A 57,671-nucleotide genomic window follows, 5' to 3' on the forward strand; every position below is an offset into this window, starting at 1 on the left:
TGATGCTTTCAGTAGTGTGAATGTAGTGGGAGTTGAGTAGTGACTAAGCGATGTTACGGAAAGTAGGAAGCCAAAGAATGTAACTAAAAGAAAAGTTGTAGCTAAATAGTTAATATGTTTGCCGTATCTTAATAACATATCGCACCTCCTTTGCGATTTTAAAATACAGAAAATTACAATTTTATTTTAGTATAAATCAATATAAAATGAAAGAGGTTGTCCCAACATGTAGGACAACCTCTCTATTATTACGATAATACAGCTTTAATTTTTTGGAATGCCCACTCTAAATCTTCTTCAGAGATTACTAGAGGTGGTGCGATACGAATTACGTTTTCGTGTGTTTCTTTACATAATAGACCCGCTGCTTTTAGTTGTTCACAGTAAGGACGAGCTGGCTCGTTTAATTCGATACCGATAAATAAGCCTTTACCACGAACTTCAGTAATCATTGGGTTATCAATTTCTTTTAATTGTCCAACTAATTTTTCACCTAATTGAAGAGAACGCTCTGTTAATTTTTCTTCTTCTAACACTTCAAGAGCTGCGATAGAAACAGCACATGCAAGTGGATTACCACCGAATGTAGAACCGTGAGAACCTGGCTCAAATACACCTAAAATGTCGCGGTTTGCTGCAACGCAAGAGATTGGGAATACGCCGCCGCCAAGTGCTTTACCAAGTATGTACATGTCAGGAGTTACACCGTCCCAGTCACAAGCAAATACTTTACCAGTACGACCTAAGCCAGTTTGGATTTCATCTGCTACGAATAAAACGTTTTCTTTTTTACATACTTCAAGAGCTTCTTTTAAGAAACCAGCTGGTGGGATGTTAATTCCTGCTTCACCTTGGATTGGCTCTAAAATGAATGCAGCTGTGTTTGGTGTAATAGCAGCTTTTAACGCTTCTAAATCACCGTAAGGAATTACAACGATGCCAGGAAGCATTGGACCGAATCCACGCTTGTACTCTTCGTTTGAAGACATAGAAACAGCACCCATCGTACGTCCGTGGAAGTTATCTTCACAAACGATAATTTCAGCACGGTTTGCTTCTACTTTCTTCACATCATAAGCCCATCGGCGAGCTGTTTTAATTGCAGTTTCAACAGCTTCTGCACCTGTATTCATTGGAAGTACCATTTCTTTATTAGTTAGTTTCGCAACTTTTTCGTACCAAGGACCTAATTGATCGCTATGGAAAGCACGAGAAGTTAACGTAACACGATTAGCTTGGTCAATTAAAGCGTTAATAATTTTTGGGTGACGATGACCTTGGTTTACTGCAGAATATGCACTTAATAAGTCCATATAGCGGTTTCCTTCAGGATCTTCTACCCAAACGCCTTCTGCTTTAGAAATAACGATTGGAAGTGGGTGATAGTTATTTGCCCCGTATGTGTCTGTAAGTTCGATAATATCCTTAGTTTGAATCATGATTGTTCCCCCTTTTGTTATTACAAGAAGTTTGTAAATACTCTAAATATTATAGCATTTAAATGTAAAAAAGCGAAACATTTCCTGAAAATAAATGAACATGTTATCATATAGAATGAAAAAGTGTGAAAAGAGGAGGCAAGGGATACGATGGTACATATGCATATTACAGCATGGGCGTTAGGTTTAATTTTATTCTTCGTTGCGTATTCACTTTATTCAGCAGGAAGAAAAGGTAAAGGTGTACATATGGGGCTTCGCCTAATGTATATCTTCATTATTGTGACGGGATTCATGTTGTACATGAGTATTGTGAAAACAGCAACAGGTAGCATGCACATGTGGTACGGTTTAAAAATGTTAGCTGGTATATTAGTAATCGGTGGAATGGAAATGGTTCTTGTAAAAATGAGCAAAAACAAACCAACAGGGGCGGTTTGGGGCTTATTTATTGTCGCGCTAGTAGCGGTAATTTATCTAGGACTGAAATTACCGATTGGTTGGAAAGTATTCTAATAAAGAAAATAAAACCACCTTATAATCTCAAAGACTTGGGAGATAAGGTGGTTTTTTATTTTATGTCGCATCGATATGCAACTCTTCTCCGTTCACTTTTGTAAAACGAAACATATTTTTATTTGATGTAGCGTGACGAACGAAATGGTGCTGTAGTGTACAAATCATCTCTTCGTTATCAAACAAAAGAATATTTACTCCTTCGCATGCTTCCTCTTTTGGTAAAAAGGATAAATAATTATGACAATACATGCAATCATATAAAGAGTAATGAAGTGATTGCAATGCCTCTGTTAATAAGGCAAAGACAGAGTCAGGTAATTCCTCAAGCCATTCCGTATAGCTAAGGAGTAATTTTTTACGAATGCGTATCATTTCCCCATTTTGCAAATGGTGCTGTTCGTTGGCAATTTGTAATATATCTTGTTCATAGAAACGAGCTGGTAGCCAGTTGTTGTTATATAAAATTTCAAAGCCATCACCGGCAATATCTTCTAATAAAAATGCTTCCTCATTTTCATCATCAAAGAATACCCATTCATTGTTTATATATTCTACATTACCGACCATATGAGCGCGAGGTTGGTTATATAAAATATGGTTACGTTGTATCATACACGATTTCTCCTTTATGAAAAGTAGTTATTTCTGTTATAGACAGTTCATGCGTTCTTTATAACTAGACACATCTACACATAGGTGGGCATACAATAAAACACGTTTTACTGAGTGAAGATGCTATTCCATATGTGGATAGTGGGTTATCGGCAATTTTTTTTATTTTTAAATCCGCACTCTTAGGGTGGGGATTACTGCACGTTCAAGAAAAGAAATAAGATGGAAGGATGATTTATATGTGCGGGATTACAGGATGGGTGGATTATAAACGCTCATTAGAAGGAGAACGGGACGTCGTTACGAAGATGGCTGAGACGTTAGCGAAGCGTGGTCCAGATGATAATAAAGTTTGGATTAAAGGCAATGTTGCATTTGGACATAAACGGTTAATCGTTGTTGATCCTGAAGGGGGGAAACAACCGATGACTTGTTTAAAAGGTGAAACGAATTATGCAATTTGCTATAACGGTGAACTGTATAATACGGAAGATATTCGAAAGGAACTATTAAGAAGGGGATATACGTTCAAAGGTCATTCTGATACGGAAGTACTATTAGCGTCGTATATGGAATGGAAAGAAGAATGTGTCGATCATTTAAACGGTATATATGCGTTTGCCGTATGGGATGAACAGAAAGAACAAGTGTTTATCGCGCGTGATCGATTAGGTGTAAAACCACTATTTTATAAATATGATAGTGGGCGATTACTATTTGGTTCAGAGTTAAAAGCGATATTGGCGCACCCAGATGTGAAGGCGGAAGTGACGTTAGAAGGATTATCCGAAATATTCGGCCTTGGACCATCTAGAACGCCTGGTCACGGTATATATGCTGGTATAAAAGAATTACGTCCAGGTCATGCGATGACATTTTCAAAGAACGGTTTATGTATATGGAGATATTGGAATGTAGAAAGTAAAAAGCATGAAGATTCTTTTGAAGAGACAGTAGAGAAAACGCGCTTTTTATTACAAGATGCGATTACAAGGCAGCTCGTTTCTGATGTACCACTGTGTACTTTTCTATCAGGTGGTGTAGACTCGAGCGCGATTACAGCAATTGCTGCGAAAGAATACGAAAGATCAGGGAAAGGGCAATTACACACATATTCGATTGATTACGAAGATAATGACAAATACTTTAAAGCAAATGCGTTTCAGCCAAATTCAGATGCACCATTTATTCATTTGATGACTGAAACGTTTCAAACAATCCATCATCGCTGCGTCATTTCAAATGAACAATTAGCGCAGTATTTAACAGAAGCAGTGCTCGTTCGCGATTTACCTGGTATGGCAGATATTGATTCGTCATTATTATGGTTTTGTCGTGAGATTAAACAAGATTTTGTCGTCGGTCTATCTGGGGAATGTGCAGATGAAATATTTGGTGGTTATCCGTGGTTTTATAGAGAGGATGATTTACAATCGAGTGCATTTCCGTGGATGCGCTCTACAGAAGCGCGTGAACAACTGCTAAGGAAAGAATGGAGAAATAAATTAAACTTACAACAATATGTACAACAGCGCTATGAAGAGTCCATTCAAGAAGTTCCTATTTTAGAGGGAGAAAGCCCAATTGAAGCAAAGAGACGACAATTATTTTATTTAAATATGGTATGGTTTATGACAACATTATTAGACAGAAAAGACCGTATGAGTATGGGCGCAAGCTTAGAAGTACGCGTTCCATTTGCGGATCACCGACTTGTCGAATATGCGTGGAATATTCCTTGGGAAATGAAAATGTATAAAAATCGCGAAAAAGGTCTATTGCGTAAAGCACTAGAAGGATTACTTCCAAATGACATCTTATATAGAAAGAAGAGCCCGTATCCGAAAACGCATAATCCGCACTATACGAAAGCAGTAACGGTGTGGCTACAAGATTTATTAACGGATAAAGGCTCGATTTTACACGAACTATTTGATAAAGAACAGCTGAGCGGATTAATTGAGTCAGGCGGCAGCGCATTTCAAACACCTTGGTTCGGTCAATTAATGACTGGGCCTCAGCTTTTAGCTCATTTAGCGCAAATTCATGTTTGGTTTAAAGAATACGGGGTAAATATTAAAGAATAGAAGAAAAGCGACTTACTTTATATGTAAGTCGCTTTTTATTAAAGAAATTGTCATATAAAATTCAAAATCATATTATAAAAAATACTTATTTAGAATAATTATTTTGACGTACTTATTATTAGTTGTTATAATTGGAAACAAATGTTCTTGAAAAAGATTCTCATTTATAAAATTGAGGTGTTATATAGATGAAAAAGAAAAAAATAGGTTTACTCGTAATGGCGTATGGAACGCCGGATTCATTAGATGAAGTAGAGGCATATTATACACATATTCGTCATGGGCGTAAGCCATCCGAGGAAGCGCTCCAAGATTTAATCAGGCGCTATAAAGCAATTGGCGGAATTTCACCGCTTGCAAAAATTACGAAAGAGCAAGCGCATAAATTAACAGACTCAATGAATAATATGTTTACAGAGTATGAATTTAATTGTTACTTAGGCTTAAAACATACTGCTCCGTTTATAGAAGATGCAGTAGAAGAGATGAAACGTGATGGAATTGAACAAGCGATTAGTATCGTATTAGCGCCGCATTATTCTACCTTTAGCATTAAGGCATATAACGAGCGTGCAATTCGTCTCTCGGAGGAAATAGGTGGTCCTGTTATTGAGCCGATTGAACAATGGTACGATGAACCGAAGTTTATTTCGTATTGGGCAGATCAAATAAAAGAAACATTTACAAAAATTGAAGATAAAGAGAAAGCAATCGTAATTTTTTCGGCGCATAGTTTACCAGAAAAAATTATTGCAGCGGGTGACCCTTATGTGGAGCAATTACAGCATACAGCGGATTTAATCGCAGCAGCTGCAAACATCCAAAACTATACAATTGGTTGGCAAAGCGCCGGAAATACACCTGATCCATGGATTGGACCGGATGTGCAAGATTTAACGAGAGATTTATTTGAAGAGCATAGATATAAATCTTTCATATATTGCCCAGTTGGCTTTGTGGCAGAGCATTTAGAAGTTTTATATGACAACGATTACGAGTGTAAAGTTGTAACGGATGAAATAAATGCTACGTATTTTAGACCGAATATGCCGAATGCACAATCTATATTTATCGATTGCTTAACTGAAATTGTTTCCAAAAAAATGAAAGAAGTAGTTGACAAAGATCTAATTTTGAATAATAATTAATTTATAATAATTTTAAATAAATAATAATTACTATGAAAGAAAGAGGAGGATCCCCCTAGATGAATCCAAATAATCGCTTAACAACAAACCAAGGTGCTCCGGTTGGAGACAATCAAAATTCTCGTACAGCTGGTCGCCGTGGACCGGTATTATTAGAAGACTATCATTTAGTAGAAAAATTGGCTCACTTTGATCGTGAACGTATTCCAGAGCGTGTTGTACACGCACGTGGTGCAGGTGCTCACGGTGTATTCGTTACGAAAAATAGCATGAAGCAATATACGAAAGCAGCATTTTTACAAAATGAAGGAACTGAAACGCCTGTATTTGTTCGTTTTTCAACGGTTATTCATGGTCAAGGTTCTCCGGAAACAGCTCGTGATCCGCGTGGGTTCGCTGTTAAATTTTATACAGAAGAAGGAAACTATGATATCGTAGGTAATCATTTACCGGTCTTCTTCATTCGTGATGCAATTAAATTCCCTGATATGGTGCATTCTTTAAAACCAGCACCTGATACAAATATTCAAACACCAGATCGTTACTGGGATTTCATGACGTTAAGTCCAGAATCTACACATATGATGACATGGGTATTTTCTGATTACGGTACACCAGCAAGCTATCGTGAAATGGAAGGGTTCGGTGTACATTCATTTAAATGGATTAATGCAGAAGGTAAAATTGTCTACATTAAATATCACTGGAAACCACAGCAAGGTGTACGTAACTTAAGTGCAAAAGAGGTGCAAGAAGTACAAGGAAAAGACTTCAACCATGCAACTCGTGACTTATTCGATGCAATCGAAAAAGGGAATTATCCGAAGTGGGATTTACACGTACAAGTGATGCAATTAGAAGAAACGGATTCTTTAGATTTCGATCCGTTAGATCCAACGAAAGTTTGGCCAGAAGATCGTTTCCCGTTAATGGAAGTAGGGACAATGACGTTAAATCGTAACCCGAAAAACTTCTTTGCGGAAGTAGAACAAGTGGCGTTCTCTCCAAGTGCAACTGTAAATGGTATTGAACCATCTGAAGATAAATTATTACAAGGTCGTTTATTCTCTTATCCAGATACACAGCGTTATCGCCTTGGTGCAAACTACTTACAAATTCCTGTAAACTGCCCATATGCAGCTGTTCATAACCAACAACGTGATGGTGCGATGCAAATCAATCAAAACCCATCTACAATCAACTACGAACCGAGCCGTCATGCTGAAAATCCAGTTGAAGACCCAGCTTACCGCGATTCAACTATGAAAGTAGAAGGCTATGTATCTCGTGAGAAAATTGACAAACCAAATGATTTCAAACAAGCAGGTGAGCGTTACCGTTCATTCTCTAAAGAAGAGCAAGACAATTTAATTGCAAACTTAACAAATGACTTAAAAGACGTAAATGAACGCACGAAATTACTAGCTGTTTGTAACTTCTTCCGTGCAGATCAAGAGTACGGTATGCGCTTAGCACAATCATTAAATGTTGATATTACGCAATATGTAGGAAATGCTCCGAAATAAATTGGAAAAGACGACCGTTTAACGGTCGTCTTTTTGTGTAAAAGATATTTTACATGAGGGGTAAAAGGTGTTATACTCTTGTCAAAAAAGTTTTACATATAAGAGGTGTATTTTGATGGATGTTTTGATTTTTATTATTGCGTTAAGTGTCTTTTTATTTGTAGTGTTTGCTATTATAAAAATGTTTATAGCGATTGGGAAACAAGGTGATGAGCGTGCTGTATTTATAAAAAATAAAGCGATGGCTGAGACGTTTCAAATTGCAATGGGGCTAATGGTACTTGAGATGATCCCTTTTATTTATCATCGTTTTAATGAAACGGTAGGAACACCGTTTAATCCCGTTCGTTTTTAGCTGTAATAGCGATTGCATTTCTTATTATATTAAGTTTGAATAAAAGTAAGTATGGTGATTCGTGAGTGACACGGGGGTATTTTACGTTTAAGTCATGTCGAAGTTTGTTGGTAAATCGATATCCTGTGTCGAAACGTCGATATATTGAAATAATCGCTCATATATTTGAAAAATCGTCGATATATCCGAATAATCGCCGATATATTCTACCCAATACTAGATGGGGTATTTCAAGATGCGAATATAAACACTATGTAACGGTTCCCCTACATTCAATAAAGCTAAGCAGCCTGAGTTCTACAATAGATAGGAACTCAGGCCTTTTTATGCGAAAAATTTATGAAATCTTTTTGGGACAAAACTGAGGACGAGGAAAAGTGCGATTTCACCTAAAATAGCGACAATGATATTAAATAAGAAGGTGCGAAAATTTGTAGTGATATGATTAAGAATTGCGTATTTCCAATAGGATAAGCTCATGAAAATCACTCCCTGAGGCATTTTTTATAGTATATAAAATTTGTTTCGTAAAAGTGCATGTCTTAGTTTGTGATTTGTAAAAAAACAAAACGAATTCTCAATATAATCTCAATAATTGAGCAAGAATAATGTGGAATATATTACCTGTATACTTGCATAAGAATAGAAAAGTTCACAAAACATTTTTCTGAATTAACATAAAATTTACAAAAAACTAATAAGTTGTTGAAATAATGCAAATGAAAATATATACTCGATATATACTTTTTACAAAAAAAGGATGTGACAAAATGGATTACACGTTTACTTAGCTTGGATAGGATTGATTCATTTTACAGACTCAAAAATAATGAAGTGAGGAGAAATGTACATGTTTCGATTTATGAAATCACCAATCGGTATAGCTGTTGGGGTAGCAGCAGTTATATTGGCGTCACCGAAAGCGAGAACGGGGTTAAGAAAATTAGCGGTAAAAACAGTATCTGCTTTTCTCGGTGCAAAAGAACAAATGAAAAGTGCTGGTTCAGAAATGGAAGAAGCTCTGCCGAAAGTGAAAGAAGCGGCACGAAAAGTGGCGGTAAAAACAGTATCACCGATTATCGGAGCAGTAGAAGCAGTGCCGATTACAATTTCTAAATTCCAGGAAAAATGGGCATCTCGTGTAAATGCATATCATTCGAATGAGAGTGTAGATTATGAAAGCCTACCTGTTACTCCTTAAATAGTAAGTGATGTTATTTCATTTACAAGAATAAGGAGGATGATGATGCAGAGTAAATCATTGAAAACGAGATTTATACGATCGTTACCTGGAAGAATTCGAATTGAAATATATAAACTGAAATACAATACAAATATGGCGAACTTGATAGTAGAACGTTTTCGTGACGTGGAAGGTATTTATCAAGTAAGTCCCTCTATTTCTACAGGAAGAGCCCTTATTACTTACGATATCAACAAGACCTCTCTACATACAATTTGTGAAATAATTAAACTCCTAGAAGAACAAATTACAAAGAATAATAACCTTAATAATATGGAAGAAACGAAGAAAGTAGAAGATTCTTCATCTAGTGTAATTTCTTACGAGAAAAAAGGTGAAGGTGTCCCGTTACCGTTAGCGCTTTCTGTCGCTGGATTAGGTGCATTTGGTATAAAACAATTATTTATGGGAAGGTCAGCTTTAGCTAGAAGTCCAGGGCTTTTTTATGTATCGGGTGCTTTATCCGTTGTAACAGGATATCCGTTTCTTAAACGAGGATTCAAAAAAATGGTTGCTAGCAAAAAAGTGAATTCTGATTTAGTGCTTGGCATAGGAACGCTAGCGCTAGCACTTGCGCGAGAAAATATTATCGTATTAGCGGGACTTAGTCTATTAAACTATTTAAATTGGAAGCGTAGTCAGGCGAATATAAATGAAGAAACAGATTCGTACAAAGAAAGGATTTTATCCCCGGAGATTAAAGCATACAGTGAAAGACAATCGAAATGGGGCATGCTTTTTGGCGGAGCAACATGGGCATTTACGAGAAATCCGTTACGCGGAATGGCGGTTTTATTAGCTGCGAATCCAAAACCTGCTGTTTCGTCTGCTGAGTATGCGTGGCGACAAGGGGATCTCGTTGCGCGAGAAAGAGGATACGTTATTCCAAATGAAGGGTCATTATCTCAATTGTCTCGAACGAGAACGGTCGTATTTGACGATGTGTCTCGTATATTCCGTAATGAAGCAGCGGAGATTAGCTGTGTTTCAGAGGATAAAGGGCAAATTTGGTGCACGGCAGCTTCGTTACTAGAGAAAAGTGAGCATGATTGGAAAGATGAGGTTGTGCAACGAGCGAAGCAAACAGGAAGAACGTTAAGGAAAGCTTTTGAAGTTGAAGTTGATGATGAAGGGATAAAAGGTGATATACAAGGAATTCCATCCTTTATCGGTAGTCAAGTATTTGCAAAACGAAATGGTGTAGATATAAGCCTGTATGTGTTAGAAGCGAAGAGGCTGAGCAAAGAAGGATTTAACGTTCAGTTTGTTGCTAAAGGTCAAAAGTGCCTCGGATTGTTAGTTGGATCAAAAATAGCAATTGTTCCTGAGTTTGCACATATCTTTCATAAGTTAAACGAAAATAAATGGGCAATAGCTGTTATGGGAAATAGTTTAAATATAAATGAGGATGTTCTTACGCAATACGGTATAGATACAAGCTGGCGACATAGCGATGTTGTAGAACGTGTAGAGCGTATCCGTTTGAATGGGGAAGAAGTGTTATTTGTATGTGAGGAAAAGATTGAATTTCCGTCAGTAGCTCACTATGAAATGAAAAATATTTTCCAATCAATAGCGTATGCAAAACGAATAGATATGCTAGTGAAGGAACATTTTCGAGTAGCAAAAATGTGGAATATTGCTGGAGAGATGTTGGCTGTTTGGTCTATATTTACTGCACCTGTCATCGCTTTAATGGCGAATGCTCTATCTTTAACATTTTTATCTAGAGCAAAGCGGGTGAGTGAGAAGATTTTTTCTAATAAAGAGATAGGGAATAAGAACGACTCGTCAGTGAGAGAACCTTCTACTAAATGGTATACACTCTCGCAAGAAGATGTAATAAATGATTTACAAGTGGAGAAACAGCGAGGATTAAGTGAGCAAGAAGTGCAAGTGCGACAAGAAAAGTATGGGGTGAATACAATTGAACCGAAGCAGTCTGTTCCTTGGGTTGTTTCATTTATGGGCCAATTTAAAGAGTTTACATCGCTTATTTTACTTGGAGCAGCTGGATTGTCTGTATTATCAGGCGGTGTGTTTGACGGATTAGCAATGGGCATAATCCTCGTTGTCAATGCGGTAATTGGAACCCTTCAAGAGCGGAAGGCCGAAAAAGTAGTGGAAGCTTTAAATCAATTCCGTGCGCCGAATTGTATAGTACTTCGAGAAGGGGAAGAAGTAGAAATAGCAAGTAGTGAGCTTGTTCCCGGTGATATTGTTTGCCTGCAGGCTGGAGACCGTGTACCTGCTGATCTTCGTACTATACATTCTTGGAATTTGGAAGTGAATGAAGCAATGTTAACAGGGGAGTCTCTACCTGTTGAGAAGAAAGTGGATGCTATAGGAGAAGAATGTTCGTTAGCGGAGCGGAATAATATGCTCTTTATGGGTACGTCTGTAACGCGCGGTAAGGCGAGAGCTATAGTAGTAGAAACAGGGATGAATACAGAAATGGGCTATATGATTTCCTTGATGAAAGGAGAAGAAACAGAACCTACACCACTCCAGCAAAAGGTGACGTCTATTAGTAAAACGTTTATTAAAGGGGCTTTTGTAGCTGGTGGTATTGTACTTGTAGCGGGGTTACTACGTGGTTTACCAATTACGCAAATGATTACAACATCGGTTGCTCTTACAGCATCAGCTGTTCCAGAAGGTTTGCCGATTATGATTACAATCGCTTTAAGCGCAGGGATATTCCGTATGCAGAAGCAAAATGCGCTCGTTCGGAAGCTTTCCAGTTTAGAAACGTTGGGTAGAACAACGGTTATTTGCTCTGATAAAACAGGTACTCTTACGAAGAACGAAATGACGGTTAAAGTGATCGCTACACCAAATCGTGTATGGGGTGTATCTGGTGACGGATATGAACCAGTTGGTAAGATTTCGGATGTAACGTCATCTAAAGTCGCTGCTGCTGTAGAGATGGAAGTAGAAGAAGCGACTTATCATGAAAGTGAAAACACACCATTAGAACATCCAGATTTAGTTCGCGTTCTGCAAATTAGTGTCCTTTGTAATAATAGTAAATTAGAACAAGAAGAGGATCAGTGGATTGTGAAAGGTGACCCGACTGAAGGAGCTTTGTTAAGTTTGGCCTCTAAAGCGGGGGTGTCACAAAAAGATATGACATCATTTGAACGACATCATGAAGAACCGTTCGACTCTGAGACGAAAATTATGAGTGTCGTTTGTAAGGAAAATGAATCAATCTATAAGTTTTCGAAAGGATCTGTAGAGGCGATTCTTACTAGATGTAAATGGTATCAACATAATGGCGAAATCTATCCGTTATGTGATCAAGAAAAAGAAGTGATTTTACAACAAAATGAAGGTTTTGCAGAACAGGCGCTGCGAGTATTAGGTTTTGCGTATAGTAATGGTGAAAATGATGACCTTATTTTTGTTGGATTAGTTGGTATGATTGATCCGCCGAAACCTGAAGTAGAAGAGAGTATTCGTGAAGCGATTGAACTTGGTGTAAAACCAGTCATGATTACTGGGGATCATCCGACTACGGCGATCTCTATTGCGAAGCAGACTGGCATTTGGAATCGTGATGATCATGTTTTAACAGGGATAGAAATTGATAATTTAACAGATGAAGAGTTGGAAAATATCGTGAAAAGCACGTCTGTGTTTGCGCGAGTAACGCCAGCCCATAAATTACGCATAGTAACTGCATATCAAGCTGACGGTCAAATTGTAGCGATGACCGGGGATGGTGTAAATGATACACCTGCTATAAAGAAAGCGAACATCGGTATTGCAATGGGGCAAACGGGAACAGAAGTAACGAAAGAGGCTGCCGATCTTATATTGAAAAAAGATCATTTCGGTTCCATTGTGGAAGGGGTAAAAGAAGGTAGAACGATCATTGGTAATATTCGAAAAGCAGTTGGGTGTTTATTAACGGGAAATTTAGCTGAAGTATTAGTGACAAGTGCAGCAGTTATTGCGGGAATGCCCATTCCGTTAGTGCCAATTCAAATTTTATTAATGAATCTCATTACGGATGCTTTACCAGCGATGATTTTAGCTGTAAATCCTGGAAACAAAACGAAGCAAACGAAACGTCAAGATATTGTTGATAAAGAGCTATACAAAAAGGTTGTAACGCGAGGCATACTGCTTGGAGCAGGTTCACTTGCTTTATTCGGTATGAGCTTAGCAGCTGGCGTGCCTCTTGCGGTAGCGCAAACATCAGCATTTGCTGCATTAGTTGCAGGTCAACTTATTCAAACGTTCTCTTGGAGACAAGAAGGATCGGGCGAAACGATGCGTGATTGGTCAAAAGATCGTTTCTTTGTGACAGCGTTAGGAACGTCTTGGCTTGTATTATTATCAGCTATATATGTTCCGCCGTTTGCTCGTATATTCCATACCGTTCCATTGACATTTATACAATGGGTACCTGTTCTTCTTGTAGCGGGCACAGTATCTCAAATTTCAAAACCTATTATTAATGTAGTTTCATATAAGAATGATGATTCAAAAAAATTGGCAGTTAATGAACTAGCATTATTAAAAACAGTGTAAAGGAGTAATGAAAATGATACGAAAAATTGTTATTGGATCTACTTTAGCGTTAGCAAGTGCCGCTTTATTACCTGTTGTAAGAAATACACTTCGTCCACTTGTTGAATCAGGGGCAAAAGGTGTGAAGTCTACTTTTGAAACGATTAAAGAAGAAGTGGAAGATATTATTGTAGAAGCGAAAATGGATAGAATGCAAAAACAATTTGAGAAAGAGCTTTCTTATGTTGAAGATGATCATGCTGAAGAGCAAGAGGTAATAGAAGCAGCTGCAAAGGTTGAGGAAAAGGAGGAAGTAAGAAATGACGCATAAAGCTGTTGAACAAAATGTAGATTACCATTTAGAAAAAGCGTTAGAGCATTTTGAACAGGCGCTAGACTTGAGTGTAAAGGTGGCATCAGAAAATAAAGAAATGCAAAAAGAGATTGCTACTAAAATGGGATCTTTTACGGGAGATATTTTTCAATCCGTTCGTGAAAAAGGAAAAGTGAATCGCATGAATATAATGAAGTGGTTCACTTTGCCTCGTTTTTAAAAAGAATTGTTAATTGGGAGGGATATAGGGAGTGTTGTCTCCCTTATCCATATTCCGTACTATGTATGTCACTTTGGATTCTGGAATGTTTAATGAATCGAAGGGGTGAACGAAATGGCAGCATGGATGATGGTCTTGGCATTAACATTTTCATCAAGTATCGATAACTTAGGGGTAGGAATTTCTTACGGCATTCGAAATATAAAAATTAGTCATCTATCAAACTTTATTATTTCGATAATTTGTTTTTTATTTAGTGTAGTAGGAATATATTTTGGCTTATGGCTGTCAAAAATTTTACCTGGGATTATGCCTGTTGTAATCGGTTCGTTCTTATTAGTGATAATTGGTCTCCGAATTATTTTACTAGCAATTCCTCGTAAAGTTCCGGTGCAAGAGACTGAGGGAGAAGTGGCAAGTACAGAAATAAATGGTTTAACGAAAAATATCGGTAAATCTGGTGAAATTGGTTTTGTAGAGTCTATTTTTCTTGGAATTGGTTTGTCTGCGAATGCACTAACGAATGGTTTAGGAGCAGGGTTGTTCGGTTTGAATCCAATTGCCATTTGTATTGCCGCTGCAGTGGGTAGTTTTATTACGGTATGGGGTGGAGTTGCGTTAGGGAGAAAGATTGCTCACGTTCGTATCGGTAAATTCACTTTAGGTCAGTTTGGAACATTGATTAGTGGAACATTATTATTAGTTATTGCGTTTGCTGCATTTTTTGATTAATTCATAGAAGGTGAGTGAAATTGAGATTACTGTATAAAAGGCTAAAATATTCGGAGTTAGAGTCGGAGTTGCAATTAGTTGAAAGTGTTTTAACTTCAGGATACTTTATTTTATTAGATTTGCTCTTTGTGTCTTTCTTATTGATGATACTAACCTTTTCTCTACATCATTCATTTTTTATGGCCATCGTCATATTCGTGAGTTCTTACATAATTTGCGGTAGTGTATTTGTATTATTACGGAAATGGTTAAAATAATTTTAAAAAGCTATCTTGAATATAAGATAGCTTTTTTGTTTGCAAAATATAAACATATAAAGGGACTTCTATCTTGTAAATGGTCAGAAAAATTTGTTAATATAAAATGTATAGTGATGTAGTTATTTTTCATATAATAACTATGGTTATTCTCGTGAATAAAGGGGAATGAGATATGTCTCAAGATCATGAAAAAAGTAATCTTGGATTGTTGTTGAAAAAATTGCTTAAGGAAAAGTCTTTATCGATGCGAAAGCTTAGTGCGCTCACTAATATTGATACCGCTACAATTTCAATGATTGTAAATGGTAAGCGAAAGGCGAATCCAAAGCATTTGCAAAAGTTTGCAGAGAGCCTTGATGTTCCGGTAGGTGATTTGTTTGTAGCGGCAGGTTATTCTATTGACACGAAACAGGAGGAGCGATCTGATATTCACGTTTCTATTAATAATATTGAACACTTACTTGAATCTGCTCAGCTATATGATCAAAAGTTTAGTATATCGAATGTAGAGCAGCAGTTAGCGAATTATGAACAATATTCGCAAACAGAAGAAGGGAAAGAAACAATTGAAAAGGGGTTTCTTGAAAAGATTCAAAAGGTAAGCAGTATTGGCCCATTTATTAATGATTTGAAAGAATTGTACGAGAGATTTTCGAAGAAGAAAGGAACGACTGCAGAACTTGCTTTAATGGGAAGTGCGCTTATTTACTTTATATTATCGGTCGATGTAATCCCAGATTATATATTTCCAATCGGCTATTTAGATGATGCGGTTGCGGTACAACTCGTTTTAAATGCACTAATGAAAAGATAAGATGTTTATATGAATAGATAGATGAAGATATTTATATACCAATAGTTTGGGATAATTGTATCGTTATGAATATACGAAAAAGGTGTACCCCGTGTTAGAACGGAGTACACCTTTTTCGTTTTAATTAGCCGATTTTTCTACATACTCATAAGCTCTCTCCCCATGCATTGAAATATCAAGTCCCATATGTTCCTCGTGCTCATCTACCCGGACAGGGAGGAAGAAGTTAATTGCTTTAATAATCGCGTACGTCATGATGATTGTGAACGCATATGTTGCGCCGATTGCTACAAGTTGTTTCAACAGTAACGCGGCGTTTCCGTAAAATAATCCGTTAGCACCATCGCCGTTTACGGCAGTAGTTGCAAATAGTCCTGTCGCAATGCCGCCCCAAGTTCCGCCGATGCCGTGACATCCGAATGCATCGAGTGTATCGTCGTATCCAAATTTTGTTTTTAAGAAAAAGACCGCTCCGAAGCATAATACGCCCCCAATTGCTCCGATAAGAAGAGCTGAGAAAGGTGTAACGAACCCGCAAGCTGGCGTAATAGCGACTAGACCGGAAACGACGCCACAAGCAGCTCCCATCGCAGTCGGTTTTGATTGGAAGAACCACTCTGAAAGCATCCAAGTTAATGCAGAGGCAGCGGCAGCTATATTTGTATTAATAAATGCAGTTAAAGCTACATCATTTAAAGATAATGCGCTTCCGACGTTAAAACCGAACCAGCCGAACCACAGTAAACCAGCTCCTAACATCGTAAATGGTAAATGATGAGGAGAAGAACCGTTTATGTTTTTTCGTTTTCCAAGGAAAATAGCTAATACAAGGCCAGCCACGCCAGATGTAATATGAACGACATTACCACCAGCGAAGTCTAACGCACCAATTTCTCTTAGCCATCCGCCAACGCCCCATACCCAATGAGCGACAGGATTGTAAACGATTGTTGTCCATAGAAGGATGAAAATAAGGAAAGCTGAAAATCGCATTCTTTCGGCAAATGCTCCTGAAATTAAAGCGGGAGTTAAAATAGCGAACATGAGTTGAAACATCATAAATAAATTGTGAGGAATGGTAGATGAGTAGTCTGGATTTGGTGCGTAGGTAACTCCGTTTAAACCGAACCAATTGAATGTGCCGATAAGTCCGTGCCAATCGGGTCCGAATGATAAAGAATAACCAATTACAATCCATTGAATCGAAACGATAGCCATTGCGCTATAACTATGCATTGTCGTACTGAGTACGTTTTTACTGCGAACCATACCTCCATAAAAAAGTGCTAATCCTGGTGTCATTAACATGACCATTACTGTCGCTACAAACATAAAAACCGTATCTCCTGTATTCATTCTCTCTCCTCCTATAATGTTAGAAAAAATAACATCAATTTGTTATGTTTCATATCATATTCGAAATAAAGAGAAAAATCAACTAAAAATTCAGAAAACTTTATATGTAATGTTAGAAAATCTAACATGGAGTAATTTAATAAGAATGAAATCAACGTATGCGATTCGTTCGGATAATTGGTATAATATTCTTACAATTAAAATACATGGGGGATGCGTGTGGGGAAAATACATACTAGGAAACTATTCATTTGTTTTTGTTTAGCTGTCGTTTTATTTGTACCAATACATACATTTGCAGACGAAAAAAGAGAGTGGCGAGACGAAGTTATATATTCCATTATGATTGATCGTTTTAATAATGGGGAACCGAAAAATGACAAACAGTTAGAAGTTGGCAATTTAGAAGGATATCAGGGTGGAGATATAAGAGGTATTATAAAAAGGCTGGATTACATAAAAGAAATGGGATTTACTACTGTTATGCTTTCGCCGCTTTTTGAAAGTGTAAAATACGATGGGTTAGACGTGCGCAATTTTCAGAAGGTAAATGAACATTTCGGAACAGAAAATGATGTGAAAGAACTTGTGCAAGAAGCTCATGCAAAAGGAATGAAAGTTGTATTTCAATTTCCACTTGGAGAAAACGAACAACAAGTAATTGACTCGATGAAATGGTGGATCAAAGAAGTTGATTTAGATGCAAGTTATGTAATACATAGTGAAAAAAAGTCGCCTGCTTTTTGGGATGATGTGCAAAAAGATATGCAAGTGATAAAGAAAGATTTTCGAGTTATGACAAAAGAAGATAGTGAATACAACGAAAAAATAGTAGATGCGTTTTCCAAAGCGGACGTATCGGTGAAACCTTTATATGATGTGAGTAAAAAAGACGGAGCAGCCGCTACATTTTTAGATAATCAAGATACAAAAAGATTTGCTCGTATTGCAAAAGAGAATATGAATTATCCACCATCTCGTTTGAAACTAGCTCTTACATATTTATTAACAACACCAGGTATTCCGAATTTTTATTACGGAACTGAAATTGCATTGGATGGAGGAGGTACGCCAGATAATAGACGATTAATGGACTTCAAATCAGATGAAAAGTTTATGCAACACATAACGAAACTTGGTGAGCTTAGACAAGCGAGACCATCTTTACGCCGCGGTACGTTTGAGCTTCTATACGATAAAGATGGAATGAGTGTACTAAAGAGAAAGTATAAAGATGAAGTCACATTAGTAGCGATTAATAATACGAAAGAGACGCAAAAAGTTGCTTTACCTGCAAGTACGATTGGTGAAAAACAAGAGTTAAGAGGATTGTTAGAAGATGAAATTATAAGAGAAGAAAATGGAAAGTTTTATCTCGTTTTAAAGCGTGAAGAATCAAATGTGTATAAAGTTAATAGAGAAACAGGTGTGAATTGGTTATTTATCTCCTTAATAGTTGGTGTGAACGTATTGTTTATTGCTTTTTTAATTGCGGTTAAAAAGAGACGGAAATGAGTAACGATTTTCTTTAGTATCTCGTCTTCAGTTTAAGGTAAGGCGTTGCTCTTAATAAGTATAGGGGATCAGGTTAAAGAGAAGACTTTCTCCTTAACCTGTTTTTCTGCGAAGTAAGACTCGCGCCTCGAAATGCATCTGAGCAAAGAAGTGAAAAGAACAATAGAAGAAACAATAATTGCAACTATACTAATTTTACATTACATTAAAAGATGAAAAATAATTTTATACTCATTAAGGGTTATATTTGAGGAGCGAAAATGGAATTTTACGATTTGGGTATTACCATTAAAGAACTTAGAATTAAAAAAAATATATCACAATCCGAATTGTGTCATGGAATATGTTCACAAAGTCAAATTAGCAAGATTGAAAAAGGTGTGATTTATCCATCTAGCATATTGTTATATCAATTATCAGAAAGGCTTGGTATTGATCCGAATAATATATTTGCACTAACTCAAAACAAAAAATTAAAATATATAGAAAATGTAAAATGTGTAATGAAAGACTGCATAAGACAACATCAATATAAAGAGCTTTATGAAATAGTAACAAAAGAAAAAAACTTAAATAATTTTCGAATGAAAGAAGATAAACAATTTCTAATATGGCATGAAGCAATTGCTATATATCGTGTGAATAACTCAATAAAAACAGCTTTAACTCTTTTGAATAATGCATTAAAAATAACTGTAACGAATATTGATTTTTTAACAGAGAGAGAAATAGATATTATGCAGACAATGGCTATATTTCATGCAGAAAATAAAGAATATAAAGAGAGTATTAATATATTAAAAAGATGTTTAAATAATTTTGATAAGTTAGATTTTCCTAGAGATAAAGAAATTAAATTAAAAATTATTTATAATTTAGCAAAATGTTTAAATTACACATATCAATACGAAGAAGCAAAAAAATACATTGATAAGGGTATCAAATTAGCTATTAATCTAAATACTTTATACTTATTGGGTGAACTATACTATGAAAAAGGTTCGAATTTATTAAAGCTTGAACAATCTAATAAAGAAGAAGTTGCTGATAACATGAAAACAGCGTTATTTATATTTGAATTAACAAAAAACGAAAAAAAATTACAAATAATTAAAGAAGGATATTTCGAAAAACATAATTGCTAAATAACTACTTATAGTACAATAAAACCTACAGGAAAAGTTCCTGTAGGTTTTACACTTATAAACCTCTTAATATTTTTTATAAACTTGATTCTAAAATAGTATTACTTAATATGAATTTTTTAATGAAAGTTTACTTAACGTACTTTCTATTTTGAAATCTGCATCCTTATTAACACTTTATACTTCTTTTCCTTCCATATTAAAATTAAGATGGTTCAAGTAAGAGGAAGGCAACTTAAAGTGTTTTTTTATGAGCTTTATCATCAACTATTTAGTGTTTCTTTAAATTATTACATAACGTAGTTTTTTTGTACCAAGCTTTGTGAATGCAATTAGATTTATCATTTAGTGTAGTTACATTATTAGAACATCCTGTCATATGTAGAGAGAGTATAGCCAATAAAAAACATAATATTAACTTCTTCAAATAACCACTTCTAACTCTTTTATAATTAACTTTTTTTACGGAATAAGATTCCTTGTTAATTTTACATTACATTGAAGGGTGGAAAATATTCTTATACTCATAAATTGTTACGCTTGAGTAGGAGAGGGATTTTGGTTTGGGATTCAATTGATAAAGAAAGTGCTTCAAGTTGAAGGGAAATGTTCTAAGGTGTCTTTTCCTTATTTTTAAAAGATCATCCTCAATCCCATGTATAAAAAAATTCTACAATGAGACCTAGTCTAACGACGCGGTCACCTGTAAGATATTCGCATGAATAAACACTGTTCGCTCAGCAATTTTCACCGCAAATACCTTCTTGTCCTCGTCATATTGTTTCTACCCGCTAAAAAGAAAAACATCCTCTAGGCAGAGGATGTTTTTCTTTTTAGCGGTAGTTAATAAATTGTACGTCAATTGGTAAATCAGCGCTACGAACTGCTGCGATAACTGCTTGTAAGTCATCACGGCTTTTCGCTGTAACACGTACTTGATCATCTTGTACTTGTGTTTTTACTTTTAATTTCATTTCTTTAATGATATTGTTAATTCTTTTTGCGTTATCTTTATCGATACCTTGTTGAAGTGTTGCGCGTTGGCGAACAGTGTTACCAGCCGCCGCTTCAACTTTTCCGTAATCTAAGTTCTTAATTGGAACGTTACGTTTTACGAGTTTAGAAATAAGAACGTCTTTTACTTGCTCTAATTTGAACTCATCGTCAGAAGTTAAAACAAGTACTTCTTTCTCAAGTTTAATATCACTTTTACTTCCTTTAAAGTCATATCGGTTTTGGATTTCTTTTAATGCAGTATTAATTGCGTTTGTTACTTCAGGTAATTCTACTTTCGAAACGATGTCAAAAGAACTATCTTTTGCCATAGTTAGCACCTCCAAATAAATTTCTAATCTTTTTATGTACTGTACATACTAAAGTATAGCTGAAAACGAGCTTAGACTTAAGTGTTTTCATGCTTATAATGATGTAACCTCATTTTATTATAGTGAATTTTGGGCAGTTGGACAAATAAAGAGAAAATCGTGTTATAATTAACTTTTGTTTGGAATGATAAAAATATAAAAAGTTAAAAAAGTTCATTTTATATATAGAGAAGGGAATTAAAAAAATATGTATTTACAAATAGGATCGATTGAACAGGTAACTGTTTTACGCGAAACGGAAATCGGATATATGGTTGGGAATGAAGAAGAAGAAATTTTCCTACATAAAAATGAAGTAGCTGGAGAAATTGAAGAAGGCGATACGATTGATGTATTCTTATATCTTGATCACCAAAATCGTATTTCGGCAACAATGAAGGAACCAATTATTACAACGTATGATTGGAACTGGGTAAAGGTTGTAGAAGTTATTCCTAGTCTAGGTGTGTTTGTTGATATTGGTGTATCAAAAGATATACTAATTCCAGCTGATGAATTCCCAATTTATATGCCAGTATGGCCAGAAGTTGGAGACGAATTATATTGTACGTTAAAATTAACGAATCGTGATCGTTTAATTGCTCTTCCAGCAAGAGATAGTGATATGCAAGAAATCGTTGTAGATGCGACACCATCTATGCGTAATAAAAACGTAAACGGACGTGTGTATCGTTCACTTCAAGTTGGTTCGTTTGTATTAACAGATGAGCATTTCCGTGCATTTTTACATCATACAGAAAGAAAAGAGCAAGTTCGCATCGGTCAACGTGTAACGGGACGAATTATTGATGTAAAAGATGACGGTACAATTAACATCTCCCTTCTTCCTCGTAAAGAAGAAGGAATGGAAGATGATGCTGCAGTGATTTATGCATATATGGAAGAACGAGGCGGAGCAATGCCGTTTTGGGATAAGAGCTATCCAGAAGACATTAAAGAACGTTTCAATATGAGTAAAGCTGCATTTAAGCGTGCACTTGGTAAGTTGATGAAAGAAGAAAAGGTTTACCAAGAAGAAGGTTGGACGTACTTTAAGAAATAAAGGAAATAAAAAGCACCACCTTATATTTTACCTATAAGGTGGTGCTTTTTTAATTCCCTTGCTCATGTACAAGAGTGAACGTATCTTTCAACTCACTATCGTTTATTTTAATATTTGCTTTTTTCAATTCATCTTGCAATAGTTTTTTGCCGAATATAGGGTCAGAGATACGTTCTTCTTCTAAGTTTTTGCGAATAGAGTCTTTCACGTCATCATAAGGCTTTAAAGCTTTTTTATCAGTTAATTTAATAATATGATAACCGTTTGGTGATGCAACGGGATTGCTAATTTGTCCGACCTTTAGTTTATAGGCAGCAGTTTCAAATTCAGGTGCCATTCTACCTGAATTGAAGTATCCAAGGTCTCCGCCTTTCTCTTTTGATAGTAGGTCTTGCGATTCTTGTTTTGCTAGTTCTTCAAATGAAGCACCAGCATCTAATTTTTTCTTTATTTCTTTCGCTTCATTTTCGTCACTTACTAAAATATGGCTTGCTTTAATTTCAGGTTTATAGTGGTCTTTCACGTCTTTTTCTGTAATACTTTTCTTAATCGCTTCATTCATAGCAAGTTTGAACTTAATTTGATTTTTGAAATCAGCTTCATCTTTTAAACCATTGTTTTTCAATACGTTTTTAAATTGGTCTCCGTATTGATTTTTCGCTTTTTGTAATTCTTTATCTACATCATCGTCAGATACTTTATATTTTTTCGTGATAACGTCTTGCGCCATCATTTCGTACAGCATGTCTTTTCCGTAACGATCTTTCAACTGTTTTTCGAAGTCGCTCTTCGTAATGGTTGAGTCTGTTGCTGTAGCGACTGTATCTGAGTCGTTTTTTTGTCCACAAGCAGATAGCATTAATATACTTAGTAGTGCAGTAATAATGAAAATGTGTTTCCCTCTCATGCTAACACCTCATCCGAATATGTTATCGCTATTGTAGAATATAGAAGTGAACATGAAGTGAATTTTTAATGTTTTTTCCCTGTAAACTGTAAAAAAAGTACACCAACAATATTGTCGGTGTACGATGGAATCAAAGGTGATCAGTCTTTTTAGAATAGGCACGCTTACCTTGTTCTATATTCTTTTGTTCTTGCTCATTTTTTTGCGCGCGTTTTGCATTATTATCGCGTGCTTTTTTGTCGTTATCACTCGTATGTGGCATATGTATCAACTCCATTTCTAAACGTTGTACGTTTATCATTTCCTTTTTCGTAAAGACTATGTATAGCAGTGTACTCATGAATAATGAAGGTGGATTGGAAATGGATTTGAAGTTGAATTATACCGAACTTATAAAGAAGTTAATCGTTGTAATGGTCGCAGGTTTGTTAAATGCGATTGGAATGAATTTATTTTTAACGCCAGCGAAAGTGTATGCAAGTGGCTTTGCTGGATTGTCTCAATTGCTATCACAAATATTAGGTGATTTTTTATCTATTCACATATCAACCGGGGTATTATTTAGCTTGTTTAACATTCCAGTCGTTATTTTAGCCTGGAAAAAGGTTGGAAAGGCCTTTACTTTCTTTAGTTTTCTTTGCGTTATCTTTATGACTATGTTTTTAGAAATTATCCCAGTTAGAGCAGTTTCAAACGACATCATATTAAATGCGATTTTTGGTGGGCTTATTTCAGCAATCGGGGTAGGGATTGCGTTGAAGTGGGGGGCTTCTACAGGTGGTTTAGATATAATCGCCATGATTTTATCAAAGATTAAAGACAAGCCTGTCGGTACATATTTTTTCTTCTTTAATGCACTGATCATTATCGCTGCCGGCTATGTGTATGGATGGGAAAAAGCATTATATACTTTAGTGACTTTGTATGTGTCAACGCGAATCATCGATGCAATTCATACGCGTCATGTGAAGATTACGGCGTTAATCGTTACGAAGAATGGGGCGGATGTACGAAAGGCGATTCACTCACGCTTAGTGAGGGGGATTACAACTATACCAGCAACTGGTGCTTATACGAATGAAAATAAGGAAATGTTAATGATTGTTATTACTCGTTACGAACTGTACGAATTAGAGAGGGTTATTAAACAAGTGGACCCAGGTGCATTTACAAACGTACTGCAAACGGTTGGGGTATTCGGATTGTTTCGAAAAGATTAAAGAGGACCAAAGCTGGTCCTCTTTTTTAATGTGCATTCGTAATGTTTTGCAACTGCTCTTGCATTTCACGTAGCTGAACTTTTTCAGCTGTTGAAGAGTTTGCGTATGCAGAGTGCAAAGCGTTTTTTGCTCTATATACGAGATCTTGTTGCTCGGCACCGCTTGAACAAGATACGGCATTTGCAACAGCATCTCTAGCTTGTTGAAATAGTAAGTTCCCCATTTAGACCCCTCCAAAAGAAGAGTTACTTCTCGCTTTTTCTGCCTCAGCTAATGTACCTCGGTACGGGAATCTTGCATCATGCTTCATAACAGCATCGGCTCCTTGTTGGATAAAACGTTTTGATTTATTCTTTTTACCCATTCGAAAAACCCCCTTTATTTAGCTGAAAACAATCGACGCGCTAACTTTTGCGTCTAATGATAGTATGAGCGTTTGGCGAGAAACTATAAGCAGGGAATTTTTAGATCACAACCCAAGAACCTCTTCTAAATATAGTGCAATGCCATCTTCTTCGTTCGTTAGCGTCGTATGGTTTGCGAGTGATTTTAATTCAGGAATGGCATTTCCCATTGCGATGCCGTGACCAGCAAATTCAATCATTTCAAAGTCGTTATCTTCATCACCGAAAGCGATAATTCGCTCTTGTGGAATGTTGTAATGACTAGAAATTTTTTGTAGTCCGACAGCTTTATTTAATCCGCTTTTTACAATTTCAATAATTGGCCAAGGTGCGCCCCATTTTCTATGGTCAATTACTTCAGCATGCATATCAGTTAAATGTTGACGAATTGCACTGGAATGCTCGTCATGTGCGTCAATTAATAAGCAAGTTGGATGATCGTTTAAAATATTTAATAAGTCTCCTGTAAAAATGTTTGGAGAACCGAATTCAAAAATATGTTTTTTATCTTCATCAATTTCACGAACATACACATCGTCCATTACTTCAGCGTATATATTTTTCACGCCAAAATCAAAGCAAGCTCGGACAATTTCTTGTGCTGTTGCTAGCTCAAGAGGAGAGTGATGTGTGCCCCACTTTGAATCAAGAGGGTGATGTACGTAAGCGCCATTAAAGTTTACGATTGGTGTATTCAGACCAAGTTCTTTATAGTAATCATAACTAGCGCGGAATGGACGTCCTGTTGAAATAACGACAATATGTCCTTGTTCCTTTGCTTTTGCAATTGTATGTTTCGTTCGAGTGGAAATTATTTTGTTGTCTGTTAATAAAGTGCCGTCTAAGTCTAGTGCGATTAAATGCTGTTTGTTCATAATTTCACCTCTTATAATAATTTATTTTTGTTTCTATCTGTATTTCCGTTTTAATATGCAGAAATAAGAGGTTAAGCTGGGTGAGACCACCAAAGATGGAAACTTCACTATATATCCATCTTACGTCGCAAAGTGTTGCGGTGTCTACTATTTCTCGCTGGAAATTAAGAAAAGTCAACATCTTTTTAGAAAGTTCAAACAATGTTTCTTTCATTATGGACAAATTGTGAAAAGGGTTACATTGTTCGTAGGATGAGGCTTATAATGAACATGTAATCTTCTCGTATATGTTTGACTCTCCTTTGAAACTGGCCTATAGTAGGTTGGTTTCTTTTTTTTCTACAAATAGGGAAGAAATCCCTGCTTTAAGCTTGTGTCATTCATGTATATGTACAAGAATGAAATGTAGTACTTGTTTCCTAAACATGACAGACAAGCTTTCTTTTAAAATGGATATACTAATGAGGCAAAGACGTCATGGAAGGAGAATGGAAATGGGACAAAATCGTAGGTTTCGTTCTGGACAAAAAGCGCCAAATGATGGCATTTACGTAGAAATTGGTGAAACGGGAAGTATGGTGAAAGATCCGCAAATGGTAAAACTAACTGCTGGTGAAAAGTTTCCAGATAACACAAATCATAACCGCCAGTGGACATATAAAAGAAAACCGTAACAGAAGCCGCAATTATTATTGCGGCTTTTTTGTCGTCATCCATTTTAATTTCATTTACCGTATATTTTTCAGTCGTATCATGCATGCTCCCTTTTTCTTTTTCTAATAATAAGTTTGAAAATACATAATCAAAATTATTGTATAAAAAAGTCAGTTGGCGTATAATCAAATCAAAGGTCAAAGAAAGTCAAACATTTGGAGGACTGTAAAGATGGACTTAAATCAAATGACAACAAAAACACAAGAGGCGATTATGAGTGCTCAATCTTTAGCGGTATCTCATCATCATCAAGAAGTAGATACTGTTCATCTCTTGTTTACATTATTAGAAGAGCAAGATGGGCTAGCAGTACGTATTTTTCAAAAAATGAATGTCGATATAGAAGCGTTAAAACAAGGTGCTGAAGGTTTAATTAAGAAAAAGCCCTCTGTAACGGGAAGCGGTGCAGAAGCAGGTAAATTATATATAACAGGTGCTTTGCAACAACTGCTTGTAAGAGCAGGAAAAGAAGCAGAAAAATTGCAAGATGATTACATTTCAGTTGAACATGTATTACTTGCTTTTACTGAAGAAAAAGGCGATATAAACCAATTATTTACAAGATTTCATATTACGAAAGATAACTTATTACAGTCTTTAATGACAGTTCGGGGGAATCAAAGAGTGACTAGTCAAAATCCAGAAGCAACTTATGAAGCGTTAGAAAAATATGGTCGTGATTTAGTGGCGGAAGTAAGAGCGGGGAAAATTGACCCTGTTATCGGCCGCGATAGTGAAATTCGCCGCGTAATCCGCATTCTTTCACGTAAAACGAAAAACAACCCAGTTTTAATTGGTGAACCAGGTGTTGGTAAAACAGCAATTGTTGAAGGGTTAGCACAGCGTATTGTGAAAAAGGATGTACCTGAAGGATTAAAAGATAGAACAATCTTTGCATTAGATATGAGTGCGCTTGTAGCTGGAGCGAAATTCCGCGGTGAATTTGAAGAGCGTCTCCAAGCTGTATTAAATGAAATTAAAAAGAGTGAAGGTCGTATTTTACTATTCATTGATGAACTTCACACAATCGTCGGCGCTGGTAAAACAGAAGGCGCAATGGATGCAGGGAATATGTTAAAACCGATGCTTGCGCGTGGTGAACTGCATTGTATCGGGGCGACGACGTTAGATGAATATCGTAAATATATTGAGAAAGATCCAGCGCTAGAAAGACGTTTCCAACAAGTATTAGCAGAAGAACCAACTGTTGAAGATACAATTTCCATTTTACGTGGTTTAAAAGAGCGCTTTGAAATTTATCACGGTGTAAATATTCATGACCGCGCGATTGTAGCAGCATCAGTTTTATCAGATCGATATATTTCGGACCGTTTCTTACCAGATAAAGCAATTGATCTTGTCGATGAAGCGTGTGCAACAATTCGTACAGAAATCGATTCTATGCCGACAGAATTAGATGAAGTAACGCGCCGCATTATGCAGCTAGAAATTGAAGAAGCGGCTCTTGGAAAAGAAAAGGACTTTGGTAGCCAAGAACGTCTAAAAACGTTGCAACGTGAATTATCGGATTTAAAAGAAGTTGCAAGTGGTATGAGAGCCAAATGGGAGAAAGAAAAAGAAGATATTCACAAAGTTCGTGACTTACGTGAACATTTAGAGCGTCTGCGCCGTGAATTAGAAGAAGCAGAAGGGAATTACGATCTAAATAAAGCAGCGGAACTTCGCCACGGAAAAATTCCTGCAATTGAAAAAGAGTTAAAAGAAGCAGAAGAAATGGGCGCGCATAATAAACAAGAAAATCGTTTATTACGTGAGGAAGTAAGTGAAGAAGAAATTGCTGATATTGTTTCACGTTGGACTGGTATTCCTGTTGCAAAACTCGTTGAAGGTGAACGCGAGAAATTACTACGTTTAGAGCAAATTTTATCAGAGCGTGTCATCGGACAAGAGGAAGCGGTAAGCTTAGTATCAGACGCAGTTCTTCGTGCGCGCGCAGGTATCAAAGACCCGAACCGTCCGATTGGTTCCTTCATTTTCTTAGGACCTACTGGTGTTGGTAAAACAGAACTTGCAAAAACGTTAGCGCAGTCATTATTCGATAGTGAAGAACAAATGATTCGTATTGATATGTCTGAGTATATGGAGAAACACGCTGTGTCACGCTTAATTGGTGCGCCTCCTGGATATGTTGGATATGAAGAGGGCGGTCAATTAACAGAAGCGGTAAGACGTAAACCGTATTCCGTTATTTTATTAGACGAAATCGAAAAAGCACATCCAGAAGTATTCAACATTTTATTACAAATGTTAGATGACGGTCGCATTACAGATTCGCAAGGACGTACAGTAGACTTTAAAAACACAGTTATTATTATGACTTCAAATATTGGATCTGCTCATTTATTAGATGGATTAGAAGATGATGGCTCCATTAAAGAGGAATCAAGAGAGCTTGTTATGGGACAATTAAGAGGACATTTCCGACCAGAGTTTTTAAACCGTGTCGACGAAATTATTTTATTCAAACCTCTTACAACGAATGAAATTAAAGGTATTGTTGATAAAATTGTAAAAGAATTACAAGGTCGTTTAGCTGACCGTCACATTACGGTAGAATTAACAGACGCAGCGAAAGAGTTTGTTGTCGAAGCTGGCTTCGATCCGATGTACGGAGCCCGTCCATTAAAAAGATATGTACAGCGTCAAGTTGAGACGAAATTAGCGAGAGAATTAATTGCAGGTACGATTATTGACAATAGTCATGTAGTGGTTGATGTAGAAAATAACGAGTTAGTTGTTCATGTGAAATGAAAATAGGTTGTGGAGGAGGATTTCTCCACAGTCTATTAAAAAAAGCACTCTTAAGTGCTTTTTTTATTGTTTATAGACTCTGGTGCAACTTCATTATCGGTTTTAGTGTAGTAATTTTCATCGTGGTAGGGCAAAGCTAAGTGCTCCAATGTTTTTTCATCTTCTAGACAAATAATTTTCAATTCGTATCCTTCAAAATCGGTTGGATAGAAAATATCTTCACTTTGATTTTCAGTTAATGCTACATCAATCATATCCCTTAATTGTTCTAATCCTTTTTTGTTACCGATAATTATAGCTTGATCATGCCACATTTGCTGGCCGTAAATATTGCAAATCTTATAATCTTTGAAATTCATAACATTACTCCTTTATATTACGATATAATCTTTTTTAATAAGAGAATAGTGCTTTTTGTCCTTATATTAGTTATTTAACCGTTAAAGGATAATAAAGGATTTTTATCCATGTAAAAAAGAGTTCGGATAAAATCCGGACTCTTTTTTTAGTGTTGTTCTACTGGCTCGTTTGGAATTGCAGCTGCAATTGCTAGTACGAATACCGCAAGAACAACTGAGAAAATAGACGCTTGGTTAAAATCGTATGTACCGCCAGTCATAGAGCCGATTACGTAGCTCATCATATGTACAAGCAAGAACGACCAAATTAATGCCCAAATGAAACGCATATTTTACACCTCTATTCGTTCAATCTGTCCTTATTGTAACACAATTGAAAAAAGAATATAGAAAAATATTTGTAGATTTTTCAACGCAAATTTGCATTCCGTTCATACATTATAAAAGAGTACTTTTATACGTTTAGAAAATAAGGCGGGGGAAAAATGAGTATTACGGAACGTTTTTTTTACTTAGAAAAAGAACCATGCGTTATTTATTTACCAGAGAAGCCAAATGGATTTTCTGTCATGCTTCTTGGTGATTACAACTACTTTATTGAGAATGGTACAAGTTTATGGACACAGCATACAGGTAGATCTTATTTTTTACATGGCCTTATTGAGGAAGGCTATACGGTCTTTTCTTCTAATTTATACGGAAGACATTGGGGAAACGACCAATCTGTTCGTCTAGCGAAACGTCTATATGACGTTGTGTTGAGAAAAGAGACATTAAATGCAAAAATGCACATTATGGCAGATGGTATGGGGGCACTTGTTGCGCTTGAAATGATGAACAAATACCCTGAATGTATACGTTCTGTCATTATGTTAAATCCGTGTTTAGATTTACCAGAATATGTGGAGTTTGAGAAAGAGCATAAATTTTTTTACAAGAGACTCTTGAAGGAATTAAGTTTGGCGTATGATGCTAAGGAAGAAGAATTAGAAGCGAAAATAAATAAGAAATCATTTACGCTTCTTCCGTCTTGTGTACCTGTTAAAATTTTTGTATCAACACAAGAAAAAAGAGGAAGAAAACAGCTGCTACGTAAATACGAGAAAATGAGGCAATTGAACCAATGCGATACTTCTGTCTTATTCCATCTGCAAGATGTGAAATATAAAATGGTTAGGCAAACGACTGATTTCTTTAAAAAATATGAAGAAGAATTGTGAAGCTCCCATATACATAAATGAGGAGCTATTTGTTTCAAGGGGAAAGGGTTGGTGGTATGGAACGCGTGCTAATTATAGGTGCACTTACGTTTGTAGGTTATCACCTTGTGAATAAAATGATTGCAGAAGAAGTAGAAGTATATGGTCTTGATTTTGATGAATTTGATAGTATGACAAAAATTAATGAAGAGAAGTTATTGTTAATTGGGCGAAATGCGTTATTTACGTATTATTCGATAAGAGATGAAGACGGATGGAGATCCGTAGAGGAAGAGAAATTTGATGCGGTTTACTTTTGTCTGTATGAGCCAAATCAACAAAGGGGCTTTCGAAATGAAAGAGTTATATTACAGTATTTAAAGCGAATGATAAGACTGTGTGAAGAACATAAAGTGAAGTTAAATCTAATTTCTTCTATTGAAGTAGGAAACGCAGATGAGTCCGAAAATAAACGTTTATTTTCGAAAGTGGAAGAAGGATTGAAAAAAGGAGAGGTACAATATAGTGTATTTCGAGTTCCTACATTATATGGTCCATGGCAACCATCTTTTATGATGTATCATCAGCTCATGTTATCAGAACTGGGTGAGAAAGAGTGCCATTATGTGAGTGAGGAAAACGGAAGTGATCTACTGTACGTTGAAGATGTATGTGAATACTTATGGGAAAATGGAATGAACGAGGAGCATCTCGGTATATATAATTTACTTAGTGGCAAAAAATCATTATGGAAAAAAGGTATGAACCTTTTACGTGCAGAGGATAAAGTGAATAAAGAGAATGCGGAAGAAAGAGATGGAGCGGCCGAGGATATTTCAATAAAAAGAAATACCCCGTTAGAATACGGTTTAAATAAACAATTGGCACATATGAAAAAATATAAAGAGTTATACGAAGGATAGAGAGCATGTTACACTATGTATGTGAAAGTTTTAATGGAGAGGAAGAACGTAATATGAATGAGAAAAGCATGCAATTTTTACAAATCGCAATGAAGCATTTACCAGAAGCTAAGGCCATTTTAGATGATAATGGAATTGCGCTTGATATGGAGAAAGCTCAACCAGTATTAGAGTTATTGATGAAAGTTATGAACGAAGCATATGAGCTCGGGAAAGCAGATAAAGAATAAAAGCATTTTTTTAGACGGAAGAAAGGCCCGAACCGTAAGTAGAAGCGGTTCGGGCCTTTTTATATTTCGAAAGAATAGGGAAAGGTATGTTTCCGTTTCTTTTCATGAACAATAAGGTGAATAATGCGTTAGCTTTATGTTTTAGCTGAAATATATTCTAGACAAAAATACATTTATGTTTTAAAATTAGTACCAAGTCATAATAATTGATATAAAACGGAGGGCTGCGATGTGAACGTGGGCATTTTAGGGATCGGAAGATATGTGCCAGAAAAAGTAGTCACAAATCACGATTTAGAGAAAATAATGGATACATCCGATGAATGGATTCGTACGAGAACAGGGATTGCGGAAAGACGCATTGCCGATGATACAATAGATACTTCATATATGGCCGTAGAGGCTTCTAAAAAAGCACTTGAAGATGCAGGGATTAGCGGAGAGGATATCGATCTTATTTTAGTAGCCACAGTAACGCCAGATCGTGCTTTTCCAGCAGTAGCTTGTGTTATTCAAGAAGCGATTGGCGCAAAACATGCAGCTGCAATGGATTTAAGTGCAGCGTGTGCTGGTTTTATGTACGGAATGATTACAGCGCAGCAATTTATTCAAACGGGAACTTATAAAAATATACTAGTAGTTGGTAGTGATAAACTATCTAAAATTGTAGACTGGAACGATCGAAATACAGCAGTACTATTTGGAGACGGAGCCGGTGCGATCGTAATGGGAGCTGTTTCAGAAGGTAAAGGTGTTCTATCTTTCGAATTAGGAGCGGACGGAAGTGGCGGTAAGCATCTTTATCAAGACGAGTATGTTATGATGAATGGCAGAGAAGTCTTTAAATTTGCCGTTCGTCAACTTGGGGATTCTTGTCTTCGCGTTTTAGATAAAGCTGGTCTTACGAAAGAAGATGTGGATTTCTTAGTACCGCATCAAGCGAACATTCGTATTATGGAATCTGCAAGAGAGAGATTAAATTTACCACAAGAAAAAATGAGTATGACAATTGAGAAGTTCGGTAATACATCAGCTTCTTCCATTCCGATTGCGATGGTAGAGGAATTGCAAAACGGACGTATTCAAGATGGTGATTTAATTATACTTGTTGGTTTTGGCGGCGGATTAACATGGGGAGCAGTCGCTCTTCGTTGGGGTAAATAAGGACTGAGAGAAAAAAAGGAGTGTATTTTGTATGGAAAAAAAGAGGGTCGTAATTACAGGATTAGGAGCTGTTACACCGGTCGGTACAGATGTTGAAACAGCGTGGGAAAACATTAAAAAAGGTGTATCTGGAATCGGACGACTTACAAGAATTGATCCGGAACTATTTCCAGCAAAAGTAGCAGCAGAAATTAACGACTTTGAAGTCGAGAAATATATTGATAAAAAAGAAGCGCGTCGTATGGATCGCTTTACACAATATGCAGTAGCGGCAGCGAAAATGGCAGTTGCAGATGCAAAGCTTGAGATTACAGAAGAAAACGGACCTCGAATTGGTGTATGGATTGGTTCTGGTATTGGCGGTATGGAAACATACGAAGAACAATTTAAGATTTTTACTGAGAAAGGTCCGCGCCGCGTGAGCCCATTCTTCGTACCGATGATGATTCCAGATATGGCAGCAGGCCAAGTATCAATCGCAACAGGAGCAAAAGGAATTAACACTTGTTCTGTAACGGCTTGTGCATCTGGTGCAAACTCAATTGGTGATGCGTTTAAAGCGATTCAGCGAGGTGATGCTGATGCAATGATTACAGGCGGAGCAGAGGCGCCGTTAACAAGTATGGCATTCGCAGGATTTAGCTCAGCGAAAGCATTAACATTCAATGAAGATCCAGCAACAGCTTGCCGTCCATTCGATAAAAACCGTAGCGGTTTCGTAATGGGTGAAGGTTCGGGTATTTTAATTCTTGAAGAATTAGAGCACGCATTAGCTCGTGGTGCTCACATTTATGCAGAAATCGCTGGTTACGGTGCAACTGGTGATGCATTCCATATTACAATGCCGGCTCCTGGCGGTGAAGGTGGCGTGCGCGCAATGCGTCAAGCTTTAGCAGATGCAGGTCTACAGCCAGAAGATATTGATTACATTAATGCGCATGGTACAAGTACGGATGCGAATGAAAAGTATGAAACGATGGCAATTAAAGAAACGTTCGGTGAGCATGCGTATAAAGTAGCGATTAGCTCAACGAAATCAATGACAGGTCACTTATTAGGGGCAGCTGGTGCTGTTGAAGCGATTTTCTCTATTAAATCAATTACAGATGGAGTAATTCCTCCAACAATTAACTATGAGACACCAGATCCAGAATGTGACTTAGATTACGTACCGAATCAAGCGAGACATCAAGAAGTAAACGCAGTGTTAAGTAATTCATTAGGATTCGGTGGTCATAACGCAGTATTAGTATTTAAAGCGTATAAATAATAGATGAAATAAGGAGTTTTTTCGTAACATATTGCGAAAAAACTCCTTATTTATTTTTACGCCTTTTTCTCCTTTTGCATATACATAAGAAAAAGGAGGGATAAAGATGGGGGTTGTTGAAACTGCTGAGTGGTTACATCTATATTACGGACGGCCAGAAAAGCTGTGTGAGAAGTTTACGAAGTATATCCCGCTACCAAAAGAAAGATTGTATCGCTTTTTAATTTCTAAAGGTATGTATCGCCCCGTTATGCGAGGAGAACGAGAAATTAAAGAGTTAGAGAAAAAGGAAGTTTGGAAAGAGTTACGTGCAGAATATGAGAAGCTGAAAGATTGGCTAAAAGGTCCAGATGTCCCTGTCTTTATTTTATTATCAGATTCCTATAATCGAACGGTACAAGAAGAGTATAACGGCAGGGCTGGATTATCTATGCGTCACGTTATTTTCTTATTTGTATGTGGACGGAATTCGGTGGAAGAATTAAAAGTGTTACTAGCGCATGAATATCATCACATATGCAGGTTACATCAAATTGAGACGAAAGAAACGGAATATACATTACTTGATACGATGATTATGGAAGGTTTGGCTGAGCAAGCGGTAACGGAAAGATATTCAGAAAAAAACAATGCACCGTGGACGACGTATCTTTCAAAAGAAGAGGCTATATATTATTGGAAAAATGTTGTGCATGAAAGAATAAGTATAAAGCGAGGAACAAGGGAGCACGACATCTTATTAAATGGATTTCATTCTTATCCGAAGATGCTTGGCTATGCGCTTGGATTTCATATTGTCAAAGATTGTGTAACTTTGGAAGGAGAAGATACACTTTCTTTATTGCCTATAGATGCGAAAGAAATATTGAATAAAGCAAATACATTTCATATATAAAAAAACAGGAGCTCTCTTTCCTGTTTTTTTAGTATTAATAGAAGAAAAAATAATAATTAGAATATATTTCCTTAGGTGGAATAAAGTTAAGAAAAATTGAACATAATGATGGATACAAACAGTAGTGAAGTGAGGGGTAGTGAATGTTATATCTACATGATGTATGGGTAAATTGGTTTGAAGGTGAAGAAAATGGGTATAACGTTTGTCATTTTTACGAATGGCGGAAAGATGATACGATTGAGCTATTAGATCAAGTGCCATTATTAAAAGTAGATGCCACATTATATCATTACATCGAGAACGAATTGTTAGAGCTTCCGCAAAAAATGTTGGAAGACGTACATCATAAGGCTTATATTCGTAAAAATCATGAACGTTTGCAGCAAGAGTATTGCTTTGTAGTTACAGATGGAAAAGGAATTATTGCGATTGACACAATTGGTTACAATGTACCGATTCGAAAAAGTAGACTTATACCGCGCCAAGAGCAGATGGTATATGAGATGGTAGAAAACGTACAAGCAGAAAAGTATGAGTTCCAAGTAGAAGAAATAGAAAAAGAACATCATATTTTATCACCATCACCATTCATTATGAATGGCCTGACTCGTAAAGAAAGACAGCTTAAACAATTATTATTTATGGCATTAGATCAATTACATACAACGAAAAACACAGCAGAAATTCGCTATTGGTTCACAGAGTGGGATCCATCAGCATACGGAATGGTTCAACATATGGAATTTGAAGATATTTGGGCTAAGCTGTATGAGGAAGCGAAAACAGGTTGGTCTGAGAAGCACGAACAATTATGCGAGCGTCTCGTAAAAGGACAGCCATTTTTTGAAAAGTTATGGGAAATGGAAAACGAGCAAAAGGTAAATTAAAAAAACCGCCGATTGGCGGTTTTTTTAATTTGGTGTAACTTATCTTCAGCAGCAAGCTCTTCGTGTCTAAGAACTGAACGAGCTGCCTCCGCTTTTATATGAAATCCAGCTCTGGCTCCTAGCCCTTCGCTTTATATGTTACCTACGTTTTCTGCTTAGTCCCATTGCGTTTTCTACTTTGCGTAGTTGTTTGAATGCGACGCGGTTTGCTTTTTCGGCACCTTTGTCTAGAATTTCGTCTAGTTCTGGTGAGTTAATTAGTTCGTTATATTTGTCTTGGATTGGGCGAATCGCTTCTACGACTACTTGTGCTAGGTCGCCTTTGAAGTCGCCATATCCTTTTCCTTCGTACATTGCTTCGATTTCTTCAACTGTTTTTCCAGAGAATGAAGAGTAGATTGTTAATAAGTTAGAGATGCCAGGTTTGTTTTCTTTATCGAATTTCACGATACCTTCAGAGTCAGTTACAGCACTCTTAATTTTCTTTTCAATTGTTTTTGGTTCATCAAGCATGCTAATCATTGATTTTGGATTCGGATCAGATTTACTCATTTTTTTCGTAGGCTCTGTTAGTGACATAACGCGAGCTCCTACTTTTGGAATGCGGATTTCAGGAATTGTGAATACTTCACGGAAGCGTTTGTTGAAACGCTCTGCTAGGTCACGTGTTAATTCCATATGTTGCTTTTGATCATCACCAACAGGCACGATCTCAGTGTTGTAAAGTAAAATATCAGCAGCCATTAATGGTGGATACGTTAGTAATCCAGCTGGTACTGAATCTCTACCTGACGCTTTATCTTTATATTGCGTCATACGCTCTAATTCTCCAACGTAAGCAACTGATTGCATAATCCATCCTAGTTGAGCGTGTGCCGGTACTTCTGATTGTACAAATAACGTAGCTTTTTCAGGGTCGATACCGCATGCTACATAAAGTGCAGCAAGACTGCGGATGTTTTTACGAAGCCCGACAGGATCTTGAGGTACTGTAATCGCATGTTGGTTTACAATACAGAAATAACAGTCGTGTTCATTTTGAAGCTCTGTAAATTGCTTCATAGCTCCTAAATAGTTTCCAAGTGTAATCGTTCCACTTGGCTGAATACCAGAAAAGATAACTGACATAATTAATTCCTCCTAAATTTGAATGCGTAATGGGGAAGAGAAGGCAAACAAAAAAAGCCCATTCATCCCAAAAAACTATAGGGACGAATGGACCGCGGTACCACCCTAATTATTTCACTACTGTGAAATCTCTCTAATCCATAATAACGTTTGGATATAACGCCAAAGCCTACTACTTTCGGTTCGGTTTGGAGCTCAAAAGCCCATTCCATACTGTACAATTACTTGTTCACACCAGCCACAAGCTCTCTGAAATTGCCTCAATATGTACTCTTCTTTATCATCGCATACATATAAATTTATTTATTGTTACCTGAGCTCTTTAAATATGAAAGAACTAAAGTTTTATAACAAAATGTTTTGCTGATTATTATATCATATGGGATAGTGTTTGCAAACTACATCAAAATAGTAAAGCTAATGAAGGTCGAGAACAACCCAAGAATGATACCGGTAATGCAAATTGGATACGTCCATTTGAATGAATATGTTTTATAAATACGTTCTTTCTTATCGACAGGTTCCTCTACTTCTTCAATTAAAGAGTCAATTTTTTTGTTCGTACCAAATACTCTTTGGAAGGCGTAAATTGTTACATTAAAAAATCCATTTTGAAATATGAATAAAAAACCGCCTATAAGAATAAAAAATAGTGCAATATAAAACGAGATGTTGACAAAATTCAACAAAAAATGCGATGAAACGAGGAATGCACCAATACTAGAAGCGATTATCGCTATGAAAATTAGTATACAAGTATGAAAAAAAACTTTATTCAAAATGTTCCCCTCCGTCAAAATATTACTAGAATTATTATACTATAAAAGCTATAATATGTACTAGAACTAATTTTTTGAAAATTATACGCAATTAAAGGTCTGATTGCAAGATGATGGTAGCAATGTTAACGTATCCCTTTACAAAAAAATAAAAATATAAACATTTTATTAAAAATTTTAACAAAAAAACAAAAAACTATATTCACAATTGTTATATTATATGTATAATGAAAATTGTAGAAACTTGGAGATTATTCTTTCAATTCTACTTTTTTACAAGTGAGGGTACAGGAAGTGCAATTAGGGGAGGCAACACAACATGAAGAAAAAGATACCGTTATTACTTGCATCGACGTTGACTGTCAGTATGTTAGGAGCTTGTAGTTACCAAAAAGAGGATAATAAAGCAGGCGCGAAAGAAAAATCCTCAAACAAGCAAGTGTTAAATCTAACTGAGACAGCTGAAATCCCAACTATGGATACGACGTTATCAACAGATGCAACATCTTCTAACATCATGAATAACACAATGGAAGGGTTATATCGTCTGGGGAAAGATGATAAACTTGTTCCAGGTGTCGCTAAATCTTATGAGAAATCAGAGGATGGCAAAAAGTATGTGTTTAAGTTACGTGAAGATGCGAAATGGTCTAATGGTGAACCTGTAACAGCGAAGGACTTCGTTTATTCTTGGCGAAGAGCTGTAGATTCAAACACGGGTGCCAAGTTTGCTTACATACTATTTGATGTTAAAAATGCGGAGAAAGTTAACAAAAAAGAGTTACCAGTTGAAGAACTTGGTGTAAAGGCAATTGATGATCATACACTTGAAGTGGAATTAGATAACCCTGTTCCTTATTTTGTAAGTTTAACAGTCTATCCAACATTGTATCCTTTGAATGAGAAGTTTGTAACAGAACAAGGAGCAAAATTTGGATTAGAATCCAATACGACACTTTATAATGGTCCATTCGTATTAAATGAATGGAAGCATGAACAAAGTTTCAAGCTTAAGAAGAATCCAACGTATTGGGAAAATAAAGAAGTAAAACTTGAGGAAATAAACTTCAATATTGTTAAGGATCGTTCAACTGCTATAAATTTATATGAAACGAAAGCAATTGATCGTGTAGTCTTAACATCAGAGTTTGTAGATAAATACAAATCAGATGCTGACTTTAAAACGATTAAGAGACCATCTACACAATTTATTCGCTTAAATGAAAAGAATAAATTTTTAGCAAATAAAAATATCCGAAAAGCAATTGCAATGTCCTTTGAACGTGAAAACATCGGAAAAGTAATCTTAAACGATGGTTCAGAGGGTATATATGGTTTTGTTCCGAAAGGCTTAGCAAAAGGTCCGAATGGAAAAGACTTCCGTGAAGAAAACGGAAAGCTTATAAAAGAGGATATGAAAGAAGCACAAAAATACTGGGAAGCTGGTAAAAAAGAACTTGGTGTAGACAAAGTAGAGTTAGAGCTATTAAACTTTGATACTGATGATGCTAAAAAAATCGGAGAGTATTTAAAGGGACAATTTGAAAAGAACTTACCAGGTTTAACAGTTCCAACAAAAATGCAACCATTTGCACAAAAATTAAAACTTGAAGCAAGTGGAGATTATGCAATGTCATATGCGGGATGGAGTCCAGATTATATGGATCCAATGTCATTCCTTGAAATGTATACGACAGGTAATGCGCAAAACAAAGTACATTACGCAAACCCAGCGTATGATGATTTAATTAAAAAAGCAAAAACAGAAGTTGATGTACAAGCTCGTTGGGATGCATTATTACAAGCAGAAAAACAACTGCTTGAAGATGCAGCAATTGCTCCAGTATATCAACCTGGAAAAGCATATTTACAACGCCAATCTATTACTGGCCTATTAGAACATAAATATGGCGGGGAATTTAGCTATAAGTGGGTTGAACTCAAAAACTAAAAATGGTTTCCATCATGAATAAGGGTATATGCCTATGATGGGCATGTACTCTTATTTTAAAAAAATAAAAGTAAGAATATTTAAAACTATCTTATTGCTTTTGAGAAAAACGGGGAGGTGCTTGACTATGGGACGTTATGTATTAAAACGTTTCGTGTACATGGCTTTGACATTATTTTTAATTACTACACTGACTTTCTTTTTAATGAAATTACTTCCGGGTTCTCCGCTTAAAAACCAGGAGAAGTTATCACCGGCACAAAAAGAAATCATTCTTGAAAAATATGGCTTAAATGATCCAGTACCAGTTCAATACGCACGTTACTTAGGTAACTTAGCAAAAGGTGATTTAGGGGTATCATTCCAATATGATAACCGTCCAGTAACAGACATGATTGTGGATCGCATTGGACCATCAGCACAACTTGGTTTACAAGCGATTATATTAGGAACATTTATCGGTTTAATTTTAGGAATCGTTGCGGCACTTCGTAACAATACGTGGGTCGATTATGGAGCGACAATTATTTCCGTACTCGGGATGTCGGTACCATCGTTCGTATTTGCCGCATTACTACAATATTTCGTAGGGGTAAAACTTGGATGGTTCCCAGTAGCATTCTGGAAAGGACCAGAGTTTACAGTAATGCCTACAATCGCTTTATCGATGGCAGTTATTGCAACAATCGCACGTTTCGCTCGTGCAGAGTTAATTGAAGTTATGCAAGCTGACTACATTTTAACAGCGAAAGCGAAAGGAATTAGCCAAGGCGTTATCATTATCAAACACGCCCTTCGTAACGCGTTAATTCCAGTTGTAACAATTTTAGGACCAATGGTTGCAGGGTTAATTACAGGTACATTAGTTATTGAGCAAATTTATGCTGTACCAGGACTAGGGGAACAGTTCGTTAAATCTATTACAGTGAATGACTATACAGTTATTATGGGAACTACAATTTTCTATAGTGCGATCTTCATCTTAGTTATTTTCATTGTTGATATTTTATACGGAATTATTGATCCTCGTATTCGTTTAGCGGGAGGGAAAAAATGATGAAAGATGTACAAAAATTATCTCCAGACTTATTTCAACAAGCTAATCAAAATAATGTGGATAATGAAGTCATTGCCCGTCCAAGCTTAACGTTTTGGCAAGATGTAAGAAGACGTTTGTTCCAACATAAAGGAGCAATGTTCGGTTTAGTTTTATTAACGCTTATTATCTTACTAGCAATCTTCGGACCGATGGTAAGTAAGCACTCGTATAAAGAGCAAGATTTAGGACGTGCAAAATTGCCACCGAAAATTCCAGTTATTGAAAATGTTCATTGGTTACCATTTGACGGTACAGATCAATATGGTGTTGACCAATATGAAAAACGTGATATTAAAGAGTATTTCTGGTTTGGTACAGATGATCTTGGACGCGATTTATGGACAAGAACATGGGAAGGTACACGCGTATCATTATATATCGCTCTTTTAGCAGCAGCAATTGACTTAATAATTGGGGTTGCATATGGAGGTATTTCAGCATTCTATGGCGGTAGAGTAGATAACATTATGCAACGTATTATGGAGATTATTAACGGTATTCCATACTTAATCATCGTTATTTTAATGGTAATCATTATGGGATCTGGTATATGGTCAATTACACTCGCAATGGCAATTACAGGTTGGATAGGGATGTCGCGTATCGTTCGTGGACAAATCTTAAAATTAAAAAACCAAGAATACGTATTAGCATCTCGTACATTAGGTGCAACAAATACACAATTAATTGTAAAACACTTAATCCCGAACGTAATGGGACCAATTATCGTAATGACAATGTTTACAATTCCAACAGCGGTGTTTGGTGAGGCGTTCTTAAGCTTCATCGGTTTAGGTATTCAGCCACCATTCGCATCACTAGGTTCTCTTGTAAATGACGGTTATAAATCAATTCAAACGTATCCGCATATGATGTTCATTCCTGCGGTTGTCATCAGTATATTAATTTTAGCATTTAACTTAATGGCAGACGGATTACGCGATGCGTTAGATCCAAAAATGCGTAAGTAAAAGAGGGGAGAGGCAAAGATGAAAACATTGTTAGAGGTAAAAGATTTACAAGTCTCCTTTGATACACATGCAGGTGAAGTACAAGCTGTACGCGGCGTTACTTTTGATTTGAAAAAAGGGGAAACATTAGCGATTGTAGGAGAATCTGGTTCTGGGAAATCAGTTACTTCTAAAGCGTTAATGGGTTTAATTCCGAATCCTCCTGGACGCATTAAAAATGGTGAAATCGTATTTGAAGGTCGTGACTTAACGAAATTAACAGAAAAAGAAATGCAGCAAGTACGTGGTAAAGATATCGCGATGATTTTCCAAGATCCAATGACATCATTAAACCCAACGATGACAATTGGAAATCAAATTATGGAAGGCCTTATTAAACACCAAGGGATGAGTAAAGCAGACGCACGTAAAGTTGCGTTGGAATTAATCGACCTTGTAGGTATTCCAAATCCAGAAGCTCGTTTAAAACAATATCCGCACCAATTCTCTGGTGGTATGAGGCAGCGTGTAGTTATTGCGATGGCGTTAGCTTGTAACCCGAAATTATTGATTGCGGATGAGCCGACAACAGCGCTAGACGTTACAATTCAGGCGCAAATTTTAGAGCTTATGAAGGACATTCAGCAAAAAACAGAAGCAGCAATCATTTTCATTACGCATGACTTAGGTGTAGTGGCAAATGTTGCGGACCGCGTAGCAGTTATGTACGCTGGTAAAGTTGTTGAAATCGGAACTGTAGATGAAATTTTCTACAACCCAAAACATCCATATACTTGGGGCTTAATCGCATCTATGCCAAGTTTAGATGGTTCAGAAGAAGAGTTATATGCAATCCCTGGAACGCCTCCAGATTTATTGAAGCCGCCAAAGGGAGATGCTTTTGCACCACGTAACCCACAGGCATTAAAAATTGATTTTGAAATGGACCCACCTTTATTTAAAGTAAGTGATACACACTATGCGGCAACTTGGTTACTTCATGAGCAAGCTCCAGAAGTAAAACCGCCGGCAGTCGTTGAAAAACGCATTCTTCAAATGAAAGCAGGTGAACAACATGACTAAACAACGTGAGAAATTAATTGAAGTAAAAAATGTAAAGCAGCACTTCGACGTGAGTGGTGGTGTTGTCAAAGCGGTTAATGATATTTCATTTGATATTTACCGCGGAGAAACATTTGGTCTTGTAGGAGAATCAGGTTGTGGTAAATCAACAACTGGAAGAACGATCATTCGTTTATATGATGCAACTGCTGGTGAAGTATTGTTTGATGGTGAAAATGTACATGGTAAAAAATCACGCGCAGAACTGAAGAAATTCAACCGTAAAATGCAAATGATTTTCCAAGATCCATATGCATCATTAAACCCGCGTATGACAGTAGGGGATATTATTGCAGAAGGTATTGATATTCACGGATTAGCGAAAAACAAAAAAGATCGTATGGACCGTGTTCATGAATTATTAAACACAGTTGGTTTAAATAAAGAGCACGCAAACCGTTTCCCGCATGAATTCTCAGGTGGACAACGTCAACGTATCGGTATCGCTCGTGCACTTGCTGTAGAACCTGAATTTATCATTGCCGATGAGCCAATCTCAGCACTTGACGTATCAATTCAGGCACAAGTTGTAAACTTACTGAAAAAGTTACAAAAAGAAAAAGGATTAACATACTTATTCATTGCCCATGATTTATCAATGGTAAAATACATTAGTGACCGCATTGGCGTAATGTATCGTGGTCAAATCGTTGAATTAACAACAAGTGATGAGTTATATGCAAATCCAATTCATCCATATACAAAATCACTATTATCAGCAATTCCACTTCCAGATCCAGATTATGAGCGCAATCGTAAACGTATCGTATACGATCCATCTCAGCACAATTATGGTAGTGAAGAACCGACAATGCGTGAAATTCGCCCAGGACATTTCGTATTATGTTCTGAAGCGGAGTATAAGAAATATAAAGAGATTTATCAATAATAAAAAATCCATTCTCCTGAAGTGACCCCTAAAAGTTAGACACGGTTATTTCATTAGGTAGCTTGATAAAAGTGAGCCCGGTATTGTACCGGGCTCACTTTTAATTTTGCCTTTATCCGTTTTGTGTTTTTATTTTTCATGGATGGACGCCCCTTTTTCTTTGGTTCAAGGGCATCTAAGCCACCTACTTCAATTTGCTTCTTCCATTGATAAACCGTTGTAAAAGAAGGAATCGTGAATATAGCCGCTGTATCCATTAACGATATACCCGATTGAGCCATAAAATTTAGTACGTCTAGTTTAAACTCTACGGTGTAATTTGTATAGACCTCGTGTAAACCTTCTTCCCCATGGAGTTCGTATAGGCGCAACCAGTATTGAAATTGTGCCTTTGTAACATGCATCTGTTTTACATATGCGGTTTGAGAAATTATTTTTGGATTAAATCCTTGAACGAGCGTTACCTTTGAATCCTTCGTAAATTTTGTCATACAAAAAACTGCACCTCCAATTGTTAGACTGTGTCTAACAATTGGAGGTGCAGTTCAGAAGAATGGCTTTTTTATTGATGGAAGGGATGACAGGATAGATTGGTTTTAAAATTAGTTTATCTCAATTGTTGTTACTTAATTTAAACTTATAAAAAAGAATTTTCCATAAGTTTATTTCTATTTCGAGACTAAAAAATAAGTGTTTTTTAGTAGGAAAAGCTGATTTTATTATTTTGATTGGTGAAAGAGATAGTACTAATATGTAGATATACATCATGATGTGTTTTTGAAATAAAAGCGTTTTTGTAAAGTAAACGAAAAGATTTATACAATCATGAAAGAGAACGAGTATCTATTAAAAATAATGGGGAGGAAGCAATTTGCTGAAGAAAATTATTTCGATGTTCGTCGCTATTGGGATAGTATTCATAGTAGGTAGTAGTTTTAATGTGTCACATGCGTATGAAAAGACAGGATACAAATTATCGACAAAAAATCAGAGTTTTAAATGGGGTGACCGTTTATTGGGAAGCAGTGTAATAAAGAGTGGTTGGCAGGATGCTATTTCATCTTGGCAAAATAGTGCGGCTAATGCCAAATTTTTTTATCACGGATCTTCGGTACACACATTAAATTCGTGGTATGAATCCTCGTCCACATATTATGGAAGAATGAGTGTTCAATTAAATAATAAAATTGTTACGAAGTTTTCTGGAGACATTAATGCAGGTAATACAAATATCACGAAATCAAATGTTGCTAAAAGTACGGCTGTTCATGAATTAGGACATGCATTAGGACTCGATCATAATACAGGGACATCTATTATGAATAGTGATAGAGATCGTACCAAAATGCATGTTCCTCAAAAAGATGATGTGAATGGTGTAAATGCAATTTATAAGTGAAAGTAAGGGGGGATATATAATGAATAAAAAATTGAAATTCATTTTGTTGACAGTCCCTTTCGCAATTTTCTTAGGTATAGGGGGATATAGTATTTATTTTGAAGAAGTCGAAGATAAAATAATTTTAATAACTAAAGATTTTCCATCCACAAGTAGATTAGAAGACATGGTTAAGGAAGCCGATGTAGTTGCAATAGGCAATTATGATGGCTTTGATTCAACTTGGAATATGGCGCGTAATCCACAAGACATTAGTCAAGAAGATCAGGAGAATTATGTAGAGGGGCATTTATACAATTTTAACGTAAAAGAAGTTTTAAAAGGAGACCCTTTACAAGGTAGAATGAAAATTAATTATCGATACGCAGAACAAATTGAAATCGATGATTCGAATAGTAAGGTTGTAAATGAAGACCCTCTTTATATAAAGCCGGAGATTGGGAAGAAATACATGTTATTTTTGAAAAAAGATGAAAATATGAATCATTACTTTGGTGCAATTGAACCATTTTCTATAATGTTTGATGAAAATGATATAGCGTATTTACAGTCAAACTTATTACATGTAGACGAAGAGAGATTAAGTGTTAAAAAGAAACAAGATAACCAAACATATATTTTAAAAAATCAAGTGGATCATACAATATCGGATACGATTTCTAATAAGAATATTGACGAATTGAAGATAGAAATTGAAAAGTATAATTAAAAAAAGCTGTTCCAACAATTTGTTGGAACAGCTTTTCTCCAATGCGAATTTCATTTATAAATGACTGCATCTCGATTAAAGGAGTGCTACTGCGCCTGAACAGAAACAATCTCCTCTTGTTCTTGAGGTTTAACAAGTGCATAACGCTCCCACGCTCTACTTTTCCAGCGGAAGAACATAATAATGGCACGTGTCCATTCATCAATAGCAATTGCTAGCCAAATACCAACGAGCCCCATATCTAAATGGAAGGCAAAAAAGTAGCCGAGTGGTAAACTCATTAACACCATAGAAAATGCGCCGATTAAAACTGGGTACTTTGCGTCACCAGCTGCACGAAGTGAATTGATGATGACGATGTTCATCGTACGTCCTGTTTCAAGTAGTACACTTAGTAAAAGAACGCTTGCACCTAACGAAATAATGTGCGGATTATCTGTAAATAGTCCCATTAATTGTGTGCGGAATGTAATAACGAGAGCAACCATACATAAAGTGACACCAATCGCCCACTTTACACTTTTCCATACACGTTCATACGCTTCATCTTTTTCACCACCGCCAACGAGGCGCCCAATAATAATTGCAGTTCCCATACCGATTGCAATAGCGAATAAATAAGTGAACATAGAAATGTTCGTAGCGTATTGTCTAGCCGCTAACGATTCCGTTCCTAAATATGTTGCATAGTATAAGAAGACAATTTGGCAAGCTTGATACATAACCTGCTCAAATGCAGATGGAATCCCAATCTTTAAAATTTTTCCGATGTATTCTTTTGATAAGGTGAAGTAGTATTGTAATTTCACACGGTACTCCATAACGCGGTACAGTAACCAGAAGAAAACGATAAGCGCGATTAGCCTGCTGGCAGCAGAAGAAATGGCAGCCCCTTGTACACCAAGCTCTGGAAAACCAAATTTCCCGAAAATGAGTACGTAGTTTCCAGCGATATGAATAATATTCATTCCAAGTGAAATAAACATCGCTTGCTTTGTGAAGCCATGTACGCGGATAATTGCGGCTAATGAATTAATAATAGCTTGAAGGAAAATAGCTCCTCCGACGATAGATAAATAGCTCTGTGCATATATAAGTACATCGCCTTGTAAGTTCATCGCCATCATCATATGTTTTGAAAATAAAAGAAAACCAGCACTTATAACGATTCCGACCACTAAATTTAATGTGACGGCTAAAGCTGATATTTTAGATGCTTCCATAAAACGTTTGGAACCGAGGTATTGAGATACGACGATAGCTGCGCCGTTCCCGATGACTTCTAGTACCAAAATAGCGATATGGAGATATTGATTCGCTGCACCAACCCCAGATACAGCATCGTCTGATAATGCACTTAACATGAAAGTATCAGCGATCCCCATTAACATAAATAGAAAAACTTCTAGAAAAATAGGCCATGTTAATAAGAATAAACTTAATTTCTCAGTGGGCCCGTTTTTTGCCTGAATTGCTGTCATGTCCGTCCCCTCTTTACCGATATCTATTTTTAGCAAAGTGTATCGTAACATACTTTCTTAACCTTTGCACTCATTTTAACCTACATATCTTTATTATGAAGGGAGCGCTATTTTATGATAAAAACAGAAGGATAATTATGCAGAAAGTATTATAGAATATAAAATTTATTTTTATCTAATAATTTAGAAAAATATAAAAATAATTATTTTTGACATTTCAGTAAGGAAAATCAACAATATGAAACGTTTACAAAGGTTTATTTTTTAACAGAAAATTTTAATAAAATAGAAATATAAATATACAAAAAATATATTTGTGTGTATAATATGAATTATTGGAACATATATATATTTCTATTTGTTTGAAAATGAAAGGGCTAACATTTTTGTGGAGGGTGGAAATATGAAAAAAAAGATGCCAGTTTTTGTAGTATCAACAGTAGCGATGAGCATGATGTTAGGGGCATGTAGCTACCAAAAAGATGAACCGCAAGCGAACGCAAAAGGGGATAGCGGGAAAAGCGGTGCAAAGCAAGTCATTAATTTAATTGAAACGCAAGAAATTCCAACGATGGATCCAGCGTTATCAGCTGATGCGGTTTCTTCAAGAGTAATGACTAATACGATGGAAGGCTTATACAGTTTAGGAAAAGATGATAAGCTAGTTCCTGGTGTAGCGAAGGAATTCAAAAAGTCAGAAGACGGTAAAAAATATACATTTACATTACGTGAAGACGCAAAATGGTCAAATGGTGAGCCTGTGACAGCGAAAGATTTCGTATACGCATGGCAAAGAGCGATTAACCCAGATACAGCTGCGAAATCAGCGTACATTATGTATGATATAAAAAATGCAGAGAAAATTAATAAAAAAGAGATGAGTCCGGACCAATTAGGGGTAAAGGCGATTGATGATTATACATTAGAAGTGGAATTAGATAATTCCATTCCATATCTTGTAGATTTAATGGTATATCCAATCTTCTATCCTGTGAATGAAAAGTTTGTGAAAGAGCAAGGTACGAAGTTTGGTTTGGAAGCGAATACAACACTTTATAACGGACCATTTACATTAAGTGATTGGCAACATGAACGTAGCTTTAAAATGACAAAGAGCGCGTCATATTGGGATAATAAAGAAGTGAAGATTGAGGAAGTAAACTTTAATATTGTTAAAGATACGTCTACACCAATTAATTTATATGAAACAAACGCAGTCGATCGAGCGACGTTATTAGCGGAGTTCATCGATAAATATAAAGGAAAACCAGATTTCCAAACAGTAGAAGATACATCTGTATTCTTCCTTCGTTTAAATCAAAAAGATCCAGCGTTAGCAAATAAAAATATTCGTAAAGCAATTTCACTTGCTTTTGAACGTAAACCGTTCGTTGATACATTATTAAATAACGGTTCTAAGCCAGCGACAGGATTAATTCCTGATAACTTCATTAAAGGACCGGATAAAAAGGACTTCCGTGCTGTAAATGGAGATATTGTAAAACCAAACGTGAAAGAAGCGAAGAAATATTGGGAAGCTGGTAAAAAAGAGCTTGGTAAAAATGAAATCGAATTAGAGTTATTAAACGAAGATGTTGAATTATCGAAGAAAACAGGGGAATATTTAAAAGGTGAGTTAGAAAAGAATTTACCAGGTTTAACAGTGAAAATTAAACAACAACCATTCGCGCAAAAACTAAAATTGGAAGATGCGGGCGATTTCGTCATGTCATTCTCTGGATGGAGTGCAGACTTCCCAGATCCAATTACATATCTTGATATGTTTGTAACTGATGGATCACAAAATAAAATGAAATATTCTAATCCGAAATATGATGAGATCATCATGAAAGCGAAAAAAGATGGAAGCGATGTAAATGCTCGTTGGAAAAGCTTACTAGAAGCAGAGAAAATGTTACTTGATGACGCTGCGATTGTACCGGTATATCAACGTGGTAGAGCATACTTACAAAGAGATTCCATTAAAAATATGTACAACCATAAATATGGCGGCGATTTAAGCTTTAAATGGGCGTCAGTAGAGAAATAAGAAAAAAGCAGGTAATTGCCTGCTTTTTTTAATACGTACGTTTCTTATAAATACCTTTCCCGCCAACCTCGTTCCAGCCGGATTGTACATCCAAACTTTTATTAACAAACTTCATCTTTTCTTTTCCGCCAAAGAGTTTTTCACCAATGCTATTTGTAATGACACCAATCAATGCTGTTATTCCGATGATGAGGGCAGCAACAGTGACAAAATCAATAAAAAAAGCAATCATTTGCAAATTCCCCCTTTGCCTGTCTGTATTTTTATTGTATGAGATAAAAGATGAAAAAGAAAGAAATGTCAGAAAAATATTTAATATATTTTAGAAATCGTATAGACATGAACGAGAATGTTTGTTAAAATAAGAACAAACGTTCCTTTGATTCTCACTTATATAGTCTTACATTTCTTAATTGATTTATCAAAAAAAGGTAAGAAAACGTTCTCTTTTTTATAGAAAAGATTATGAGGAAATAACTATAAATCATATGAAAAATCTATGAAAAGCAAGCGTTAAGAGGGTTGAAGATTATTGTTAAAGAACAGATGAAGTAAGTGTAATTATGTTACATAGCAGTGAAATACACGGAAGAGTTTTCTCAATTAGAAGGAAATTTACTGTATATTTCTTGCAAAATCTATTGTATAATGATTATAGAAGTTACTTATTAAAAGTAATTGTTGTTTACTAAAAGTTGTTGCTTACATGAAAAGCAATTTTTGCACTTTGTTTTAAGACAAGGTATCGCGAAAAATTGCTGAATTAAGAAATTTAAACTGTAATTAGTACAGAATTTGTACTCTTTAAGGAGAGTGAGCTTTGTATGGTAACATTATATAGTTCTCCAAGCTGTACGTCTTGTAGAAAGGCGAAATTATGGCTAGAGGAAAATCATATTCCTTATACAGAACGTAATATTTTCTCAGACCCGTTAACGATTGAGGAAATTAAAGAGATTTTACGTATGACAGAAAGCGGAACGGATGAGATTATTTCTACTCGTTCGAAAGTTTTCCAAGAATTAAATGTAAACTTAGAGTCTTTACCACTTCAAGATTTATATAAGATGATTCGTGACTATCCAGGGATTTTACGTCGTCCAATTATGATTGACGAGAAACGCCTTCAAGTAGGTTACAATGAAGACGAAATCCGCCGTTTCTTACCACGTACAGTAAGAACGTTCCAATTACGTGAAGCACAGCGTCTTGTAAATTAATTATAATAATATGAAAACCTTCTACCTATTATATAGTAGAAGGTTTTTTTTAATGTTTCACATTTCGTAATCGAACTCGTTGAACGATAAAACCGATGCATAAGATGGTGAAAATAAATAAGTAAGGAATGCCTGCAGTGAAACTTGGGTTGTTATGAAAAAAGGTTGCCAGTCTGTCTTCATGTGTGACCATTTTTCCTGCTGTATAAGCGAGAATTGCTGCCCCGCAATAAATGAGGAATGGAAAGCGTTCCATAAGTATTAAAATGAGTTTGCTGCCCCAAATAATAATCGGGATAGAAATGAGTAAACCGATTATTACGAGTAAAAATCTTCCGTGAGCTGCCCCTGCAATGGCGATAACGTTGTCAAATCCCATAACAAGGTCCGCGAATACAATTGTACGCACAGCTTGAAATAAAGTTGTTTTTCCTTGAATAGAAGAAAGATCGTTGCTATTATCAGTTAGTAAATTTACTGCAATGAATGTAAGTAAAATGCCCCCGATAAGTTGCAGAAATGGAATGTCCAGCAAATAGACAGCTAGTATAGTAAGGATAATTCTTAGTACGATTGCTAAAAGAGTACCGATCAAAATAGCTTTATTTCGTTTCGATTCAGGTAAATTTCGGCTAGCTAGTGCGATGACAATTGCGTTGTCACCACCTAATACAACATCGATACCGACAATCATTAGTACAGATGTTAAAAACTCTAAGTCCATTCGTCTGCCTCCATTTATGATGTTTTAATAAGCGAACTATATGTATGTGGTGAAAAGGACTAAAGCATCTTCTCTAATAAAAGTTTCACTTTATTACAGTGTACGGGGGAAGATGGAAATGTATGTCCAAATTTTTTATAAGTGAGTAATCGCCACAATGATATATTTGTGTATACCATTGAATGAAGATAGGTATATAACTATTTTTGTAAAATAAATCGATTTTATTTCCATTCTGGAGAATCTTATCATAAAATGAGAGTACAAGAATCTATTGATTTGTCATATGAGTGGGGAATCCCTTCATAACAATTCTAAGCAGGAAGGGAGAGTTGTATTTTGGATATTGAAAGAATTAATGATCATACGATGAAATTTTTTATTACGTACATTGATATAGAGGACAGAGGCTTTAATCGTGAGGAAATTTGGTATGACCGCGAAAGAAGCGAAGAGCTCTTTTGGGAAATGATGGACGAAGCTCGTGATCATGACGATTTCTTTATTGATGGGCCGTTATGGATTCAAGTGCAAGCAGTCGATAAAGGGATTGAAGTACTTGTAACGAAAGCAGAACTTTCAAAGGATGGACAAAAGCTAGAACTACCAATAGGTGTAGATAAAATTATAGACATTCCTCTAGATGAAGGTATTGAATCATTATTCCAGCAAGAAGTAGTGGAAGAGGTAGAAGAACAAGCAGGTACAAACTTTAACGAAGATGGTACGTTTGGCTTTTTAATTAAGTTTAATGATTTTGAAGATGTCATTTCATTAAGCCACCGTCTTATCTTTGAAGATATAAAAGATGAGCTGTATTCATTTGAGGACCGCTATTATGTATATGTGGAATTCGATGAAGTGCTACATGATGAAGAAGAAATTGATCGCATTTTAAGCATTGTTTTAGAATACGGGGAAGAATCAACTTTAACAATTCATCGTGTAAGTGAGTATGGGAAACAAATTGTGAAAGAGCATGCGCTTGAAACAATTCGCAATAATTTTCCTGCTAAAACGTAGGCCGATTTCTGTAGTATGAAATCGGCTTTTTATATGAAGAATAGGAAAGCTTTCTTAGTAAGGAGGTAAGAGATGAAAAATACGTTAAAGTTGATTTTTTTTGTGTTACTATTGTTTGCATTATTTGTGTCATTACGTATGTTTATTGATGTAGCGTTTTATTCGGATGTAATTGGGATAAAAGATGTTTCGATTTTAGGTATTATTAGTATTTTATTTACGGTATCTGCATTTTTAATTGGCTGCGTTATTTTCTTAGAGAACCGTCATCCGTCAAAAACACTTACATGGCTCATTGTGTTAGGGATTTTTCCGGTATTTGGATTTTTCGCTTATTTATTATTCGGACAGAACTTTCGGAGGAAGAGAATGTTCCAAAAGAAGGCGTTGCTCGATGAACAAGCGTTTTTACAATATAAGGGGCATGAAGATTACGAAGAACGGATTTTGCGCAATCATAAGCATCAAGAGCTGTTATTTCGTTTAGCGGATCGCTTAGGCGCTTTAAATATTTCATTTCAAACTGAAACGAGAACATTAACAAATGGAGATGAAACGTTTCAGGCTATTTTAGATGGATTAAAACGAGCGAAACATCACATTCATATGGAATATTACATTGTGCGTGATGATAAGCTTGGAACAGAAATTAAAGATATTTTAATACAAAAATCAAAAGAAGGCGTAGTCGTTCGTTTTTTATATGATGCGGTTGGAAGTTTTAAATTATCAAAATCATATATTGAAGAATTAAACGACGCAGGTGTCGAAATGATTCCGTTCTTCCCTGTACGCTTTCCGATTTTAAACGATAAGATTAATTATCGAAACCACCGAAAAATCGTTATTATTGATGGAAATGAAGGATTTGTAGGTGGATTAAATATTGGTGATGAATATTTAGGGAAGGATAAGTACTTCGGCTTTTGGCGAGACACACATTTATATTTACGTGGTGAAGCTGTGCAAAGTTTGCAGCTTATTTTCCTTCAAGATTGGTTTTATATGACTGGTGAGGCTGTGCTAGCCCCTGAATATTTACAAGCGAAAGCAGTTGAGGGGGAGCATTGGGGAGGCGTGCAGCTCGTTGCAGGTGGACCGGATAATAAATGGGAAACAATTAAACATTTATATTTTGCCATGATTGCTTCTGCGCGGAAATCCATTTGGATTGCAACGCCGTATTTCATCCCGGATGATGATATTTTGTCCGCATTAAAAGTAGCGGCACTTGCTGGTATCGATGTTCGTTTGTTAATGCCGAGTAAGCCTGATAAGCGCACTGTCTTTTATGCATCAAGGTCATACTTCCCAGAGCTTTTAGATGCAGGGGTAAAGATATATGAATACGAAAAAGGTTTTCTTCATAGTAAAGTTGTCATTGTCGATTCTGATTTAGCTTCAATTGGGACAGCAAATATGGATATGAGAAGTTTTCATTTGAACTTTGAAGTAAATGCCTTTTTATATGATACAGATAGCATTCGAAAACTTGTTCAAGATTTTAAAGACGATTTAGAAGAATCCAGTGAAATTCACGTCGATCGTTTTCATAAAAGGCGTCTGCATAGAAGAATTGTTGAATCAACGTATCGGTTATTATCGCCATTATTATAAAAAGAGATGTCCGAAATTGGGACATCTCTTTTTTAAAAGGAATTTGTAATAAATTGTAGAATATAAGGAGCTGAAAGGGTGTGATTCCGATGTTTATTGCCAAAAGAGAAAACGGAGAGAAAATTCATCTACTCTATCATCATGATGAAGAGATTTTACATCGTATGCGGAAAAGGGAAAGCTTCTTTTGCATAGCTTGTGGGAAAAAAGTACTAATGAGATTAGGAAAACAAAAAAAGTGGCATTTTGCTCATAAGAAAGAAGATTCATGTTTAGCCTTTTATGAAGCAGAATCTATGTATCATAGGCACGGTAAAGAATTGTTATATAAATGGTTCAAACGTCAAAACTTTCATGTAGATATAGAGCATTATTTACCAGAGATTCAGCAGCGACCAGATATTTTCATAGAGAGAGCAGGGAGAAAAGTTGCGATTGAATACCAGTGCGCGAATCTCTCTATAGAACAGCTGTACAAACGAACCTATTCGTATTGGCGAGCTGGTATACAGGTCATTTGGATTATTGGTGGAAATCAATTGAAAAAGCACTCTGCCTATTGGGTGAAATTTTCCTCCCTTAGGGCTTTCTCCTTACAATCTTATCCTCAACCACTTCTTATTTTCTTCTGTTCGAAACAAAAATCATTTATGAAATGCGCGTTTCTCACTTCGTTTTCTACAAGCGTCTCTTTCTCACATATTATATACTTACCAATTGAAACGACTACTTTTGAAATGCTCTTTTCTTCTGTTCCTTTTCAAAAGGAGATATTAGAACGAGAATGGAAGAAGCGAAAGGACTATTTTCGCAAAAATGCTTTGCCTATTTGGAATTATAATCATAAATCACTATTACGCCTCTTATATCACTGTAAATGTACCCCAGCAAATTTCCCTTCTGAAATTGGTGTGCCGCTTCCGGCCTCATTTGCTTTTCAAACAAATCCATTTATATGGCAAGCTTTTTTATATATGAAGTGTATAGGCGAGCTTGCGGTAGGGGATTATATTTCCCTTCCATACGTGTGGAGTTATATAAAAAAGTATACGAAAAGGCGTATGCTCCCGTACTTTTCACAGCATATATGGAAAGTAGCAGTTACTGAGTATATGACATTTTTATGCTATACAGGTGTATTACGTAAAGTAGGGACTTATAAGTACCAGAAAATACGGGGGATAGTTATGGTAAAAACAGAGGAGGAAGTTATGAAATATGATGAAAGTAGTTTAGCGTATGCCTTATCTTTATTTGAGGCAAAGTACAACATGAGAGAAGGAAAAGCGGATATAATAAAGACTGATCGTGAAGGAATTACATAAGAAAAATCGAATTGTATGTAAGTAGAGATATTTAAAGGAGGGCTTAAAGCATGTCTGAACAAAACACAGCAAAAACATTACCGGATCGTAACGAGATTGAAGAATCAAGTACGTGGCGATTAGAAGATATTTTCCAAACAGATGCAGAATGGGAACAAGAATTCCAAGCTATTAAAGAGCTATTACCGAAGTTAACTGAATTTAAAGGGAAACTTGGTGACTCTGCGAACAATTTACTTGAAGCATTGCAATATGAAGATGAAATTTCAATGCGATTAGGTAAGCTATATACATATGCACATATGCGTTACGATCAAGATACAACAAACTCTGTGTATCAAGCGTTAAATGACCGTGCAACAAATTTATATTCACAAGTATCTAGTAGCACAGCATATATTGTGCCTGAAATTTTATCGATTTCAGAAGATACATTGCAAACATTCTTGAAAGAAAATAGAGAATTAAGTGTATATGAACATGCGTTAGAAGAAATTACGCGTCAACGCCCTCACGTATTATCTGAAGCGGAAGAGGCTTTATTAGCAGAAGCATCTGAAGTAATGAGTGCGTCAAGTAATACATTTGGTATGTTGAATAATGCGGATTTGAAATTCCCATCTATTAAAGGTGAGGATGGAGAAGAAGTAGAAATTACACATGGCCGTTACATTCAGTTTTTAGAAAGTGATGATCGTCGTGTGCGTGAAGATGCATTCAAAGCTGTATATGAAACGTACGGAAAATATAAGAACACATTTGCAAGTACGTTAAGCGGAGCTGTAAAGCGTAATAATTTCAATGCACGTGTTCGTAAATATGACTCTGCACGTCAAGCAGCATTAAGTAATAATAATATTCCTGAAGCGGTGTATGATCAACTTGTTCAATCTGTAAATGATAATTTACACTTGCTACATCGTTACATTGATATTCGTAAGCGTGCACTAGGGCTTGATGAGCTTCATATGTATGATTTATATACACCACTTGTACCAGAAGTGAAAATGAATGTGAAGTATGAAGAAGCGCAAGACATGTTATTAAAGTCTTTACATGTACTGGGTGATGAGTATGTTGATATTTTGAAAGAAGCATATGAAAATCGCTGGGTAGATGTGTATGAGAATAAAGGAAAACGAAGCGGAGCATATTCATCTGGTGCATATGGAACAAATCCTTATATTTTAATGAACTGGCATGATAATGTAAATAATTTATTTACACTTGCTCATGAATTTGGCCATTCTGTCCATAGTTACTACACAAGAAAAACGCAGCCGCACGTATACGGGGATTATTCAATCTTCGTTGCGGAAGTAGCATCAACTTGTAATGAAGCGCTTCTAAACGATTATTTATTAAAAACGACAGAAGATAAGAAAGAGCGTCTATACTTATTAAATCATTATTTAGAAGGATTCCGTGGTACTGTATTCCGTCAAACGATGTTCGCAGAGTTTGAGCATATTATTCATAAGAAAGTACAAGAGGGACATGCGGTAACACCAGACATGCTAACGGAGATCTACTATGATTTAAATAAGAAATATTTCGGTGATGCTTTAGTAATTGATGAAGAAATTGGTTTAGAGTGGTCTCGTATTCCGCACTTCTACTACAACTATTACGTATACCAATACGCAACAGGATTTAGTGCAGCAACGGCTCTATCTAAACAAATTTTAGAAGAAGGGCAACCAGCAGTAGAACGTTACATTAATGAGTTCTTAAAAGCAGGAAGCTCAGATTATCCAATTGAAGTGCTGAAAAAAGCTGGAGTAGATATGGCATCTCCAGAACCGGTAAAAGAAGCATTGCAAGTATTTGAAGAGAAATTAAATGAATTAGAAGCATTATTATTTGAAGAGAAGTAATAGAAAAGACGAGGAATTTGCCTCGTCTTTTTCTTGATGTCATTTTGTCGATATTTGTCGAGAAAATAAATCGAATTGTCTTCTTTTTTCTAAACTAGAAGGCAGTTTTACAGTTCATTAAAACCCTTTAAATCGTTTTTTATGGTTGAAATAAGAGAGAGCGATGACAATGACTCCGAATAAAAGAGGAAAGGCAATCATTTTAGGAAAAGCTTGTAGTAGAGAGAGGATGTACAAGAAAAAAGAAACGATG

At 36.1% G+C, this 57,671-nt stretch carries 55 protein-coding genes, 2 pseudogenes and 1 other annotated feature (2 of these 58 cut by a window edge); of the genes and pseudogenes, 38 read left to right on the plus strand and 19 right to left on the minus strand.

The window, feature by feature from the left end:
• Positions 1-138 carry the 5' portion of a hypothetical protein gene (locus MKY00_RS06310; protein WP_016716847.1) on the minus strand. 147 nt of this gene lie to the left of the window's left edge, so 138 of the gene's 285 nt are visible here — the first part of the coding sequence; the start codon lies at positions 136-138; the stop codon falls past the left edge of the window.
• 110 nt (positions 139-248) lie between these two features.
• Positions 249-1,439, minus strand: coding sequence for an ornithine aminotransferase (gene rocD, locus MKY00_RS06315; protein WP_000616655.1), 1,191 nt, complete (start codon positions 1,437-1,439; stop codon positions 249-251).
• Between the two features lie 150 nt (positions 1,440-1,589).
• On the opposite strand from rocD, the gene MKY00_RS06320 reads away from it, so the two are divergent.
• Positions 1,590-1,955, plus strand: a complete 366-nt coding sequence (locus MKY00_RS06320) for a YisL family protein (protein WP_000233489.1) — start codon at positions 1,590-1,592, stop codon at positions 1,953-1,955.
• A 60-nt stretch (positions 1,956-2,015) separates the two neighbouring features.
• On the opposite strand, the gene MKY00_RS06325 is transcribed toward MKY00_RS06320, so the two are convergent.
• Positions 2,016-2,570, minus strand: coding sequence for a DUF2777 domain-containing protein (locus MKY00_RS06325; RefSeq protein WP_016716848.1), 555 nt, complete (start codon positions 2,568-2,570; stop codon positions 2,016-2,018).
• 239 nt (positions 2,571-2,809) lie between these two features.
• Here MKY00_RS06325 and asnB point away from each other — a divergent pair, with 239 nt between their 5' ends.
• From asnB to MKY00_RS06380, 11 genes and pseudogenes are all read left to right on the plus strand, one after another.
• On the plus strand, positions 2,810-4,657 hold the full coding sequence (gene asnB / locus MKY00_RS06330; protein WP_016716849.1) for an asparagine synthase (glutamine-hydrolyzing): 1,848 nt from the start codon (positions 2,810-2,812) through the stop codon (positions 4,655-4,657).
• Positions 4,658-4,845: 188 nt separating this feature from the next.
• Positions 4,846-5,805 (plus strand): ferrochelatase, encoded by a 960-nt coding sequence (gene hemH / locus MKY00_RS06335; protein ID WP_016716850.1) that lies wholly within the window; start codon positions 4,846-4,848, stop codon positions 5,803-5,805.
• A 59-nt stretch (positions 5,806-5,864) separates the two neighbouring features.
• Entirely contained in the window at positions 5,865-7,331 is a 1,467-nt protein-coding gene (gene katB, locus MKY00_RS06340; protein ID WP_001069174.1) for a catalase KatB, read from the plus strand.
• A 115-nt stretch (positions 7,332-7,446) separates the two neighbouring features.
• Positions 7,447-7,751, plus strand: a pseudogene (locus MKY00_RS06345) (hypothetical protein).
• A 785-nt stretch (positions 7,752-8,536) separates the two neighbouring features.
• Complete coding sequence (locus tag MKY00_RS06350; protein ID WP_016716852.1) at positions 8,537-8,887, plus strand: YtxH domain-containing protein; 351 nt, start codon at positions 8,537-8,539, stop codon at positions 8,885-8,887.
• A 45-nt stretch (positions 8,888-8,932) separates the two neighbouring features.
• Entirely contained in the window at positions 8,933-13,471 is a 4,539-nt protein-coding gene (locus tag MKY00_RS06355; RefSeq protein WP_016716853.1) for a cation-translocating P-type ATPase, read from the plus strand.
• Between the two features lie 13 nt (positions 13,472-13,484).
• A complete protein-coding gene (locus MKY00_RS06360) occupies positions 13,485-13,781 on the plus strand; it encodes a hypothetical protein (protein WP_000619723.1) in 297 nt (98 codons plus the stop codon).
• Positions 13,771-14,004, plus strand: coding sequence for a hypothetical protein (locus MKY00_RS06365; protein ID WP_016716854.1), 234 nt, complete (start codon positions 13,771-13,773; stop codon positions 14,002-14,004). Before MKY00_RS06360 ends, MKY00_RS06365 begins: the two co-directional genes overlap by 11 nt.
• 114 nt (positions 14,005-14,118) lie before the next feature.
• Positions 14,119-14,736: a sporulation membrane protein YtaF gene (gene ytaF, locus MKY00_RS06370; protein WP_016716855.1), complete on the plus strand. Its 618-nt coding sequence runs from the start codon at positions 14,119-14,121 to the stop codon at positions 14,734-14,736.
• A gap of 20 nt (positions 14,737-14,756) precedes the next feature.
• Entirely contained in the window at positions 14,757-14,993 is a 237-nt protein-coding gene (locus tag MKY00_RS06375) for a hypothetical protein (protein ID WP_074585542.1), read from the plus strand.
• 175 nt (positions 14,994-15,168) lie between these two features.
• Positions 15,169-15,810, plus strand: coding sequence for a helix-turn-helix domain-containing protein (locus tag MKY00_RS06380; RefSeq protein ID WP_016716856.1), 642 nt, complete (start codon positions 15,169-15,171; stop codon positions 15,808-15,810).
• 120 nt (positions 15,811-15,930) lie between these two features.
• Here the strand turns inward: MKY00_RS06380 and MKY00_RS06385 are convergent, their stop codons facing one another.
• Entirely contained in the window at positions 15,931-17,166 is a 1,236-nt protein-coding gene (locus tag MKY00_RS06385) for an ammonium transporter (RefSeq protein ID WP_016716857.1), read from the minus strand.
• A 213-nt stretch (positions 17,167-17,379) separates the two neighbouring features.
• Here MKY00_RS06385 and MKY00_RS06390 point away from each other — a divergent pair, with 213 nt between their 5' ends.
• Together MKY00_RS06390 and MKY00_RS06395 are read left to right on the plus strand one after the other, a co-directional pair.
• Positions 17,380-18,681, plus strand: coding sequence for an alpha-amylase family glycosyl hydrolase (locus MKY00_RS06390; RefSeq protein ID WP_049112534.1), 1,302 nt, complete (start codon positions 17,380-17,382; stop codon positions 18,679-18,681).
• Between the two features lie 260 nt (positions 18,682-18,941).
• Complete coding sequence (locus tag MKY00_RS06395; RefSeq protein WP_000397884.1) at positions 18,942-19,826, plus strand: helix-turn-helix domain-containing protein; 885 nt, start codon at positions 18,942-18,944, stop codon at positions 19,824-19,826.
• Positions 19,827-20,659: 833 nt separating this feature from the next.
• Here MKY00_RS06395 and MKY00_RS06400 read toward each other — a convergent pair.
• Positions 20,660-21,151, minus strand: coding sequence for a YajQ family cyclic di-GMP-binding protein (locus MKY00_RS06400; RefSeq protein ID WP_016716858.1), 492 nt, complete (start codon positions 21,149-21,151; stop codon positions 20,660-20,662).
• Between the two features lie 247 nt (positions 21,152-21,398).
• On the opposite strand from MKY00_RS06400, the gene MKY00_RS06405 reads away from it, so the two are divergent.
• Positions 21,399-22,253, plus strand: a complete 855-nt coding sequence (locus tag MKY00_RS06405; protein ID WP_000281266.1) for a CvfB family protein — start codon at positions 21,399-21,401, stop codon at positions 22,251-22,253.
• A gap of 49 nt (positions 22,254-22,302) precedes the next feature.
• On the opposite strand, the gene prsA is transcribed toward MKY00_RS06405, so the two are convergent.
• Both prsA and MKY00_RS06415 read right to left on the minus strand, forming a co-directional pair.
• A complete protein-coding gene (prsA, locus tag MKY00_RS06410; RefSeq protein WP_016716859.1) occupies positions 22,303-23,160 on the minus strand; it encodes a peptidylprolyl isomerase PrsA in 858 nt (285 codons plus the stop codon).
• Between the two features lie 130 nt (positions 23,161-23,290).
• On the minus strand, positions 23,291-23,422 hold the full coding sequence (locus MKY00_RS06415) for a DUF3941 domain-containing protein (RefSeq protein WP_001120845.1): 132 nt from the start codon (positions 23,420-23,422) through the stop codon (positions 23,291-23,293).
• Positions 23,423-23,522: 100 nt separating this feature from the next.
• On the opposite strand from MKY00_RS06415, the gene MKY00_RS06420 reads away from it, so the two are divergent.
• Complete coding sequence (locus tag MKY00_RS06420) at positions 23,523-24,380, plus strand: YitT family protein (RefSeq protein ID WP_000364456.1); 858 nt, start codon at positions 23,523-23,525, stop codon at positions 24,378-24,380.
• 25 nt (positions 24,381-24,405) lie between these two features.
• On the opposite strand, the gene MKY00_RS06425 is transcribed toward MKY00_RS06420, so the two are convergent.
• The 3 genes from MKY00_RS06425 to MKY00_RS06435 form a co-directional block, all read right to left on the minus strand.
• On the minus strand, positions 24,406-24,603 hold the full coding sequence (locus MKY00_RS06425; protein WP_000527392.1) for a DUF3813 domain-containing protein: 198 nt from the start codon (positions 24,601-24,603) through the stop codon (positions 24,406-24,408).
• Positions 24,604-24,744, minus strand: a complete 141-nt coding sequence (locus MKY00_RS06430) for a hypothetical protein (RefSeq protein WP_000516816.1) — start codon at positions 24,742-24,744, stop codon at positions 24,604-24,606. It abuts the gene before it with no gap.
• 105 nt (positions 24,745-24,849) lie between these two features.
• On the minus strand, positions 24,850-25,659 hold the full coding sequence (locus tag MKY00_RS06435) for a Cof-type HAD-IIB family hydrolase (protein WP_001041235.1): 810 nt from the start codon (positions 25,657-25,659) through the stop codon (positions 24,850-24,852).
• A 494-nt stretch (positions 25,660-26,153) separates the two neighbouring features.
• Between MKY00_RS06435 and MKY00_RS06440 the strand changes: the two genes are divergently transcribed.
• Together MKY00_RS06440 and clpB are read left to right on the plus strand one after the other, a co-directional pair.
• On the plus strand, positions 26,154-26,333 hold the full coding sequence (locus MKY00_RS06440; protein WP_000531421.1) for a YjzC family protein: 180 nt from the start codon (positions 26,154-26,156) through the stop codon (positions 26,331-26,333).
• A 211-nt stretch (positions 26,334-26,544) separates the two neighbouring features.
• Positions 26,545-29,145 carry an ATP-dependent chaperone ClpB gene (gene clpB / locus MKY00_RS06445; RefSeq protein WP_016716861.1) on the plus strand — a complete coding sequence of 867 codons (2,601 nt, stop codon included), beginning with the start codon at positions 26,545-26,547 and terminating at the stop codon, positions 29,143-29,145.
• A gap of 50 nt (positions 29,146-29,195) precedes the next feature.
• On the opposite strand, the gene MKY00_RS06450 is transcribed toward clpB, so the two are convergent.
• Positions 29,196-29,504, minus strand: coding sequence for a hypothetical protein (locus MKY00_RS06450; RefSeq protein WP_016716862.1), 309 nt, complete (start codon positions 29,502-29,504; stop codon positions 29,196-29,198).
• 146 nt (positions 29,505-29,650) lie between these two features.
• On the minus strand, positions 29,651-29,833 hold the full coding sequence (locus MKY00_RS06455; protein WP_001211114.1) for a YjzD family protein: 183 nt from the start codon (positions 29,831-29,833) through the stop codon (positions 29,651-29,653).
• Between the two features lie 156 nt (positions 29,834-29,989).
• Here MKY00_RS06455 and MKY00_RS06460 point away from each other — a divergent pair, with 156 nt between their 5' ends.
• The 7 genes from MKY00_RS06460 to MKY00_RS06490 all read left to right on the plus strand — a co-directional run bounded on the left by MKY00_RS06460 (position 29,990) and on the right by MKY00_RS06490 (position 36,075).
• On the plus strand, positions 29,990-30,724 hold the full coding sequence (locus MKY00_RS06460) for a hydrolase (protein ID WP_000028715.1): 735 nt from the start codon (positions 29,990-29,992) through the stop codon (positions 30,722-30,724).
• Positions 30,725-30,753: 29 nt separating this feature from the next.
• On the plus strand, positions 30,754-31,626 hold the full coding sequence (locus tag MKY00_RS06465; RefSeq protein ID WP_016716863.1) for an NAD-dependent epimerase/dehydratase family protein: 873 nt from the start codon (positions 30,754-30,756) through the stop codon (positions 31,624-31,626).
• A gap of 53 nt (positions 31,627-31,679) precedes the next feature.
• On the plus strand, positions 31,680-31,856 hold the full coding sequence (locus MKY00_RS06470) for a ComZ family protein (protein WP_001986215.1): 177 nt from the start codon (positions 31,680-31,682) through the stop codon (positions 31,854-31,856).
• 231 nt (positions 31,857-32,087) lie between these two features.
• Positions 32,088-33,020: a beta-ketoacyl-ACP synthase III gene (fabH, locus tag MKY00_RS06475; RefSeq protein WP_001100536.1), complete on the plus strand. Its 933-nt coding sequence runs from the start codon at positions 32,088-32,090 to the stop codon at positions 33,018-33,020.
• A gap of 31 nt (positions 33,021-33,051) precedes the next feature.
• Complete coding sequence (gene fabF / locus MKY00_RS06480; RefSeq protein WP_000412655.1) at positions 33,052-34,290, plus strand: beta-ketoacyl-ACP synthase II; 1,239 nt, start codon at positions 33,052-33,054, stop codon at positions 34,288-34,290.
• Positions 34,291-34,396: 106 nt separating this feature from the next.
• Entirely contained in the window at positions 34,397-35,185 is a 789-nt protein-coding gene (locus MKY00_RS06485; RefSeq protein ID WP_000539320.1) for a DUF2268 domain-containing protein, read from the plus strand.
• Positions 35,186-35,328: 143 nt separating this feature from the next.
• The gene (locus tag MKY00_RS06490) at positions 35,329-36,075 is read left to right on the plus strand and encodes a YjbA family protein (RefSeq protein WP_000966125.1); all 747 of its coding nucleotides are present in this window, start codon (positions 35,329-35,331) and stop codon (positions 36,073-36,075) included.
• 138 nt (positions 36,076-36,213) lie between these two features.
• Here MKY00_RS06490 and trpS read toward each other — a convergent pair whose 3' ends face one another.
• Together trpS and MKY00_RS06500 are read right to left on the minus strand one after the other, a co-directional pair.
• A complete protein-coding gene (trpS, locus tag MKY00_RS06495; protein ID WP_000110985.1) occupies positions 36,214-37,203 on the minus strand; it encodes a tryptophan--tRNA ligase in 990 nt (329 codons plus the stop codon).
• Positions 37,204-37,279: 76 nt separating this feature from the next.
• Positions 37,280-37,496 (minus strand) — a binding site (T-box leader).
• A 105-nt stretch (positions 37,497-37,601) separates the two neighbouring features.
• The gene (locus MKY00_RS06500) at positions 37,602-37,982 is read right to left on the minus strand and encodes a DUF3899 domain-containing protein (protein ID WP_001044987.1); all 381 of its coding nucleotides are present in this window, start codon (positions 37,980-37,982) and stop codon (positions 37,602-37,604) included.
• Between the two features lie 319 nt (positions 37,983-38,301).
• Between MKY00_RS06500 and MKY00_RS06505 the strand changes: the two genes are divergently transcribed.
• The 5 genes from MKY00_RS06505 (at position 38,302) to MKY00_RS06525 (ending at position 43,993) form a co-directional block, all read left to right on the plus strand.
• On the plus strand, positions 38,302-39,933 hold the full coding sequence (locus tag MKY00_RS06505) for a peptide ABC transporter substrate-binding protein (RefSeq protein ID WP_000727229.1): 1,632 nt from the start codon (positions 38,302-38,304) through the stop codon (positions 39,931-39,933).
• A 127-nt stretch (positions 39,934-40,060) separates the two neighbouring features.
• A complete protein-coding gene (gene opp3b, locus MKY00_RS06510) occupies positions 40,061-40,990 on the plus strand; it encodes an oligopeptide ABC transporter permease (RefSeq protein ID WP_000534165.1) in 930 nt (309 codons plus the stop codon).
• Complete coding sequence (opp3C, locus tag MKY00_RS06515; RefSeq protein ID WP_000974100.1) at positions 40,987-42,003, plus strand: oligopeptide ABC transporter permease; 1,017 nt, start codon at positions 40,987-40,989, stop codon at positions 42,001-42,003. Before opp3b ends, opp3C begins: the two co-directional genes overlap by 4 nt.
• Positions 42,004-42,021: 18 nt before the next feature.
• On the plus strand, positions 42,022-43,065 hold the full coding sequence (locus tag MKY00_RS06520; protein WP_000854346.1) for an ABC transporter ATP-binding protein: 1,044 nt from the start codon (positions 42,022-42,024) through the stop codon (positions 43,063-43,065).
• Positions 43,058-43,993, plus strand: coding sequence for an ABC transporter ATP-binding protein (locus MKY00_RS06525; RefSeq protein ID WP_000166342.1), 936 nt, complete (start codon positions 43,058-43,060; stop codon positions 43,991-43,993). The genes MKY00_RS06520 and MKY00_RS06525 overlap by 8 nt, the downstream gene beginning before the upstream one ends.
• A 101-nt stretch (positions 43,994-44,094) precedes the next feature.
• Here MKY00_RS06525 and MKY00_RS06530 read toward each other — a convergent pair.
• Positions 44,095-44,484: pseudogene (locus MKY00_RS06530) on the minus strand (helix-turn-helix domain-containing protein); the annotation flags it as partial.
• Between the two features lie 401 nt (positions 44,485-44,885).
• On the opposite strand from MKY00_RS06530, the gene MKY00_RS06535 reads away from it, so the two are divergent.
• Both MKY00_RS06535 and MKY00_RS06540 read left to right on the plus strand, forming a co-directional pair.
• On the plus strand, positions 44,886-45,392 hold the full coding sequence (locus tag MKY00_RS06535; protein WP_029141081.1) for a matrixin family metalloprotease: 507 nt from the start codon (positions 44,886-44,888) through the stop codon (positions 45,390-45,392).
• 19 nt (positions 45,393-45,411) lie between these two features.
• On the plus strand, positions 45,412-46,101 hold the full coding sequence (locus MKY00_RS06540) for a hypothetical protein (protein ID WP_016716867.1): 690 nt from the start codon (positions 45,412-45,414) through the stop codon (positions 46,099-46,101).
• 86 nt (positions 46,102-46,187) lie between these two features.
• Here the strand turns inward: MKY00_RS06540 and MKY00_RS06545 are convergent, their stop codons facing one another.
• Entirely contained in the window at positions 46,188-47,633 is a 1,446-nt protein-coding gene (locus MKY00_RS06545) for an MATE family efflux transporter (protein ID WP_029141083.1), read from the minus strand.
• Positions 47,634-47,985: 352 nt separating this feature from the next.
• Here MKY00_RS06545 and MKY00_RS06550 point away from each other — a divergent pair, with 352 nt between their 5' ends.
• A complete protein-coding gene (locus MKY00_RS06550; RefSeq protein WP_000728614.1) occupies positions 47,986-49,632 on the plus strand; it encodes a peptide ABC transporter substrate-binding protein in 1,647 nt (548 codons plus the stop codon).
• Positions 49,633-49,660: 28 nt separating this feature from the next.
• On the opposite strand, the gene MKY00_RS06555 is transcribed toward MKY00_RS06550, so the two are convergent.
• Entirely contained in the window at positions 49,661-49,864 is a 204-nt protein-coding gene (locus tag MKY00_RS06555) for a hypothetical protein (RefSeq protein WP_000559976.1), read from the minus strand.
• A gap of 592 nt (positions 49,865-50,456) precedes the next feature.
• On the opposite strand from MKY00_RS06555, the gene spx reads away from it, so the two are divergent.
• Positions 50,457-50,852 carry a transcriptional regulator Spx gene (gene spx / locus MKY00_RS06560; protein ID WP_000258267.1) on the plus strand — a complete coding sequence of 132 codons (396 nt, stop codon included), beginning with the start codon at positions 50,457-50,459 and terminating at the stop codon, positions 50,850-50,852.
• Between the two features lie 49 nt (positions 50,853-50,901).
• Here the strand turns inward: spx and MKY00_RS06565 are convergent, their stop codons facing one another.
• Positions 50,902-51,576: a TerC family protein gene (locus tag MKY00_RS06565; RefSeq protein WP_000362602.1), complete on the minus strand. Its 675-nt coding sequence runs from the start codon at positions 51,574-51,576 to the stop codon at positions 50,902-50,904.
• A 339-nt stretch (positions 51,577-51,915) separates the two neighbouring features.
• Here MKY00_RS06565 and mecA point away from each other — a divergent pair, with 339 nt between their 5' ends.
• The 4 genes from mecA to pepF all read left to right on the plus strand — a co-directional run bounded on the left by mecA (position 51,916) and on the right by pepF (position 57,418).
• Positions 51,916-52,599, plus strand: a complete 684-nt coding sequence (mecA, locus tag MKY00_RS06570) for an adaptor protein MecA (RefSeq protein WP_000350722.1) — start codon at positions 51,916-51,918, stop codon at positions 52,597-52,599.
• A gap of 72 nt (positions 52,600-52,671) precedes the next feature.
• On the plus strand, positions 52,672-54,216 hold the full coding sequence (locus MKY00_RS06575; protein WP_000799204.1) for a cardiolipin synthase: 1,545 nt from the start codon (positions 52,672-52,674) through the stop codon (positions 54,214-54,216).
• A gap of 80 nt (positions 54,217-54,296) precedes the next feature.
• Positions 54,297-55,541 (plus strand): competence protein CoiA, encoded by a 1,245-nt coding sequence (locus MKY00_RS06580; RefSeq protein WP_016716869.1) that lies wholly within the window; start codon positions 54,297-54,299, stop codon positions 55,539-55,541.
• 50 nt (positions 55,542-55,591) lie between these two features.
• A complete protein-coding gene (gene pepF, locus MKY00_RS06585) occupies positions 55,592-57,418 on the plus strand; it encodes an oligoendopeptidase F (protein WP_000003391.1) in 1,827 nt (608 codons plus the stop codon).
• 117 nt (positions 57,419-57,535) lie between these two features.
• Here the strand turns inward: pepF and MKY00_RS06590 are convergent, their stop codons facing one another.
• A protein-coding gene (locus MKY00_RS06590; protein WP_000754593.1) for a hypothetical protein crosses the window boundary here: on the minus strand, positions 57,536-57,671 show its 3' portion. Its footprint extends 38 nt past the window's final position; only the last 136 of its 174 coding nucleotides appear in the window; the start codon falls outside the window, past its right edge; its stop codon occupies positions 57,536-57,538.

The sequence above is a fragment of the Bacillus sp. FSL R9-9834 genome, from assembly GCF_038006905.1.
GTDB lineage: Bacteria > Bacillota > Bacilli > Bacillales > Bacillaceae_G > Bacillus_A > Bacillus_A pacificus.

Coding starts and splice junctions, on each gene's coding strand:
- MKY00_RS06420 (WP_000364456.1), top strand. CDS start 23,523: ATGGATTTGAAGTTGAATTATACCGAACTTATAAAGAAGTTAATCGTT.
- pepF (WP_000003391.1), top strand. CDS start 55,592: ATGTCTGAACAAAACACAGCAAAAACATTACCGGATCGTAACGAGATT.
- MKY00_RS06540 (WP_016716867.1), top strand. CDS start 45,412: ATGAATAAAAAATTGAAATTCATTTTGTTGACAGTCCCTTTCGCAATT.
- rocD (WP_000616655.1), bottom strand. CDS start 1,439: ATGATTCAAACTAAGGATATTATCGAACTTACAGACACATACGGGGCA.
- katB (WP_001069174.1), top strand. CDS start 5,865: ATGAATCCAAATAATCGCTTAACAACAAACCAAGGTGCTCCGGTTGGA.
- MKY00_RS06435 (WP_001041235.1), bottom strand. CDS start 25,659: ATGAACAAACAGCATTTAATCGCACTAGACTTAGACGGCACTTTATTA.
- MKY00_RS06430 (WP_000516816.1), bottom strand. CDS start 24,744: ATGGGTAAAAAGAATAAATCAAAACGTTTTATCCAACAAGGAGCCGAT.
- MKY00_RS06385 (WP_016716857.1), bottom strand. CDS start 17,166: ATGAATACAGGAGATACGGTTTTTATGTTTGTAGCGACAGTAATGGTC.
- MKY00_RS06485 (WP_000539320.1), top strand. CDS start 34,397: ATGGGGGTTGTTGAAACTGCTGAGTGGTTACATCTATATTACGGACGG.
- MKY00_RS06470 (WP_001986215.1), top strand. CDS start 31,680: ATGAATGAGAAAAGCATGCAATTTTTACAAATCGCAATGAAGCATTTA.
- MKY00_RS06350 (WP_016716852.1), top strand. CDS start 8,537: ATGTTTCGATTTATGAAATCACCAATCGGTATAGCTGTTGGGGTAGCA.
- clpB (WP_016716861.1), top strand. CDS start 26,545: ATGGACTTAAATCAAATGACAACAAAAACACAAGAGGCGATTATGAGT.
- MKY00_RS06525 (WP_000166342.1), top strand. CDS start 43,058: ATGACTAAACAACGTGAGAAATTAATTGAAGTAAAAAATGTAAAGCAG.
- MKY00_RS06520 (WP_000854346.1), top strand. CDS start 42,022: ATGAAAACATTGTTAGAGGTAAAAGATTTACAAGTCTCCTTTGATACA.
- MKY00_RS06325 (WP_016716848.1), bottom strand. CDS start 2,570: ATGATACAACGTAACCATATTTTATATAACCAACCTCGCGCTCATATG.
- fabF (WP_000412655.1), top strand. CDS start 33,052: ATGGAAAAAAAGAGGGTCGTAATTACAGGATTAGGAGCTGTTACACCG.
- asnB (WP_016716849.1), top strand. CDS start 2,810: ATGTGCGGGATTACAGGATGGGTGGATTATAAACGCTCATTAGAAGGA.
- opp3C (WP_000974100.1), top strand. CDS start 40,987: ATGATGAAAGATGTACAAAAATTATCTCCAGACTTATTTCAACAAGCT.
- hemH (WP_016716850.1), top strand. CDS start 4,846: ATGAAAAAGAAAAAAATAGGTTTACTCGTAATGGCGTATGGAACGCCG.
- MKY00_RS06355 (WP_016716853.1), top strand. CDS start 8,933: ATGCAGAGTAAATCATTGAAAACGAGATTTATACGATCGTTACCTGGA.
- MKY00_RS06565 (WP_000362602.1), bottom strand. CDS start 51,576: ATGGACTTAGAGTTTTTAACATCTGTACTAATGATTGTCGGTATCGAT.
- MKY00_RS06360 (WP_000619723.1), top strand. CDS start 13,485: ATGATACGAAAAATTGTTATTGGATCTACTTTAGCGTTAGCAAGTGCC.
- trpS (WP_000110985.1), bottom strand. CDS start 37,203: ATGTCAGTTATCTTTTCTGGTATTCAGCCAAGTGGAACGATTACACTT.
- MKY00_RS06555 (WP_000559976.1), bottom strand. CDS start 49,864: ATGATTGCTTTTTTTATTGATTTTGTCACTGTTGCTGCCCTCATCATC.
- spx (WP_000258267.1), top strand. CDS start 50,457: ATGGTAACATTATATAGTTCTCCAAGCTGTACGTCTTGTAGAAAGGCG.
- MKY00_RS06395 (WP_000397884.1), top strand. CDS start 18,942: ATGGAATTTTACGATTTGGGTATTACCATTAAAGAACTTAGAATTAAA.
- MKY00_RS06320 (WP_000233489.1), top strand. CDS start 1,590: ATGGTACATATGCATATTACAGCATGGGCGTTAGGTTTAATTTTATTC.
- MKY00_RS06490 (WP_000966125.1), top strand. CDS start 35,329: ATGTTATATCTACATGATGTATGGGTAAATTGGTTTGAAGGTGAAGAA.
- MKY00_RS06575 (WP_000799204.1), top strand. CDS start 52,672: ATGAAAAATACGTTAAAGTTGATTTTTTTTGTGTTACTATTGTTTGCA.
- MKY00_RS06505 (WP_000727229.1), top strand. CDS start 38,302: ATGAAGAAAAAGATACCGTTATTACTTGCATCGACGTTGACTGTCAGT.
- MKY00_RS06535 (WP_029141081.1), top strand. CDS start 44,886: ATGTTCGTCGCTATTGGGATAGTATTCATAGTAGGTAGTAGTTTTAAT.
- MKY00_RS06405 (WP_000281266.1), top strand. CDS start 21,399: ATGTATTTACAAATAGGATCGATTGAACAGGTAACTGTTTTACGCGAA.
- MKY00_RS06390 (WP_049112534.1), top strand. CDS start 17,380: ATGCGTGTGGGGAAAATACATACTAGGAAACTATTCATTTGTTTTTGT.
- MKY00_RS06415 (WP_001120845.1), bottom strand. CDS start 23,422: ATGCCACATACGAGTGATAACGACAAAAAAGCACGCGATAATAATGCA.
- MKY00_RS06400 (WP_016716858.1), bottom strand. CDS start 21,151: ATGGCAAAAGATAGTTCTTTTGACATCGTTTCGAAAGTAGAATTACCT.
- MKY00_RS06450 (WP_016716862.1), bottom strand. CDS start 29,504: ATGAATTTCAAAGATTATAAGATTTGCAATATTTACGGCCAGCAAATG.
- opp3b (WP_000534165.1), top strand. CDS start 40,061: ATGGGACGTTATGTATTAAAACGTTTCGTGTACATGGCTTTGACATTA.
- MKY00_RS06440 (WP_000531421.1), top strand. CDS start 26,154: ATGGGACAAAATCGTAGGTTTCGTTCTGGACAAAAAGCGCCAAATGAT.
- ytaF (WP_016716855.1), top strand. CDS start 14,119: ATGGCAGCATGGATGATGGTCTTGGCATTAACATTTTCATCAAGTATC.
- MKY00_RS06455 (WP_001211114.1), bottom strand. CDS start 29,833: ATGCGTTTCATTTGGGCATTAATTTGGTCGTTCTTGCTTGTACATATG.
- MKY00_RS06380 (WP_016716856.1), top strand. CDS start 15,169: ATGTCTCAAGATCATGAAAAAAGTAATCTTGGATTGTTGTTGAAAAAA.
- MKY00_RS06460 (WP_000028715.1), top strand. CDS start 29,990: ATGAGTATTACGGAACGTTTTTTTTACTTAGAAAAAGAACCATGCGTT.
- MKY00_RS06425 (WP_000527392.1), bottom strand. CDS start 24,603: ATGGGGAACTTACTATTTCAACAAGCTAGAGATGCTGTTGCAAATGCC.
- MKY00_RS06365 (WP_016716854.1), top strand. CDS start 13,771: ATGACGCATAAAGCTGTTGAACAAAATGTAGATTACCATTTAGAAAAA.
- MKY00_RS06545 (WP_029141083.1), bottom strand. CDS start 47,633: ATGTTACGATACACTTTGCTAAAAATAGATATCGGTAAAGAGGGGACG.
- prsA (WP_016716859.1), bottom strand. CDS start 23,160: ATGAGAGGGAAACACATTTTCATTATTACTGCACTACTAAGTATATTA.
- MKY00_RS06550 (WP_000728614.1), top strand. CDS start 47,986: ATGAAAAAAAAGATGCCAGTTTTTGTAGTATCAACAGTAGCGATGAGC.